The sequence below is a fragment of the Rhizobium sp. 01T417 genome (assembly GCF_056398905.1).
Genome location: NZ_JBFTQH010000017.1, coordinates 55,689 through 112,427, shown reverse-complemented (window position 1 = coordinate 112,427; position 56,739 = coordinate 55,689). Strand labels below are relative to the sequence as shown.

Sequence of the window (56,739 nt, the reverse complement as noted above, 5' to 3'; positions counted from 1 at the left end):
GAAACGGAAACCAGGAACCAGATCGTCAGGATCAGTACACTTCGGCGACGAAGCTCGTCGGAGAAGATGCCCTCAGCCACCTGCGACGACGCGACGATTTGATCCTCGGGCAGCAGTGGTGCTTTCCGGTGCAGCGCCAGCATTCGGTTGACGATCACCTTGGCCTCGCCCGCCCGCCCGGTCCGCAGCAGGTAGAGTGGCGATTCAGGAACGAAGAAGCGCAGTGTCAGGCCCAGCAGCGCCGGAACTGCGGTGACGGCGAAAATGTAGCGCCAGGTATCGGCTACCCCGGCGACGCTCGCAGCCCAGGCAGCCAGTGCGACGATCAGCGTGCCGACCGCCCAGAAGCCTTCCAACGCCACCAGCCAGCGGCCACGGCTCTTGGCGGGCAGGAACTCCGCCATCATCGCATAGTCGACAGGCAACGTGCCACCGACCGCCACTCCTGTCAGGAAACGCAGCACGAGCAGGCTGGCAAAGCTGGGAGCGAAGATGGAAAGGGTGCCGAAAAGCGCATCGCAGGCAACAGTGGTGATCAGGACCCGACGCCGCCCGACCTTGTCGGCCAGGCGCCCAAAGGCGACAGCGCCGATGAGCATGCCGAGAAAGAACAGCGTACCTGTCTGCAGGGCTTGCGGAACAGTCAACCCGAAGGTGGCCGCGATCGAGGCTGCCGTAAAGCCGACGGCGAGGACCTGCATCGCGTCCGCTGTCCAGACAAGACCGAAGATGCCGATCAGGCGCCACTGGAAGGGCCCGGTGCCGGCGCGATCCAGCGCCTCGTCCATGGAAACGTTGCTCATGCTACCTCTCAAGCCGCTGAAAAATCACGCGAAGCGTGTCTCAGGCCTATGGCTCTCAATACCGCATGCAACCTATTTTCGCCAGCCGATAGTTCCCTTCAGCCTGCTATGCGCATCCTCGACAAGCGGCACGACCAGCACGCGAGACGGATCAACGGGACCGGGAAACGTGATCGCGTTGTGGGCCACCCGCTCGAAGCCGAGGGGGCAGTAGTAAGGCGGATCGCCGACGAGGATGACCGCTTCCGATCCCTTGCGACGCGCGGCGTCGATGGCAATCCGGACGAGTTCCCGGCCGATGCCGCGACCCTTGTGCGACGGCCGTACTGCAAGCGGCCCAAGCAGGTGCCCATTCACCGAGCCGGCCTGAACAGCCGTCATGCGCACAGATGCAATGGTCTCGCCATCATCGGCGCAAATGAAGGAGAGCGAGAGATCGTGCGGCCCCTGCTCGCGGATCCGGGCGGCCGCACGCGTATGCCGGCCAGGGCCGAATGCTTCTTCGTTGATGTGTTCGATAGCAGCGTCGTGCGACGCATCCTCAGTGAGGTAGACCAGATCGTGCTTGTGCATGATGAGACGGAAACCGGATAGACAGAGTTGATGGATCTCGAGCACGCCGTCAGGCGTTCGGGAGCATCAGCGTCGTCGCAGGTTTCTCGGTGCAAACATCAAATCGGTTTCCAGAAATGTGAAATCGCCGATAGCAGGAAAAATTTCAGTCGTCCAATGGAAATTTAGAAAGCGACGGCGCGGCGTGACGCAGTGTTCAATCTTTACCGCCCTGCAAATCGCCAGGACGTGGGATATGTTCGAGCCAAGGAAAATTTGAAGGATCACAATATGGGCATGCTGGTTGATGGCGTCTGGCATGACGTCTGGTACGACACGAAGGAAACCAAGGGGCACTTCAAGCGCACCGCCTCGCAGTTTCGGAACTGGATTACAGCGGACGGAGCGGCTGGCCCGTCCGGAACGGGTGGTTTCAAGGCAGAGGCAGACCGCTACCACCTTTATGTCTCGCTGGCGTGCCCGTGGGCGCATCGGACCCTGATCTTCCGCAAGCTGAAGAAGCTCGAAAACCTCATCAGCGTTTCGGTCGTCGATCCGCTGATGCTTTCGAAGGGCTGGGAATTCAAGATCGGCGACGGCGCCACCGGCGACCATCTCTTCGACGCCAAGACGCTATACGAAATCTACATGAAGGCCGACCCGCACTATTCCGGCCGGGTGACCGTTCCGGTCTTGTGGGACAAGAAGACCAACACGATCATCAACAACGAGTCCTCCGAAATCATCCGGATGTTCAACAGCGCCTTCGATCATCTGACGGGCTCGACCGCCGATTTCTACCCGAACGACCTGCACGCCGATATCGATGAGCTCAACGCTGTCGTCTACGACACCGTCAACAACGGCGTCTACAAGGCCGGCTTTGCCACGACACAGGAAGCCTATGGCGAAAATGTCGTCAGGCTCTTCGAAACGCTGGACATGCTGGAAGGCCGTCTCGGCAAGGGTCGTTATCTCTTCGGCGATCGACTGACCGAGGCCGATTGGCGGCTGTTCACGACTTTGGTGCGCTTCGATGCTGTCTATGTCGGCCACTTCAAGTGCAACATTCGCCGCATCGACGACTACCCCAATCTGTCGGCCTATCTGCGCGATCTCTATCAGACGCCGGGCGTCAAGGAGACGGTCAACTTCCGCCACATCAAGGACCACTATTACCGCAGCCACAAGACGATCAATCCGACCGGCATCGTGCCTGTCGGCCCGGCACTGGATCTCGATCGCCCGCATGGCCGTGCCCTACTGGCAGCGGCCTAGCCCTGCGCTCTACCACACGTGGGCGGGCTCCCGCTCGCCCGCGAGTTCAGCCAGACGACGACGCGTTGCGTCCGTTGTGCCCACTGGCAGATCATCGATCGCGAAGAAGCCGCACTCGACGATTTCCCGGTCTGGCGGGCGCGGTGCCGTCTGCTCAACCTGCGTCTTATAGAAAAGGACATGATCGCGGCGGCTGGCCGCCGTATTGAAATAGATGTGGAAGAGCTCCGGCCGTCCGAGGATGCGCAAATTCCCTTCCTCGCGAAGCTCCTTGATCAAGGCTTCCTCGGCAGTCTCATTGCGCTCCAGCCCGCCGCCAGGCATGTGCCAGCCCGGCAGGTAGCTGTGCCGCACGAGAAAGATACGACCCGCCGAATCGAAGCAGGCGGCCCGCACGCCCATCGTCATTCCGCGCGCAACCGCGAAATACATATGCACGATGCGCATCAGCACTCGCGATTGCCAGGGGCGTATGGTTCTGGTCACGCTTTTTCCAATTCCGCTAATCCGTTCAAGCAGATGTGTTTGAATTGCAGACTGACTGGGCTATGTGTCGTCGCATGTTCAAGCTCGCACACATCTCCGATATCCATCTCGGCCCTCTTCCTCGCCTTTCGGTCCGCGAGCTCTTTTCCAAACGCATTACCGGCTTTGTGAACTGGCATCGCAACAGGAGCAAGCACCTTTTCGGTAGCACGCTCGATCTGCTGCTCGATGACATACACGCGAAGCAAGCCGATCATTTGGCGGTTACCGGCGATCTCGTGAACCTCGCAAGCGGACTGGAGATCCGAGCCGCAGCCGCTTGGCTGAAAGAACTCGGTGATCCCGAAGACAATTCAGTCGTGCCGGGAAACCACGATGCCTACGTGCCCGGCGCCTACGAAAAGTCGGTGCGCGCATGGTACGACAATGTGCGCGGTGACCTCGCTCCAGCCGAATGGCAGGAAAATCGCCACGTCTTTCCCTATCTTCGCGTTCGCGGCAAGGTCGCGATCGTCGGCTGTTCGACGGCGGTCGCGACGCCCCCTTTCGCGGCCAGCGGCTTCTTCGGCGAGCGCCAGGCCCGCGATACGGTGAACATGCTGCGTGCCGCTGGCGAGGCCGGCTTGTTTCGCGTCGTGATGATCCACCATCCGCCGATCCGCGGCGCGACCTCCTTCCACAAGCGGATGATCGGCATCCGCCGCTTCGGCGCCGTGATCTCCACCGGCGGTGCAGAACTGGTGCTCCACGGCCATACCCATTTGAACACGCTGCACTGGCTGCGCGGCCAGACTGGTCCGGTTCCCGTCGTCGGTATCGCCTCTGCATCGCAGGGGCCCGGCGGGCTGAAACCCCGTGCCGGCTACAACCTCTTCTCGATCGATGGCGCACCGGGTGCTTGGGAGCTGACCGGGGAACGGTTCAGCATCAACTCCATGGGCGATGGCGTGTGCAGCGAAAGCGTCGATATTTTCAAGGCTTAGCGCCGTTTTTGGATTCATCTTCTTCGCCAAGCTGATTCAGGAATTCAAGATGACGATATCTTGAATTTGGCAAAGCATCCGAGGTCTTGGCAATTGGCGATTGCCACGTAAACTTGTCGCCTCGGCAGCACCAATTCACGGAGTTATTGCATGCCCATGGCGTCGATCAGTCTTCGCAGTCTGGCTTTGGCCGGCTCGCTTGCCCTCGCAGTCTCCTCATCCGCCTTTGCCATCGGCGACGAAAGCGACGAAACCAAGCCGCCGCCAAAGGCCGAAACGACGACAAAATGTGCCGGCGGCAAGGTTTGGGATGCGAAGCGCAAGGAATGCGTGGTCCCGAAGAAGAATTCGTTCAACGACGATGAACTCTACAAGGCTGCCCGCGAATTTGCCTATGCCGGTCAATACGACAATGCCCTGACGGTGCTTCAGCTTGCCAGGAACCAGAACGATCCGCGCATCCTGAACTATCTCGGCTATGCCAACCGCAAGGCGGGCAGAATGGAGCTGGGGATGTCGTATTACCGCAAGGCGCTGCAGGCGGACGAGAATTATATTCTGGCACGGTCATATATGGGACAAGCTTTGGTGGAACAGGGTGACGTGCAGGGAGCGCGCGTCCAGCTCGTCGAGATCCGGGATCGGGGCGGCGAGCAGACCTGGGCCTATCGCTCGCTGCTGCAGGCACTGAATGGTTATCGTACATACTGACGTTGATCCGAGCCGAGCCTAATGAAGAAAAGCTTTGAGAACCCGTGGGATAGGCCGCCGGATGCTTGCGAAGCATCCGGTACTTGTTTCATAAAGGACACAGAAGCAATATAAATCGATATGCTGCTGGGCGCTCTCGCCGACCGCCCAAGCATTACCTGGAAAGACTATGCGTCAACCCGTGACGACCATCGATATCAGACGCGACCTGGTGGGCCTTCTGCCCCGGCTGCGGCGTTTCGCGATGACCCTTGCAGGTGACGCAGCGAGTGCGGACGAACTCGCACAAGTGGCGTGTGAGCGCGCCATCGCCAAGAGCGGACAATGGAATGGCGAAGGCCGCCTGGAAAGCTGGGTCTACGCCCTCGCCCGCCAACATTGGACGGACGAGCATCGGCGTCGGAAGCCGCACCCCGCTCCCAGGGGCAATGTCACCGATATCCGGGAAGCGAACCGCGATCGCACCTCGCTTGTCAATCCCGATGTCATCCACCGCATGATCGCCGACATGCCGGAAGGCACATCCAGCGCCTTTTTGCTGGTTGTTGTCGAAGGGCACAGCTATCAGCAGGCCGCCGACATCATGGGTGTCACCATCAACATCGTCGTATCCCAGCTTGCCGCGGCGAGACTGCATTTCGCCAGTGTCGCGGACAACTATCCTCACAGGTACTGAATTGCTCGATTTCAAGAAACTGCCGCTCGATGCTCAGCTAGCCGCCCTGCTGGATGGCGAGACGACGCCCGAACAGAAGCATGAGCTTGAGCAGCGCCTGGCCACCGACGAGGGTGCCAAGCGGCTCTACGACAAGCTGCGACACGGCGCCGACTTCGGAAAGCACCGCCTCGACGACGTTCTCAGGGAGCCGGTTCCACTCGCCCTCGTGCGGTCGATCAAGAGCGCGCAGCCACCAAAGGCTCCGGTTGCACCGCGCGTTTCGCGGCCCTCCTTCAAACTTGCGCCGATCGGCCCACAGGCTCTTGCGGCTGCAATCGTCCTCCTCATTGCCGGCTGTGGCATCGGCTTCTTCGCCGCCGGCAGCATGAGCACCATGCAATCGCCTGCCGCGACAACGATGGAAGCCATTCCTGACTCCAACGAGTGGCTGACCGACGTCATCGCCAACCAGCGGCTTATCGCCCGCCAGCCCCGTCATATTTTCGAGGTTCCGTCGACCCAGGCAGAGGAAATTTCTACCTGGCTGACCTCAACGGTCGGCGTTGCGTTCCGTGTCCCTGACCTGTCGGAACAGGGCTGGACCTTCCAGGGTGCCCGCGTCTTCATCGGCGACAGCAGGCCGGTCGGCCAACTCGTCTACACCAGCTCCGATGGCGACCTGGCTTCCATCTGCTTCCGCAAGGACAACCTGCCTTCCGAGGCAGACGATTTCAAGGAAACGATCAAGGACGAGATCGGCGTCGTTTCTTGGCACAATGCCGGCACATCCTATGTGCTCGTTGGCCCGTCGTCGGAAGCCTCGCTTGGCCAGCTCGCCATGCAGGTCGCTACATCGATCTGAGCCTTTCAGGGTTGAATTGAAAAGCTTTAGGACATCAGGACCACCTTCCCCGTTGCCATGCGGCTTTCGATCGCCCGATACGCCTCCGCTGCGCCGTGAAGCGGAAACTGGCGCCCGGGTAAGAGCCTCAGCTCCCCGGAAGCGGCCAGTTCGAAGAGCGACTGGAGATCGGGAACAAGACTTGCTCCCAGCAACGGCAGAAGCGCAAGGCCTCTCAGCGACTGGTTCTTGTCGAGCATGCGGGTAATGTCCTCGGCTGTGGCTGCGAACCGGCCGAGCGCCGCAAAGACAAGTTCGCCGCCATCCGCGAGAACCGCGAGCGACGCACGCGTCATGTCGCCACCAATCGTGTCGTAAACAACGTCCGGGCGGAGGCCAGCTAAAGACGTTTCCCAGCCGGGGGCGCTATAGTCTATAGCCAGATTAGCCCCCATCTCCAGCGCCAGCGATCGCTTTGCTGCGCTCACTGCCGTCGCGATCACGCGCCGAGCACCACGACGCCTGGCAAGCTGGGCCAGCAAGGAACCCACGCCACCTGCCGCGGCATGAACAAGGACCGTTTTGCCCATCAGCGAGCGTTGCTGGACCATATGCAATGCTGTCAGTCCCTGCACCACCAGGGCAGTTGCGCCGGAAAAGGGGAGCCTATCGGGTATAGGCACGGCATATCCTGCGTCGACCGCCACATATTCGGCGTATCCGCCTCCGCGACCGAGGGCAAAGAGCGGCACGGCAACTCGCGTCCCAAGCCGAGTGCCGTCGACGCCTTCACCCACTTTCTCGACCACTCCGGCAACTTCGACGCCCGGCAGCATCGGCAATAGAGGCGTCACCGCGTAGCGGTCAGCGCGCATCAAGACTCAAAGAAATTGACGCCTACGGCGTGAACCCTAACGAGCACTTCGCCGGCCTGCAGTTCGGGCACCGGCAGCTCAACACAGGTCAAGACCTCGGGCGAACCGAAATGGTCGTAGCGGATGGCTTTCATAGCAAACCTCACGTTTGAATTGGCGTGAGATGCGCCTTAGCAATAAGCTGCGCTGCCAAAATACAGAGAATTTGGTGCTACACCCACCAGGAGGTGACCATGACCGCTCCGATCAAGAAGCTGCCCAGATTGCCTGTCGAGCGGGCGCTCAAGGTGATAGCCGGACGCTGGAAGCCCATCATCCTTTATTATGTCTTCGATGGCCCGAAGCGCCTCTCGGAGCTCAAGCGGATGTTGCCAAAGATCACCCAAAAGGTGCTGATCCAGCAGCTGCGCGAGATGGAGAAGCATGGTCTGGTGACCCGGCAGATCTTCGCAGAGGTACCTGCACGCGTCGAATATTCGGCAACTGAGGTGGGTTTGGAGTTGGAACCGGTTCTGCTGGCGCTCTGCAAATGGGGTCAGAAACATGCCGAAGCACAGGACGAGGCAAACGATATCGCGGACTGCATCGTGCGGCCACGCAACCGGGCACGGCTGGCTGCCTGAGCCGGATAAAGTGCGCAGCAGAATACTCCGCTGCGCTGATTTCGTCAGGCCTTTCCGGCCCGCACCTCAAGCACGCGGTTCGCAGCCGAGACGATCGCCTCCAGCGACGCCCCGACAATGTTCGTGCTGATGCCGGCGCCAAAGAGCTTGCCGCCAGGATAGGACGTCTCGACGTAGGAGATCGCGGCAGCGTTCGAACCGTGCTGCAGCGAATGCTCCGAATAATCCTCGACCGACATCTCGATGCCGAGATAGTGCGAGAGCGCGTTGATAAAGCCGTCGACCGGGCCGTTGCCCCTGCCCTCGATATGCTTCGTCTCGCCGTTATCAGTGATTTCGGCGGCAACGATGCGTTGCCCCTTGCGCTCGGGATCGGCATAGGTGTGGTGCTCAACAAACTTGATGCGGCCTTGCGGCTGCGTCACGTAGCGCTCGACGAAACGGTCGTAGATCCGCTTCGACGGCAATTCCTTGCCTTCTTCATCGGTGATCCGCTGAATGTCTTCGCGGAATTCGACCTGCAGGTTACGCGGCAGATTGAGCCCGTAGTCCTGCTGCAAGATATAGGCGATGCCACCCTTGCCGGACTGCGAGTTGATGCGAATGATCGCCTCGTAGGAGCGACCGACGTCCTGCGGATCGATTGGCAGGTAAGGCACTTCCCACACTGGATGGTTGGCGACCTTGATCGCCTTCATGCCCTTGTTGATCGCATCCTGGTGCGAGCCGGAGAAGGCTGTATAGACCAGTTCGCCGACATAGGGGTGGCGCTCGCCGATCGGCATCTGGTTCGAATATTCGAAGACTTCCTTCATCCGCACGATATCAGAGCAGTCGATCTCGGGGTCGACGCCCTGCGTGAACATGTTCAGCGCCATGGTGACGACGTCGACGTTGCCGGTGCGCTCGCCATTACCGAAGAGCGTGCCTTCAACGCGGTCGGCGCCCGCCAGCAGGGCCAGTTCGGCGGCGGCGATGCCGGTGCCGCGGTCGTTGTGCGGATGCAGCGAAATGATCAGGTTTTCGCGGTTGTCGAGATTGCGGCACATCCACTCGATCTGGTCGGCATAGACGTTCGGCGTCGCCATTTCGACGGTCGACGGCAGGTTGATGATCAGCTTGTTATCGGGCGTCGGCTTCATCACCTCGATAACGGCGTTGCAGATGTCCAGCGCCACGTCGAGCTCGGTGCCGGTGAAGCTCTCCGGCGAATATTCGAAACGATAGCCGCCGCCGGCCTTCGCCGCCATGTCGGAGATCATCTTTGCCGCATCGACGGCGATTTGCTTGATGCCGTGGACGTCCTTGCCGAACACCACGCGACGCTGCAATTCGCTGGTGGAGTTGTAAAAGTGAACGATCGGGCGGTTCGCGCCTTCAAGCGCCTCGAAGGTGCGGGTGATCAGCTCCGGACGGCACTGCACCAGCACCTGCAGCGAGACGTCGTCGGGCACATTGCCCTGCTCGACGCACCAGCGCGCGAAATCGAAGTCGGTCTGCGACGCGGACGGGAAACCGATCTCGATTTCCTTGAAGCCCATGTCGAGCAGCAGCTGGAACATGCGGGCCTTGCGGTCGTGGCCCATCGGATCGACCAGCGCCTGATTGCCGTCGCGCAGATCGACCGAACACCAGATCGGCGCCTTGGTCAGCGTCTTCGACGGCCACGTACGGTCAGGGATATTTACCTGCGGATAGGCGCGATACTTGATCGCCGCCTCGGGCATGCCTTTGGTTTGGGAGCGGGTGTTCGTGTCCATGTCTTCTCTTCCTCTTCCCGTCATCTGGCCAGCCGCGTCGTAGCGTATTGGGTCTGGCTTGGCGATGACGAATCCGGTGCGAAAGCATCCGGCTGATCAGTTTTCGGGATTGGTCACGAGGAGCGATGGCCTGGGCGGGCTTTCGGCCGCCGGGCGCTCCTCAACGGACCCGGCAACCGCGCGTAAGGCCGAGGAGAAGAAGCGAGGTAAGGGCACGCGTGTTGTCACGGAGCGCGATGCGCCCGCGAGCAACCTGCTCAGAAATCGTGATGCCCGTGTTCTTCATGGTCGCGCTTATAGCCGGGGTACAAAAAACTGGCAATCCCTCCGTCTATTTTTTCGCCGCTTGCACGATACGTGACAGGGCCAGCATCAGCCCTCCGGCGAGCAATCCCCAGAATGCGCCCGAGATTCCTCCGAAGGAAACGCCCGATGCCGTCACCAGGAACGTGATGGCTGCCGCCTCCCGCGAGTCCTGTGCCTGGAAGGCCGACATGGCGGAACTGGAAAACGCCCCGACCAGTGCGAGACCGGCCACTGCCTGGATCAGGATCGGCGGCGCCAAGGCAACGAACGTCGTCACCGCGCCTGCCAGCAGGCCGAGAATAACGTAGGAGATGCCTGAGACGAGGACAGCCCAATAGCGTCGCGCGGGATCGGGGTGCGCGTCCTGGCCTGCGCACATCGCGGCGGTAATCGCCGCGAGATTCACCGCATGGCCGCCGAATGGCGCCGAGACTATCGAGAACAGTCCGGTCACGGAAAAAAGCGGCCCGGGCTTCGGCGCGTATCCGCTCACCTTCAAGACGGCGATGCCGGGAATGTTCTGCGACGCCATGGTGACGATGAAAAGCGGCAGGGCGATGGAGATGAAAGCCGGCAAGTTGAAGACGGGCATAACGAACTCGACGGGCGGCCGCAGCGCTTGTTCGATCGAGCCGAGCGCTCCATCGGGAATGTCCACGCCAAAGGCAACCACCAGCACAAAGGCTGCGAGCGCCGCAGGCACTGCCCAGAGCCGCTTGAACGCGCCGACGACAATCCACGCCAGCGCTATCGGCAAGCCTAGCAACGCATTGAAACTGATCGCCCTAACCGGGGCAAAACACAAGCCGATCAGAACGCCAGCGAGCATTGCATTGGCCAGAGGCGCCGGAATGGCGGCCACCGCCCGGCCGAGCGGCTTGAACAGGCCGGCGATGACGATCAGCACCGCGCAAATCAGAAACGCACCGACCGCCGCATTGAACCCACCCTCAACCACACCGGTACTTGCAAGCAGCGCCCCACCCGGCGTCGACCAAGCAATGCTGATGGGCAGCCGCGTCACGCTGCTGAGCAAGATCGCACAGAGCCCCAGCGCGATCGACAGCGCCATAAGACCCGACGCCGCCTGCGCATCCGTCGCGCCGACACTCTGCAGGCCGTGCAGGACAACGGCAAACGAACTGGCAAATCCCACGAAGGTGGTGAGGATGCCCATGAACAGGGCCTGGATGGAAAAATCTTTGAGCATCGCGGGACTCGAGCAGCGGAAAGTCCGCATGGAGCACGAGGGAACGCGGCGAGGCAAGGGCAGAAAGAGCCGATATGGTTCTGCTTCCTGCTAGCGCGTTGTCTGGCGGGCCCGATGGCCAACAGAGCTCGCTCAGGCTAGCCACATCAAAGGGTCACGACGCATCAGACCACAAAAAAGCGCCCTCGCCCGCTGTCTGGCAGGCAAGGGCGCTTCTCATAGCTCAAAATCAGATCTCGGCCTGCGACGTGATGATGCGCGAGACGAGGCCGTAAGCCTTCGCTTCTTCAGCAGACAGCCAATAGTCGCGGTCGGTGTCGGCAGCGATCTTCTCGTAGGGTTGGCCGGTGGCTTCAGCCATGATCTTGTTCAGGCGCTCGTTCATCTTGATGATTTCACGAGCCTGGATCTCGATATCGGAAGCCATGCCGCGCGTGCCGCCGGACGGTTGGTGCAGCAGGAAGCGCGTGTTCGGCAGGCAAAGGCGCTGTTCCTTCGGAGCCGCGACATAGATCAGCGCGCCGGCGGATGCGACCCAGCCGGTTCCGATCATCCAGACTTTCGGCTTGATGAACTTGATCATGTCATGGATCGAATCGCCGGATTCGACATGGCCGCCGGGCGAGTTGACGTAGATGCGAATATCGTCGTCATTGGCCGCGGCAAGCGCCACGAGCTGCGTGCAGACCTTCTGCGCGAGTTCCTGCGTAATCGGCCCGTAGATGAAGATCGAACGCGACTTAAAAAGGTTCGCCTCCGTTTCCTTGCCGAGCGGCAGTTCCTTCGTCTTGTCGTCCTGTTCTTCTTCTTCGTACATTCGAACCTCTCTTACGTCCAATTCGGTTCACCGCACATAGTGCGACTCCATGCGTAAAACAATGCGGGAAAAAGACAAGCCACGGAACGGGTGAAGATATGGTTAGGCAGCCGGGCCGGGTTACGGCGATGTAACTTAGCGCGGCTTTGAAAAGTCGGAATCGGTTCCTACGTCATCCCTAGGCGCAAATCGCCAGCAACAAAGGAGACCGGCCATGTCACCTGAAGAACGCCAATTGCTGACCGCCCTTTTCGAGCGCGTCCGCACCGCATCGGCAACGCCGCGTGACCATGACGCCGAAGCGCTGATCGATCAGGGAACGCGCGAGCAGCCTTATGCCACCTATTATCTTGCGCAAGCCGTGATCGTGCAAGAGAAGGGCCTGGAAGCGGCAGCCAACCACATCAAGCAGTTGGAGGAGCGCATTCGTCTGCTCGAGGCCGACCAAAGCGAATACCACAAGGCCGAACAGGGTGGCGGCTTCCTTAGCTCGATCTTCGGCAGCAGCCAGGCACCGCAGCAGCCGGCGGCGCCTCCGCCCTCCTCCGGTCCGTGGGGAAGCGCCCCGCGTCAGCAGATCCAGCAGGAGCGCGGCTTCGACACGTCACCTCGAGCCGTGCCGCAGCAGCCGACCGGCCCCTGGAGCTCACAGGCGGCGGCACCTTCCGCGGGCGGCAGCTTCCTGCAGGGCGCGCTCGGCACGGCGGCTGGCGTTGCGGGCGGCATGTTGCTTGCCAATTCGCTGAGCGGGATCTTCGGGAGCCACATGTCGTCGCTTGGCTGGGGTAGCCCGCTTGCCGGCAACAATCCCTTCGGCAACGCGCCGACTGAAGAGACTGTCATCAACAACTATTTCAACAGCGACGGCGACAAGCAACAGGCATCGAATGATACCGGCAACGCACAACAGGTCGTCGACGATGATGACAACGATAACGACGATGCCAGTCTGCAGCAGGCCGCTTACGACGACAGCGACGACGATCAATCCGACAATGACGACAGCTTCGACGTCTGATCCGAGATCCGGCATCCGCCTAATCGGCCATTGGCCCCGAGTTTCCGTGGGCATGGCACCGCATCGATTGATAAGCCCCCGCCGGGCGGATAAGGTCCGCCGACATTGTCGAGCAGGCGGGCATCAGTGAAGATCCTTATCATCAGTCGGAAGGCCGAGGAGAAGAGACGACAGTTCCAGACGCAGCAGATGCGCAGACTTGGCCTCGATTTCAAGTTCCTGGATGCGTTCGAAGCCCGCGACCTTTCTGCAGAAGATTGCCAGAAGGCAGCAAACAGCTGGCCGAGCCCGACGCTGCGCGAAGACGTTGCCTGTTTCACCTCGCACAGGATCGCCTGGCAGATCATCATCGACCGCAACGAGCAGACGTTGATCCTCGAAGACGATGCGGTGCTTGCCGAAAGCTTTGCCGATGTACTCGCCAGCATTGAAGCGCGCGCCGAGGACGGCGACTGCGCCTACGATCTCGAATTCGCGCCGCGCCCGCATATCCTGGCAAGGACGCCCCTCTGGACCGACGGCATCTACAGGGCAACACGGGTGTTCCAGAACCGTGTCGGGACAGCAGGCTACGTCATCGGCCCGCGCACGGCAAAACGGATGCTCGAGGATACCAAGATTTACGGCCTCCTCGATGCCTATATGTGGCATCGCGCTTGGCTGAAGGCCTACCAGATCGAACCGGCGCCGGTCATCCAGATGCAGTTCCTGGACGGCAGCGCCGACAAGACGGCTTTCGTACGCAGGTCGATCGACCGCGCCTTCACCCCCCGGAGCAAGCTGCGCAAGAACCTCATGCGGCTCTGCCTCGAGGGCATCAAGACGAGAAACCTGATCCGGGGCTGGCTCGGCGGCGAGAAGCGCCCGCTGCGGATGGATCGCGCAAGCTTCCCGCTCGATCCCACCAAATCAGGCGACTGATACGACGGCGATACGAGACGATCGCCACCGACTCTTTTCATCAGCCGCGGCCGCGATAGGTTGCGACACCCTGGTCGGGCAGCCACACGCCCTCCGGCGGCTTGCCGGTCTGCCAGAAGACGTCGATCGGAATACCACCGCGCGGATACCAGTAGGCGCCAATTCGAAGCCACTTCGGGTCGAGCAATTCGACAAGCCGCTTGGCGATATAGACCGAGCAATCCTCGTGGAATGCACCATGGTTGCGGAAAGCATGCAGGAAGAGCTTCAGCGACTTCGATTCCACCAGCCATTCGTTCGGGATGTAATCGATCACGATGTGGGCGAAATCGGGCTGGCCCGTCATCGGGCAGAGCGACGTGAATTCCGGTGCTGTGAAGCGGACGACATAGTCGGTGCCGGCATGACTCGACGGCACCTTCTCAAGAACCGCCTCTTCGGGTGATTTCGGAGATTCCGTCTGGCTACCCAGCATGGACAGGTTGGATACGTCTGTTGTGGGCATTCAAGCCTCCTTGATGACTTTGACGCGGATGCCATGAGCCTTTTCGCCCTCCGGCTCCACGTGAATGGCGATGCTGGAGCCCCGATGCGCTGCACGGATGGCATCTTCAAGGCGATCGCAGATATCGTGCGCCTGCCTTACAGACATGGCTGCCGGCACGACAAGATGAAAATCGACAAAGGTGACCGCGCCCGCGCGGCGCGTCTTCAGATCGTGCACGCCGATCGAGCCGGCGGCATGGGTGGCAATCGCCTGCTTGATCGCCTCCTCCTCCTCGGATGTGACAGCCTGATCCATCAGGCCACCGATCGAATTCGAGATCACCTTCCAGCCCTGATAAAGAATGTTGACGGCAACCAGAATGGCAAGCACAGGGTCGAAGATTGCATAGCCGGTGGCCAGCGCCAGAAGCAGGCCGATAAGAACGCCGACCGAAGTGAAGACGTCAGACATGATATGCTGGCCATCCGCCGTCAGCGCTGCCGAGCGATACTTGTGCCCGGTCCTGATCAGGATCTGCGCCCAGACGGCATTGATCAGGCCGGCGACGAAGTTGATCGCAAGACCGAGCGCCGGCGCATCCAGCATCTGGGGATCGAAGAGATGCCCAATCGCCTCGTTGACGATCAAGAGCGCCGCCACGACGATCAACGCGCCCTCGGTTACGGCCGAAAGATATTCCGCTTTATGATGACCGAACGGATGATCGTGGTCGGCCGGTTTCTGCGCATAGCGGATGACGAAGAAGGCGATGAAGGCGGCAACGACGTTGACCGTCGATTCCAGCCCGTCCGACAGCAATGCCACCGAACCGGTTATCCACCATGCAAGCATCTTCAGGCCCATCACGCCGAACGACATCGGGATGCCCCAGAGCGCCAACCGCCGAACCGTAAGATTGCCCTTCTCGTCCATCTTCATCCCCTGCGCAGACATCGGTGCGGATGCGAATGAATTGCAGAAACCAACCTATCCAAACGCAAAACCGCCCGCGCGAAAATCGCACAGGCGGCCAATGGGGTTCATATGGGCGAAGCCGTACCGTTTGTCAAAGGTCAAGGTCACAAAACCAAGCCCCTTACCAGACGCTCGGCTTCGAAAAGCGCCTGGAGCTGAACCTTAGGGTCGTCAAGCGTCGAGACTGACCGACGCTCGACGCCGTCTCATCATCCGGCCGGACAGGCGGCTCCCGTGTCGACCCAGGCCTTGATCAACTCACCGAACTCCGCCTGGGTGCCCGGCGCGGGCTCGCGGCCCTCCCCGGGGTTCCAGCCCCAGCCGACGAGGCTGTCATGGGACATGTGCTCGACGATCTTGCTCAGATCCCTGCCGCCGTTGCGTGCCGGGTCCTTGAGCTGCTGACAGATTTCGCCGAGCGACTTGCCCACCCACGCCATTTCGATCGGCGCCAGATGCCAGGCCGGATTGCCGGGAATGCTCTTCAACGTCGGCGATTGCCCCACGACAGTGGCATTGACCGCGCCGTGACAGGTATTGCACATCATGCCGGGCACACCCATTCCGCCATCGCCGCGGGTCACCGGCGGCTGATGCGGATGCATCGCCATCGTCTGCAGCGGCCTGTCGCCCGCCGGATGGCAGTTCAGACATCGGGGATGCTCGATCACTTTGCTTGCCTCTTCGAAGAGAGCGACCGAGCGCGCCTTCTGATCGGCGATCGACGAAAAGGATGCCGCGGGCTTGAGTGTCGACATGTCGGACGCGGGCGCCGTCTGCGCCAGCGCCATGAACGAGGCGGGCAAAGCCGCAAGAAGGGAGAGGCCGCCTGCTGCGCAGGCGAGTGCTAGTCTGCTTTTCATCTCCGCCTCCCTCAGCTCGTCGCCACGGCAACGATCGGAAGGCTGCGAACCGGCGCACCGGTCAGTCGCCGCCAGGCATTCGCCGTCGCGGGTCCGACGGGCGGTACGCCTGGCTCCCCGACACCCGTAGGCGGCGCATCGGATTTGATAACGGCGACCTCGACATCCGGCATCTCATTGATCCGGATCGACCGATAGTCGTGGAAGTTCGACTGCATGATCGCGCCGCCCTCCCCAAGCGTCACGGCATCGAACAGCACCGCGCCGAGACCATAGCCGATGCCGCCTTCCATTTGTGCCTTGATGACGTTCGGGTTGATCGCCACGCCGCAATCGACCGCACACCAGACCTTGTGGACACGAGGCACGCCATCGGTCCCAGCCGAGACTTCGACCACCTGGCCGACATAGGTGTTGAAGCTCTTGACCACTGCCACGCCGCGCTCTCTGCCTTCGGGGACCTTCCCTCCCCAATCGGCAAGCTCGGCGGCCTTGTTCAACACGCCCGCGTAACGCGGGTCCTCCTTCAACTGCTGGAGCCGCCCCAGAACCGGATCCTTGCCAGCCATCTGGAACAGTTCGTCGAGGAAAGTCTCGACCGCAAATCCGGTATGCGTATGCCCGACCGACCGCCACCACAGCGGCGGGATCGACAGGTTCACATTATGCGACACCACTCGCAGGTTCGGCACGTCGTAGGGCAGGTCCGAGGCCCCTTCGACCGAAGTGCTGTCGAGATCCGCCTTGGCCAAGATCGATTGGCCGACGATCGCCTGATCCCAGGCGACGATGCGGCCATCCGCATCGATGGCGCCGCGCATCTTGTGAAGATACATCGGGCGGTAATAGCCGCCGCGAATATCGTCCTCGCGCGTCCACATGTGCTTGACCGGACGCGACTGGTCGGTCGCCGCAAAGACTGCCGCCGCCTCCTGCATATAGGGCGAACCAAACTGCGCCTTGCGCCCGAAGCTGCCGCCGGTGATCTGGGTATTCAGCCGGACCTTCGACGGGTCAAGCCCGACGATCTTCGCCGCCGTCGCCTTGTCCATTCCGGGAAACTGCGCACCATTATAGACGTCGAGACTTCCATCCGCCGCCTTGATGAAGACCGCGTCGAGAGGCTCCATCGGGGCATGGGCAAGGAACGGAAAGACGATCTGGGCCTCCAGTATCTTCAGATTTGCATCGCCGAAGGCTTTTTCGACGTCGCCTTTCTCAGATGCCACGATGCCCTTTTCGCTCAGCGCCTTGGCGTAGTCGGCAGAGAGTTGGTTGCTGGAGCGCGTTTCCGCCTTCGACAGATCCCACTCGACCTTCAGCACTGACCGGCCCTTCAGTGCGGCAAAGGTATTGTCGGCATAGACGGCAACTCCCTGCGGCAGCTGCTTGACATCGACCACGCCTTTTACCTTGCGGGCTTCACTGTCGTCGAAGGATTTGACCGCAGCTCCGAAATGATCCGGGTGAGCCACCACCGCGACAAGAAGATTGTCGGGCACGATGTCCAGCGTATAGATCGCCTGGCCATTGGTCTTGGAGAACGTGTCGAGTTTCGGCAATTCCTGACCGATAAGCGTGAAGTTCGCGGGGTCCTTGAGATTGACGTTAGACGGCGGCTTGATGCCCGCGGCTTGCGTTGCCAGCGCACCGAAGCCGCTCTCCTTGCCCGAACCGGCATGCTTGACGCGGCCCTTTTCGACCGTGATTTCGCTAGCCGGCACGTTCCATTCATCGGCGGCTGCCGCAACCAGCATGGCCCGTGCCGTTGCGCCCGCCTTGCGGAACTGCTCGTAGGAATTGGCGATGGATGACGAACCGCCGGTGCCCTGCAGGCCAAAGGCGAGGTTGGCATAGACCTTGTCGTCGGCGGGCGAATGCACGGCGCGCATCTGCCCCCAATCGGCATCCAACTCCTCGGCCACCAGCGTCGCGAGGCCAGTGAACGGCCCCTGCCCGAACTCGATATGCTTGGAAAGGATCGTCACCATATCGTCGGTGCCGATCCTGACGAAGGTGTTCAGCGTCACCAGCGAATCCGGGCCACCGGCCTGCACACCGCTTTCGGCGGCGAAGGCGGATACCTTCGGCATCAGCGCAAAGCCGATCACCAATCCACCCGTGCCGGCAAGAAAGGCGCGGCGCGTTGCTGAAATTTCCTGGATCGTCATGGCTCAACCCTCCATCGAAGCAGCGGCGTTGTGAATGGCCGCGCGTATCCGGTGGTAGGTGGCGCATCGACAGATATTCCCGGCCATGGCACCGTCGATATCCTCGTCGGTCGGCTTGGGAATGTTCTGCAGCAACGAGACGGCCGACATGATCTGGCCCGACTGACAGTAGCCGCATTGCGGCACGTCGATCGCGATCCAGGCGGTTTTCACAGCCTCCGCTTCCTTGCCTTCGACCCCTTCGATCGTAATGATCTCGGAGCCCTCAGCTGTCGAAATCGGGGTAATGCAGGAGCGACGCGTAAAGCCGTCAATGTGCACAGTGCAGGCGCCGCATTGGGCGACGCCGCAACCGTATTTCGTGCCTGTCAACCTTTCGAAATCGCGGATAACCCATAGCAGCGGCGTATCCGGATCGCCGTCAAAAGTTCTTTTCTGTCCATTGAGCGTGAACGTAACCATGGTCGAGCCTCGGGATTGGCTGGACCCATTGCGGCCCCAGCGAGCGTCGCAGCATTTTTCACACGGGTAAGCTAGGGCGATTGGAACGCCGCGACCACGGCCCTCCGATAAAGGTTGCGTTACTGGAGGTCCGGCCTACAGACCGCCGCACGTAGCTAAGCCGGCGTTCAATTGCGCGGTCCTGTAGCCAACAATCTTGGGGCTGCGTGCGCACAAGTGCTATGCCGGCGACCACTGCTCATTCCGGATGGCGTCAGAAATTCTCCGCCGGGTCAACGATACCTGTACTACCGCCTTCAGCAGCGATGCTGACGGATTGCGGCCAGCGGAGGAGCGCCGCTTCGCCCACTGCCGTCAGGGCATAGACGCCCTTGTCTCGCCGTTCGAACCAACCGTAGACATTGCCGAGCAGGATCTTCCCCGCGTCCGGCGCCAGCGTCTTCATGTCGCGCGGTCGCACCAAACCCTGCTGGAGTGCTGCAGCGCAGATCAGCGCACGCTGGCGATAGGCCGTCATGACAGGCGCACGCGTACTGCCGCCGACGGCGGGATCGCCGCGCCGGCGCTGATGTTCCCTGACCAGCCGCGACCGGCGTTTCGGATTTGTGCGCGGCATCGGCGAAACCGAGCTGACGATGACACTGACGTCGCCGCCGTCGGACACGCCGAGCATGCCGATCCCGAGGCGGCGGCAAAGATCGCGGTAGCGCTTGTCAGCCTCGCGCCCGCGTCCCTTGGCGGACACGCGGGCAGCGATCCACACCTCGTCGCTCATGGCGGCGCGATCGACCGCCTGCAGGACGAGCTCGAGGTTGAAGCTGAGCTTCAACTCGCACACCACCACGACAGGCGGCTCGCCCTCGGTCAAGCCGACGAGATCGCATCCGCCGATCTCGCCTTTGACGACATAGCCTGCCGCCTCCAGAAAGCCTTTGACCGGCAGATAGAGCGAGGTTTCCATCGAGAGCCGCGCCGCCGTCAGGCCGCCTTGGTCTTTGCCTTGCGTGACAGATGGGCGACGACGTTCTCGATCATCCGCATGCCGGCATCGCCGCCAAGCGTCATGATCGATTCCGGGTGGAACTGCACCGCCGCGATCGGCTCCTTGGTGTGCTCGATACCCATGATCGTGCCGTCTTCGCTTTCCGCCGTGATCATGAATTCACGCGGCAGAGTCGATGGATCGGCGAAAATCGAGTGATAGCGGCCCACCGTCACTTCCTTGCCAAGGCCGGAGAAAACCAAGCCAGGTTCAAGAATGCGGATACGCGACGGCTTGCCATGCATCGGCACTGCCAGATGGCGAAGCTCGCCGCCATAGGCTTCCGCCAATGCCTGCAGGCCGAGGCAGACGCCGAAGATCGGCAGGTTGCGCGCCCGCGCCTTCTTGATCGTCGCCTTGCAATCGAAGTCCTTCGGATTGCCGGGCCCCGGCGACAGCACGACGAGATCAGGATCCAGCCGGTCGAAGATTTCCTCCGGCACCGGTGTGCGCACGGTGGAGACCGTCGCCCCTGTCTGGCGGAAATAATTCGCCAACGTGTGCACGAAACTGTCTTCGTGGTCGACGAGCAGGATCTTGACGCCCTTGCCGACGACGGCAACGTCGCGGCTGACCTTGCCGGAGTTGCCGGCCTTGGCATCGCGGATGGCGGAAAGCATGGCGGAGGCCTTCAGTTCGGTTTCGGCTTCTTCTTCGTGCGGATCGGAATCGTTGAGCAAGGTCGCCCCTGCCCGGACTTCGGCGATGCCGTCCTTGATGCGCACGGTGCGCAGCGTCAGGCCAGTGTTCATGTCGCCGTTGAAGCCAACCATGCCGATCGCGCCGCCATACCAGGCGCGCGGGCTCTTCTCATGGCTTTCGATGAAGCGCATGGCCCAGAGTTTCGGCGCGCCGGTCACCGTCACGGCCCAGGCGTGGCTGAGGAAGCCGTCGAAGGCATCCATGTCGTCGCGAAGTCGGCCCTCGATGTGGTCGACGGTGTGGATGAGACGCGAATACATCTCGATCTGGCGGCGACCGATGACCTTGACCGAACCTGGCTCGCAGACGCGTGACTTGTCGTTGCGGTCGACGTCCGAGCACATCGTCAACTCGGACTCGTCCTTCTTGGAATTCAAGAGCTTCAGGATCTGCTCGCTGTCGGCGATCGGATCATCCCCGCGTTTGATCGTGCCCGAGATCGGGCAGGTTTCGATGCGGCGGCCCGACACTCGCACGAACATCTCAGGCGAAGCACCGACGAGATATTCCTGGTTGCCGAGATTGATGAAGAAGGAATAGGGCGACGGGTTGATCGCCTTCAGCCGCTTGGAAATGTCGGACGGCTTGCTGTCGCAGCGTTCCATGAATTTCTGGCCGGGAACCACTTCGAAGAGGTCGCCCTTGCGGAAGCTTTCCTTCGCCTTGACGACAAGATCGGCGTATTCGCTGGGGCGATGATCGCTCTTCGGTGGGATGGCATCCGTGCGCTGGAAGGGTTCGGCAGGAATGTCGCCCGCCTTGCCCTCGGTGGAAAGCCCGCCCTTTTCGAAATCGTAGCGGTCGATCCAGGCTTTGGCCGAGTAGTTGTCGACGACGAGGATCTCATCCGGCAGGTAGAGCACCATGTCGCGCTGGTCGGCCGGGCGCGTCAGCTTCAGATTGATCGCATCGAACTGGAAGGCAAGATCGTAGCCGAAGGCGCCATAGAGGCCGAGGCTCGCATCCGCCTTCGAATAGAAGAGATCGGTGACGGCGCGCAGCACCGTAAAGACGGTGGGGATCTTCGAGCGTTCTTCCTCGGTAAAGGCGCGCTCCGGCGTCTTCACCGTTAGGTCGAGACGGCGTGCCGAGGACGCACCGAGCACGAGGTCGGAAATTGTCTTCAAGCGCTCGGCGACAAAGGCGAGGATTACCGCACCACGCTCGTTGTAGGCTTCGATCCAAACCTGGCGGCCATTGCAGGAAATACCGAGCGGCGGATCGACGACGGCGGTGTCCCAACGTGTGTAACGGCCCGGATATTCGTAATTCGACGAGAAGACGGCACCGCGGCGCTCGTCGAGCTTGTCGATATAGGAGGAGACCGCATCGGCGTAAGGAATCGCGCGCCGCTGCCGGGTAACGGTGATACCGCCCCGGGTCTCGTAAATTTCCGCTCCGTCATCACGAAGGATCGTTACCATTGTTCCACTCCGTTATCAGGCCCGGATGACAGGCAGCCTTAAAAACAAAAAAGCCGCCTGGCGTTTTCCGGGCGGCTCATCGTCGTCTTTGGACACGATTGGTCGAGGCCGCCTCAGCGAGCCCACCACCAAACTGCAATGTTCAAGGACGTGTTCATGGGCGAAATTGTTAGCGTGAGATCGGACCAAGCGCAAGAGCCGAAATCCGGGAATAAAAAGGGCGGCACAACGGCCGCCCTTCCCTCGCGTTAGAACCGCTGTACGAGCGAGATCTTGAACACCCGGCCAGGCTCCGAATAGAAGTCCAGCGGTTGCGCCGTATTGCTATTGCTTGGGACCGTCGTGTTGTTGAGGTCCTTAAGCGCAACGGCGTTGTAGTAGGTCTTATCGAACAGGTTGTAGATGCCGCCCTGGATCCGCAGCCCCTTGGTCTGTTCCGGCTCCCACCAGGCCGTCAGATCGACAACGCCATAGCCAGGTGCGTCGAAGGTCCTGGTGTTGCCGTCACTGCGCATGCCGGCGGAGGTGACAAGCGACAGGTCCGTGCCCCAGGTTTCGCGCTGATAGCCGGCGCCGACAATTGCCTTGAGCGGCGCGACCGAGCGCAGATACTCGTTCGTGTCGGTGTCCTTGCCGTAGGCATAAGCAAGCGAGCCGTGGAGGTTGATGCCGTTGTCGAAGAGCTTATGTGCCTCCAATTCGACGCCCGATATCTGGACGCGATTTCGATTGAAATAGCTGGTCAGGCCCGCCGGATAGAGCGGATTGGCGAAGCTGGTCTCACTGTCGATGAAGTTCCGGTAGAGATTGTGGAACGCCGTGACGCGACCGCCCGTATCGCTATCACCGAAGTTCGCGCCGATCTCGAAACCGTTCGCCGTTTCCGGCTTCAGGTCGGGATTGCCGACGGTAGCGTAACCGAAGGCAGGGTTGGAGAAATCAAGATAGAGTTCATTGATGGTCGGCGCACGGAAGGCCATTGACCATTGCGCAAAGAGTTCGACTGCGGGCGCGACCTGATAAGTTGCAAGCAGCTTCGGCGAGAAGCGCGAACCGTCGCTTCCATCAGGCAGGCCGTTGGCCGCAAAGCCCGGATTGTCTTCAAAGGCGGCCGTCTGCTTCGGGTCGTAGTCGTACCAGTCAAAGCGCAAACCGGGCGTGAGGGCAAAGCCGCTATTGCCGAAGGAGATCTTGTCATCGACGAAGAGGCCAAGGCGTGCTCCATCGACATCAGGAATATCAGCCTGGTCGGCATGAAGATTCGGGCATGAAAAGGCCTTCGCGGTAGCGCTGGCAGTTCCGAGAATGCAAGCGTCGAGGCCGTCGATGAAGGATGTCGCGTTGAAGAGCGAGACATCCCCGCCAATATTGACCTCGTGCTCAAATGTGCCCGTCGCAAAGCGGGACGTGAGGTTACCCGTCAAACCATAGTCGTTTTCCTGAATCTGGTTGTTGCGCAGCCAGGGGCCGGCGACGGTGCCGACGCGGGTACCCTCGGCACCTGCCTCACGGGTCAGACGCTGCCAGTAAAGGCTCATCCGTGCCGCATCAAAGGTCGAGTCAGCACTGGGCGCCTCGAACTGGTAATCCAACGAAACGCGTTCACGCCGATTGTCTTCCGTACCGTCATAGTCGCCGATCTTGTAGACTCGGGAAGAGCCGGTTGTTGCGCCCTGAAGGGTTTTCAGATCGGTCGTCGTATCGCGGCTGAAGCGTTCGGCGGTGATCCCAACCATGTGGCCGCCTTCCAGCTGCTGCCGCAGCTTGAAGAGCAGGTTGTTCTGGTCGTAGTCCGCCGGATTGGCCTCCGTGCGGGTCGGTCCGATGGTATCGACCTTGCCGTTGTTCTCGATCTCATGCCCCTTTCGATACGAGCCCTGGAACAGGACAGAGGTGTTGTTGATCTTCTTTGCAACAGCCAGAGAACCGCCAGCGCTGCGGTCGGTACCGTCATAGTCGAACTTGGTAACGCCGCCCCAATCACGGCCGGGCTCGATCAGATCCTCCGGCTCCAATGTGCGGAGGACAAATGCACCGGCGAGCGCGCCCGAACCGGCGCGGCTGGAGTCCGCACCGCGTACGACATCCAGCGTCGAAAGCGATTGGAAGTCGAAGGTATTCATGCCGCCGTCGGCGTTGGTGGTGTCCGTGATCGGGTTGGCGGCACGCGCAGCGTTCGACAGGAACGGGATCGGAACGCCATCCACCATCGTCGTAATGCGGGGACCACCAAGGCCGCGCAGGAAGGCACCGCCCTGCTTCGGCACATAGGTTACGCCCGGATCCACCGTGCGGCCAAAATCCGCAAGGTTGTTGACGTTCTTCTTGAGGATCGTTTCCTGCGTCGTCTGCGAGGCGAGCGGCGTGTCGGCAACGCTGCCGGGCTTAGCTGCAACGCGCTTGCCCTTGACCACGATCGGCTGCAGCACCGTGCTGTCGCCGGCAGACGCGGCGGGCTTCTCCGTCGTCTGTGCTAGTGAAATGGATGTAAGGCCGAGCGTGACGAATGCCGTGCAAGCCAAAAGAACCGAGCGCGAGTGCCGGACGATCATGAAAACAACCCCTTGAGAGAAATGTCACCGGGCTGGCTGGTCGTGGCGCGGTTGCGCTTTCGATGGGCTGGCTAGGCTTTCAGGCGAAGATTTCTCGCCTTCTTTTCGCCGCATAAAAAACATGACTATAATTGTCAATATATCATACCCGCGATATCTTGATTTAATAAGTCATATTTACACCGCAGCAATCAACGTTGCGAAATTGCAACGAAAACCGCATCCGCACGTTCTCTCCCGGGGCGAACGTACAAGGGTGGATGTGTGAAGAAGATCATCGTGATACTGGCGGCGCTGAGCTGCATTGGCCTCCTGACCAACGCAGGCCTGCCGGAGAAAGGCCCTCGACCTGAAATCCGTCCGGGTAAACCAATTACAGCAGAACCCACGCCAGGACTTCCCCCAAAGCCCGAACCAAAACCGGAAAGGCCCGATACCGAAACGCCGCCGGTCACTCAGCCGCCTTCCGGCTCTTCTCCTCCGTTGGAAAAGCAGGGGCCGAAGCTCCCCTCCCAGCAGACGCTCGAGGAGCAACACCTGACAATCGCCCCCGAGAGCGATGCGGAACATTCTGAATGTGTGAAGGAGCTTCAGGCCCTTGGCGTCGTCTTCAAGGACATCTCGCGCATCGATGATGGCAACGGTTGCGGCATCGACAAGCCCATCAAGGTCACCGAGGTCCTTCCGGGCATCAAGATAAAACCGGATGCCGTCTTCCGATGCCCCGTGGCTCTCGGCCTCGCCCGCTGGATGAAGGAGAGTGTCATCCCGGCCGCCCGCGTTGCCGCGCCGGATCAGGGGAGCATAGTCGGCATCAACCAGGCATCATCCTACATCTGTCGCCTGCGCAATGGTGCCGAGACCGGCAAGGTGTCCGAGCATGCCCGCGGCAACGCGATCGACATCGCAAGTTTCAGCTTCGAAAAAGGGAAGGATATCGCCGTGCAGCCTCGCCGCGAGGATTCGACTCTGATCGGTGCCTTCCAGCGCACAGTCAGTTCCGCAGGCTGCCTCTTCTTCACGACAGTGCTGGATCCGGAAAGCGATGCAGCACACGAAACCCACTTCCACCTCGATGTCTTGGAACGCAAGGGCGGATATCGCTACTGTCATTAGCAAGCTTCGCCAATGTCCCTTATCGCGGCTCTCGGCCATCCGTCGACGTCAACTCACTTGTCCGAACGCCGCGTACAGACATAAGGCTTCTTGATGCAGGCTATCTTAGGCGTGGAGCAATTGGCCTCGGCGTCGACCACGGTACAGATCGAACATTGATCGTTGAACTCCACGCAGTCGGGATTGCCCTTCATGAAGTCGGCCATGCTTTGTTCGGTAGCAACCGACTCACCGGTCGCAGCGCTGCTTGCCATCACAGAAACAACTGCAGCCACGCCAAAAACGCAGCTTCGCCAATAGGCCGACATTATCGGTTCCAAATTGATAGGCTGGGACAATAAGCTCTCCCCGTCCTTAATCGAAGATTAGAACAACCCTTCGATATACCCTTGATCGTTCAAGTAAATCCGCTCCGCCGACGGCGATCTCGGCAGGCCGGGCATGGTCATGATCTCGCCTGTGATGGCGACAACGAAGCCCGCGCCCGCCGATAGGCGAACTTCACGGACCGGCACGATATGCCCTTCCGGCGCACCCCGCAGGTTCGGATCGGTTGAGAAGGAGTACTGCGTCTTGGCCATGCAGACCGGCAGGTGTCCATAACCCTGCTCTTCCCAGGCAAGCAATTGGTCCCTCACCGCCTTATCAGCGGTCACCTCTCCTGCGTGATAAATCTTCGAAGCGACGATCTCGATCTTCTCGAACAGGGAGACATCGTCGGGATAAAGCGGCTCGAATCTCGACTGTCCCGATTCCGCGAGCTCGACCACCTTGTAGGCAAGCTCCTCGATACCGGCAGAGCCCTCGGCCCAGTGCCGGCAGAGGATCGCTTCAGCCCCGAGGCGCGAGACATACTCCTTCACCTCAGCGATTTCCGCATCGGTGTCCGAGATAAAATGATTGATGGCAACGACAACCGGAACGCCGAACTTGCGAACGTTGGCGACATGGCGCCCGAGATTGGAGCAGCCCTTTCTCAGCGCAGCGACATTCTCCGTTCCGAGATCTTCCTTCTTTACACCGCCGTTCATCTTGAGCGCACGCACCGTCGCAACGATGACGGCGGCATCCGGCTCCAGTCCCGCCTTGCGGCACTTGATATCGAAGAATTTCTCGGCTCCGAGATCCGCGCCGAAGCCCGCCTCGGTCACGACATAGTCGCCAAGCTTCAACGCCGTTTTCGTCGCAATCACCGAGTTGCAGCCGTGGGCAATGTTGGCGAAGGGGCCGCCATGGACGAAGGCCGGATTGTTTTCCAGCGTCTGGACGAGGTTCGGCTGCATGGCGTCCTTCAGAAGAACCGCCATAGCCCCATCGGCCTTCAGGTCGCGGGCGTAGACGGCCGACTTGTCGCGACGGTAGCCGATGATGATGTTGCCGAGGCGTTCTTCCAGATCCTCGAGGTCCTTGGCGAGGCAAAGAATGGCCATCACCTCGGAAGCGACCGTGATGTCGAAGCCGTTCTGCCGGGGAAAGCCGTTGGCCACACCACCCAGCGAAGAGACCATCTCGCGCAGCGCCCGATCGTTCATATCCATGACGCGCCGCCACGTGACGCGCCTGAGGTCGATATCCTGTTCGTTGCCCCAATAGATGTGATTGTCGACCATCGCTGCGAGCAAATTGTGGGCCGACGTGATCGCATGGAAATCACCGGTGAAATGCAGGTTGATGTCTTCCATCGGAATGACCTGGGCATAGCCGCCGCCCGCCGCCCCGCCCTTCACTCCGAAGCATGGCCCAAGCGAGGCCTCGCGGATGCAGACGATCGCCTTCTTGCCGATCCGGTTCAGCCCGTCGCCGAGACCGACGGTCGTTGTCGTCTTGCCCTCGCCTGCCGGGGTCGGATTGATTGCCGTGACGAGGATCAGCTTGCCGTCGGGCCTGTCTGCCTGCGCGGCAATGAATTGCGCGCTGAGCTTAGCCTTGTCATGCCCATAAGGCGCCAATTGCTCGGCCGGAATACCGAGCTTTGCACCGATCTCGAAGATCGGTCTCTTGTTCGCCGCGCGCGCGATCTCGATGTCGGACTTGTGTGCTGCCATCCCCGTTCCCCGGTTTTCTGCGCTCGATAGGCGCGCCCATATTGTTTCAACGGGATAGCGAAATATGCCGAGACTGTGAATAGCGCGCTGGTTGCCCAACGCTCATCCAAGCCGCTATCTGTCAGGCATTGATTCTAACATTGCGAGGACCGGACATGAAATCACTCGAACTGATTGTCGAGCGCATCATCCTTTCGAGCCGTTGGATACTCGTCGCCTTCTATCTCGGTCTCGCTCTTGCGCTCGCCGTGTACGCCGTGTCCTTCGGTTACAAATTCCTTAAGGTGGCGGGCGGCGTGTTTGTCCTCAACGAGGGGGAAATGATTCTGGCCATGCTCGGCCTGATTGACGCAGCCCTGGTCGCGAGCCTCATCGTCATGGTGATGATCTCCGGGTACGAGAACTTCGTCAGCCGCTTTGACGAGAGCGAAGAGGACGTCTCGTTCATTGGCAAGCTCGACGCCGGCAGCCTCAAGGTCAAGGTGGCCTCGTCGATCGTGGCAATTTCATCGATTCACCTCCTCCAGGTCTTCTTGAATGCCGAACAATACACCGACAGCAAGATCATGTGGCTGACGGCAATGCATCTTGCGTTCGTCGTCTCCGCGGTGATGCTCGGTTTCCTCGAGCAGCTGACAAAAAAGGCCAAGGGTGAAGGACAAGATCTGATCGCCAAGTGATTCGAAGACGCTTTGCGCTATTCTCCGGCGAACCCGTGTGCTTTCCTGCGGCGTAGAAGAGGAACTCGATTGTGCCTGAAGTTGCGTTTTTGGAAAACAATAACGCAACCATGGGACGATCCGCTGTGGTTAAAGTAATACATTTGAAATTAATCGCTGCGCGCCTCCCCGTTTCGCACTAGCAAATATATCAGTTTGCATATTCTATGGCGCTGATATGAAGGTAAGCAGGGACGCATCGATGTCTTACATGACTACCTTGGAAAGACAGTTGTCCCTGGCCACAGAGATTTCAGCTGTCAATACCAGGGCCGAATTCGCGCAAGTTCTTGTAAAGGTAGCCCGCGCCTACGGCTTCCGGCATATCACGCTGTTGCTCGCGCCCGCTCCTGAAAGCGTCCTCCTCAAGGCCCTGGTCATCGAAACAACACTTCCGTCCGCATACTTCAATCAGTTCGACCGCGCCCGCATCATGCGTTTTCCCATGCTGGCAATGGGCATGAGCGAGTCGGCCCTGCCGCGCTCATGGAGCCTTCTGGACAGTTCCTCCGCAGAAATTTTCCCCAATGAGTTGAGCAAACTTCTGCATCACTTCGGCATACCGACAGGCGTTGCGGTGCCCGCCTACACTCGCGACGGCGAGCGCATCCTGTTTTGGCTGGCCGGCGACCGCCCACTGCTCGCGCAGACCGAGCTCAACGAACTCACCATTGCGATCCTCCATCTGCTCGACGCGTATCATCGCACGCAGCATTCGAAGCTTCCGGAACACACGCCCCTTTCCGCTCGCGAACGCGAGGTCGTCCGGTGGACGGCGCAGGGAAAAACGTCGATCGAGATCGGCCAGATCCTCTCGCTATCCGACCACACAGTGAATGCCTACATGACGAGCGCCATCAAGAAGCTCGACTGTGTGAACCGGACGCAGCTTGTCGCCAAGGCGATCCGTATGAAGCTGATCAACTAAGCAAGCGCTCAGCGATCGAGCACGGAGCGGACCTCGACGAGGTTCGACCGGACGCGGAGAATATAGAAGCCCATCGTTGCCAGATGGCTCGGCATAAGCCAGCCGTCTTCCCGGCCGTTAGAAATGATTGCCGGCTGGATCTTCAGTGCCGCCTGGAACTGTCTCATTGTTGCGCCAAAGATGGCGCCCAGATTGCGCTCCGCGATAACTTGAGAAAAGTCTGACTGTGCAGCCGCCAGGATGGCGTAATAAGCGTAAAGCTGACCATAGGCGAACCAGAAGCGATCGTCTGCACGTGTATCGAACCAGCCCCGATGATGGTTCTGCGAGCGGTCCGCGAGCACGTCGGAGGTACTGCCGAGATCGTTGGCGATGCGGTCGATGAACTGGATCAGGTTATCCGCCCGCCCATCGAAGATGGCGTTGCAGGCGGCGAGGTCGGTATTGAACTTGCGCAGGCTGTCGAGCGCCGAGCGATAATAGCTCGGCGTCGGTGTCTTCGGTCCGAACGGATCAAGGCCGAAGTACCAGCTGTACTCGTCGAATTGCAGGTTGCCGCGCGCCTTCTGCAGATCGTTATTGATCCCTGACGTCCCGCGGACGCGCCCGAGCGTATCGACGAGTTCGACCGAGGTGCGGCGAACCGCCTGGTTTACGCCCCGCTGGAACGACGCCTTGTTGTCGAGAAACGGCGTGTGATCCCAGTCGATGCCGAAGAAGCCGAGACGGTAGAGAAGCATGGAGGAGATCCACGCATTCTGGTTGACGTTGAAATCGGTCAGGTCGGCTGCGACATCGACGATCGCCGACCGCTGGCAAGTCTTGGCTGCCGCTCCGTCTGTTGACGGCAGCTCCTGGCCGGCAGGAACCTTGCGCTCGGAAAGTCTGTACTCATTCACGAAGGAGGGATTGAAGTTAGACCAGACCTGCGTCTGCCAAATGAAATAGCAATAGAGGACAGCAAGAAGCGCGATCAGACCAAGGATCGGCAAGCGGATCATCCAAGTCCGCTGAACGTACCAGCCGCGGGCAGCGATGAATGGCCAGAAAGCCCAGGCAAAGAAAACCCGCGCCCAGCGTCCGATTGTTCGGCCGATCAGCCTGAAAAAACCGGCGATCCGGTCGAGCATCGTCTTCTCCTTGATAAGCTTGGTCTGCGCACTGACATATGCGCTCGCTCCAGGAAGAACAATATCGTGCTGATATTATTGTTTCTTCGGCCAGAAGCCAGGACGCAGAAAACGGAAGCGCAGTCGCCTGGAGATTTCCGTCGTATCGATGATCGGCACTGAGAAGCCCTCCTCCGGCTCCTGCCGGAAAGCTTCGAACTTGCTCGCGAAGACGGCGTCGGCGGCCCGCTTGCGCTGCTCCAATTCCTGTGGCGCCAGCATGTTGCGCTCAAACAATTCAATCGGACCGGCGATGGCGGGAAAGAGCTCCGCTGAAATCTGAACCTTCGATCCCGGGATGTCGGTGTCGACTTGCGCCTGATAGATCAGCAGCCGCTCTTCGGTGTCTATCAACATCTTGCGCCTGAGGGCGTTGCACTGGCCCACCTGGCTATTCAGCGCATCGACGAAAACCTGGAAGAGATTGATGAAGCGTTCGCGGCGCTGGCTCTCCTCGCGCATTCCGTGTTCCTCATCGGCAACACGGTCGGCCTCCGCTTTCAGCGAGCGCCGCTCTTGTTCCATAAGCTCCCATTCGGCTCTGCTTCCGTATAGGCCGATCCTGCCCTGCGTCGTCAGTGCCTTGGCGTTCAATTCCCGGATGCGAAGGCGGGCGATGTCGATCTTGTCGACAAGCCGACGGCGCTGCTCGACGATGCCGATCAGCCCATGCTCACCCAGCTTGTGAAAGTCGATCGCAATCGTGCGGTAGATCGCGATGACACCTGCCGTGGCTTCGGACTTCACCAGCAGGTCGCGAAGCCGCTCCACGACAGGGGCTGCGCGCACGCGCGCGCTGTGGCGACGCCACATCCGCTGGCGCGAAAAACGACCGATGAATCTTTCGCCGGCGGTCAGGCCACGGAAACCATCGAGATCCGCCGAAATCTTGACCGTCAGCGTGTCGAGGACGAAAACGAGCTCAGCAAGAAGATTGGTCAAGCTCGCGCCGTTTGCAACAAACGCCTGGAAGCGGCCATTCTCGACCAGAAACCGTTCGTCATCGACGGCAGCCGCCTGGCGTGCGAACTCGTTGATGAATTCGACGCAGACCTTGGCTTCAAGACGCAATTGCTCCACGAGCGCTCGCGCGGCTTCGAGCTGGGTATCGAAGGAGAAGGGCTTGCGCACCGGGCGGCTCCATGAATCGGTTATCGCGAACCTAGCGCATAAGCTGCCAAACCGGAATCACTTTGAGGACCGGTCACACCGCCGTGGCGAGCCATCCCCGTTCACTGCATCATCCCAGTGACGCCGGCAGAGCGAGACGTATTTTTCGTTGCCGCCGACATCGATCTGTGCGCCTTCGCGCAGCACCTTTCCATTTGCGTCGAGACGCACCACCATCGTCGCCTTGCGTCCGCAATGGCAGATGGTCCGCACCTCGCGCATCTCGTCGGCAATCGCCAGAAGCTCCTGCGACGCCGGGAAGAGGCGCCCCTGGAAATCAGTTCTCAGTCCATAGACCATGACAGGTATATTCATGCGATCGACGACCCGGGCGAGCTGCCAGACCTGCTCGCGCGTCATGAAGTGAGCCTCATCGACAAAGACGCAGGCGATCGGTTCTCCCTCCTTGCCGAGTTCGCCGATCAAGGCCTGGAGGTCAGCTTCCGGTTCGAAGGCGACGGCGCTTGCCTGCAGGCCGATCCGGGAACCGATAATCCCCTTTCCAGCACGCTCGTCGAAGGCCGCAATCAGCAGAACGACACGCATGCCGCGCTCCTCGTAGTTGTAGGCGGCTTGCAGCAGCATCGTCGACTTGCCGGCGTTCATGGTCGAGTAGTTGAAATAGAGCTTTGCCATCGTTTTCTCCGTCTTTCGCTTCTTGGAAGCTCGAAACCGCGAAGAAAAGTCCCTCATTCTGATAGTCACAGGAAATTCAGGACCAAAAATCGCCAAAAACCTTTGAAATCTCAGCGCTGGCGGAAAAATGACCCACGTCGCAATCGAGTACTGCAATGCGGCGCAAACGCGCTGAGGTCGCTTGTAAAACTCGGCTATTGGTGCTTGGCTTGGGAACGTAAGACTGGGAGTCTATAAATGAAAACGACAAGCGCATTCATACTGATCACCGCCACCGCAGTTGCCGCTCTCTCTGTCGCAACCGCTGCACTCGCCGCAGATCCAGACAGTTGTTCCACCGTTCATTTTTCGGACGTCGGCTGGACTGACATCACGTCCACAACGGCGACTGCAGCAGTCGTGCTGAAGGGACTAGGCTATACCCCTGACGTCAAAGTTCTTTCCGTGCCGGTAACCTACCAATCGCTAAAGAACAAGGACATCGACATCTTCCTCGGCAACTGGATGCCGACACAGGAAAAAGACGTTCGCCCCTTCCTTGATGATAAATCGGTCGAATCCTTCGGACCGAATCTCGTCGGCGCAAAATACACATTGGCGACCAACGCCAAGGGCGCTGAGCTCGGCATCAAGGATTTCAAGGATATTGCAGCTCACAAGGATGACCTTGACGGCAAGATCTACGGCATCGAGCCCGGAAACGACGGTAACCGCCTCGTCATGGATCTGATCGAAAAGAACACCTTCGGCCTCAAGGGCATGGAAGTGGTCGAGTCTTCCGAACAGGGCATGCTGGCGCAGGTGGCTCGCTCCGAGAAGGAAGGCAAGCCCGTTGTCTTCCTCGGCTGGGAGCCGCATCCGATGAACGACAACTTCAAGCTGACCTATCTGACCGGTGGTGACGATGTCTTCGGGCCGGACTTCGGCGGCGCGAAGGTTTTCACCAACGTGCGCGCGGGCTATCTCAATGAGTGCCCGAACGTCGGTGCATTGCTCAAGAACATGGTTTTCTCGCTCGAGATGGAAAACCAGATCATGGGCAAGATCCTGAACGACGGCGATGAGCCGGAAAAGGCAGCGACAGAGTGGCTGAAGGCCAATCCTTCCGCGCTTGACCCGTGGCTTGCCGGCGTCAAGGCGCGCGATGACAGCGGCGATGGCCTCGCGGTCGTCAAGAAGAGCCTCGGCCTCTGATAACGACGAGCGGGGCGGCTCGCGCCGCCCCATCTCGCTATCGTCGCGAAATGTTGTTGTTCCTAATGGATAGGCGCTCCCTTGACCTGGCTCACCGACACTAAAATTCCCATCGGCTCCTGGGCGAAAGCCTTCGTGGACTGGCTGACCTCCAACGCCGATTGGTTTTTCAATCAGCTCGCCTTCATTCTGTCCCACGTCATCGACGGGCTGCTTTTCATTCTGCAGAAACCTCACCCACTAATCGTCATCCTCGGGATCGGGGCGATTGCCTACTGGCTCCGTCGCTCGATCGTCGTGGCCGTCTTCACCTGTCTTGGCCTCCTCTTCATCGTGAACCAGGGGTACTGGAAGGAGACGACGGAGACGCTGGCGCTGGTACTCGCCTCAACCTTTGTCAGCATGATCGTCGGCATTCCTCTTGGCATCGCCGCCGCGCGCCGCGCCTGGGTCTATTCCGCCCTGCGCCCGATCCTCGACTTGATGCAGACCATTCCGACATTCGTCTATCTCATTCCTGCACTTATCCTTTTCGGACTCGGCATGGTGCCGGGCTTGATCGCAACCGTGATCTTCGCAATCCCCGCCCCCATCCGCCTCACGCGCCTCGGTATCATCTCGACCCCTTCCTCCCTGGTGGAAGCGGCAGAATCTTTCGGCGCTACGCCGATGCAGGTGCTGCGCAAGGTCGAGCTGCCCTTTGCCATGCCACAGATCATGGCAGGCCTGACGCAGACGATCATGCTATCGTTGTCGATGGTGGTCATCGCCGCGCTTGTCGGCGCCGACGGCCTCGGCGTGCCGGTGGTTCGTGCACTCAATACGGTCAACGTCGCCAAGGGCTTCGAAGCGGGTCTCTGCATCGTCATCCTGGCCATCATTCTCGACCGAATGTTCCGCACTGCGGGTGAAGGAGAAGGCGTATGACTGCGGTCCGTTTCGACAACGTCAGCATCGTCTTCGGCGACAAGCCGGAAAACGCCCTGGTTTTGGCCGATCAGGGCAAAAACCGCGACGAGATCGGTGCTGCGACTGGTCTTGTTCTCGGCGTGGCGGATGCCTCGCTCTCCGTGCAGGAAGGCGAGATCCTCGTCCTCATGGGACTTTCTGGGTCCGGCAAGTCCACCCTCCTGCGGGCCGTAAACGGGCTGGCGCCCGTCGTGCGCGGCGAGGTTTCGGTCGCAACGCCAAACGGCCCCTGCAATCCCTACAAGACCACCGCCAAGGGCCTGCGCGACCTGCGCATGCACACCGTTTCCATGGTGTTTCAGCAGTTTGCCTTGCTGCCGTGGCGAACGGTCGCGGAAAATGTCGGCTTCGGCCTTGAGCTTGCGGGCATGCCCGAGGCCGAGCGCAAGAAGCGCGTGGGCGAACAGCTCGAACTGGTCAACCTGACCAAATGGGCGGACCGCAAGGTCAATGAATTGTCCGGCGGCATGCAGCAACGCGTTGGCCTCGCTCGTGCCTTCGCGACCGGTGCGCCGATCCTGCTGATGGACGAGCCGTTCTCGGCGCTCGATCCGCTTATCCGCACGCGCCTGCAGGACGAGCTTCTCGAGTTCCAGCGGCGGCTGAAGAAGACGATCCTCTTCGTCAGCCACGACCTGGATGAGGCCTTCCGCATCGGCAACCGCATCGCCATCATGGAGGGCGGGCGCATCATCCAATGCGGCACGCCGCAGGAGATCGTCAAAAACCCCGCCGACCAGTACGTCGCCGATTTCGTCCAGCACATGAATCCGATCAGCATGCTGACGGCGCAGGACGTAATGCAGCCAGGCCTCGGCCACGCCGCCGCTGGCGCAAGCGTCAGCGGCACTGCGCGCGCCGAGACGCCATTGATCGACATTCTCGATGCACTGTCGCGCCAGCCCGGCAGTATCGGGGTGGTGGAAAACGGCGCGATCATCGGTACCATTTCGGCCCAGGATATCGTTGAGGGTCTGACGCAGCATCGCCGCAAAGAAGAAGCTTGATCCGACCGTCCGCTTCGGTCAGAAAAGTGGACATGAAAGATCAAGCTTCCGTTCTCAGGGAAACGGACGGAGAAGCCCGCAAGCTCGCGCGCACGCTTCTCCGCTCCGCCCGTTATGCTGCAATCGCCGTCCTCGATCCCGAGACCGGCTTCCCATTTGCCAGCCGGGTACTTCTCGGCACCGACATCGATGGCGTTCCCGTCATTCTCGTGTCGGGCCTGTCGACGCATACCCGCGCGCTCGACGCCGATCGCCGTGCGTCGCTTCTGACGGGCGAGCCCGGCAAGGGCGATCCACTGGCCTATCCGCGCTTGACGACCCAATGCCTTGCCGAACCGGTCGAGCGCGACAGCGTCATCCATGCCCGGATTCGCAGCCGCTTCCTCAACCGCCATGCCAAGGCAAAGCTCTATATCGATTTCCCGGATTTCCGCTTCCTCCGGCTGGTGCCGCAATCCGCGAGCCTGAATGGTGGGTTTGGTCGCGCCTATCTTCTTGATGGAGACGACCTGACGATTCGATCCCCCGGGAACGAGAACGTGGCGGCGCAGGCCGATGCGATAGTGCAAGAATTACTAGGTACAAGCCCCGATCTCGCCCCCATGACCGCAGCGAGTTTGAAGGCCGGCAACGGCGGCGATTGGCGCATTTGTGGAGTGGACTGCGCCGGTTTCGATCTGATTTCGGGTGATTTGCTTCTGCGTTGCGAATTCGCTGCCGTCGCAGAGGACATCGAGGACGTTTATTTCCATATATCTAACATAAAATCCGCAATACCTGAAATTTAGCTATATACAATCTTGACGCCGTATTGATAGTTTTCGCCGTCCGGCATTGAGCGGGAACATGCGTTTTTGAAATTAGTTTCACATCGGGAAGAAGATATGGACACAATCGATTTAACCGCCAATGCGAATATTGCCGCTGCGCTCTTGTCCGCAATGGCAAACCCGAAAAGGCTTCTCATTCTCTGCAACCTCGTGAAGGGCGAAATCCCGGTCGGTGCGCTGGCGCAGGAGGTTGGCTTGAGCCAGTCCGCGCTGTCGCAGCACTTGTCAAAGCTGCGCGCCCAGAAACTGGTGAAGACGCGCCGCGACGCCCAGACGATCTACTACTCCAGCAGCTCCGAGCCGGTCCTCAGGATCCTCGAAGCCCTCACCGACATCTACTCTGTTCAAAGCCAGGCAAAGTCCGCGGCGTAAGGACAAGCTGACATAATGTCAGCTGATAAGCCCCACTGCCGTGAAATGCATCCGGAATAGTGTGGCAACCTCATTTCAGCACGTTTACATACTTTTAGACCGGCAGCGATGCCGGTCTATTTTTTGCGCGTACCTCCGATGCAACGGCCTGACGGCAATGTCAGCGGCTTGACGCCCGAAGAACCGCTGATAATTTGACCGGGCAGTAAAAAAACCGCATCAGCCAATACTGGGAAGGGCCTCCGAAACGGCCATGGAGAACAGCATGTCCAATCGCCTCAATACCACGCCAAACGACCTTCGGGCCTTTTGGATGCCCTTCACTGCGAACCGCCAGTTCAAGAAGGAGCCGCGTCTTTTCGTCAGCGCCAAGGACATGTACTACCAGACCCATGACGGCCGTCAGGTGCTCGACGGCACCGCCGGCCTCTGGTGCGTGAATGCTGGCCACTGCCGGCCGAAGATCACCGAAGCGATCCGCGAACAGGCTGGTGAGCTCGACTACGCGCCGGCCTTCCAGCTCGGCCACCCCAAGGCGTTCGAACTCGCGAACCGCCTCGTCGACATCGCACCCGAAGGCATGGACCACGTTCTCTACACCAATTCGGGGTCTGAATCGGTCGAGACGGCGCTGAAGGTCGCCCTCGCCTACCATCGTGTGAAGGGGAACGGCTCGCGCTTCCGTCTGATCGGCCGCGAACGCGGCTATCATGGGGTCAACTTCGGTGGCATCTCCGTCGGCGGCATCGTTTCCAACCGCAAGATGTTCGGCACGCTGCTGACGGGCGTCGACCACATGCCCCACACGCATCAGCCGGGCAAGAACGCCTTCACCCGCGGCCAGCCCGAGCATGGCGGCGACTTGGCGACCGAGCTCGAGCGCATCGTCACGCTACACGACGCTTCGACGATTGCCGCCGTCATCGTCGAGCCGATTGCCGGTTCGACCGGCGTGCTGATCCCGCCGAAGGGCTACCTGCAGAAGCTCCGCGAAATCTGCACCAAGCACGGCATCCTGTTGATCTTTGACGAAGTCATCACCGGCTTTGGCCGCCTCGGCGCGCCGTTCGCTGCCCAGTACTACGACGTCAAGCCGGACATGATCACCACCGCAAAGGGCCTGACCAACGGTGTGATTCCTATGGGCGCGGTCTTCGTGACCGCAGAGATCCATGACGCGTTCATGAGCGGCCCCGAGCACATGATCGAGTTCATGCACGGTTACACCTACTCCGGCAACCCGATCGCCTGCGCCGCAGCACTCGGCACGCTCGACACATACAAGGAAGAAGGCCTCCTGACCCGCGCCGCCGAGCTCTCGGATTACTGGGCCGACGGGCTGCACTCCCTGAAGGACTGCCCGAATGTCATCGACATCAGAAACACCGGCCTGATCGGCGCGATCGAGCTCGATCCGATCGCCGGCGAGCCGACCAAGCGCGCCTTTACCGCCTTCCTGAAGGCCTATGAGAAGGGCCTGTTGATCCGCACTACCGGCGACATCATCGCGCTCTCGCCGCCGCTCATCATCGAAAAGCACCACATCGACGAGCTCTTCGGAAAACTGCGCGAAATTTTGCAAAATAACATCTAAACGACGCGTTTTCGGGGCCCGCTTTTGTCAAATCAGGCAAAAGCGGGCCCTATTTCTTTATCTTCTTGCGAAATCGACAGTAAATTCCTAAGAAACTTGCAAAGCGTCCGTCGAAGCCAAATATGGAGGGCGGGTGTTTCGGCGCGCGGCTGCTCATCGTCTCTTGGCGCATCCCCCTGCAAGGGTTGTTGACGATCTGGGCTCGCCGCCGCGGCACTTAAATCGCGGGTTTTGATACCCACCCAAGGAGAAAGAAAATGAGTCTGAAGACTTTGTCGGCGGCGCTCGTCGCCTCGCTTGCCTTTGCGCCGCTCGCCCATGCTGACGTCACCATCGGCCTCATCGCGCCGCTGACTGGCCCCGTTGCCGCCTATGGCGATCAGGTGAAGAATGGCGCGCAGGCTGCTGTTGACGAGATCAACAAGAAGGGCGGCATCCTCGGCGAGAAAGTCATCCTCAAATATGCCGACGATGCCGGCGAACCCAAGCAGGGCGTTTCCGCTGCAAACCAGCTCGTCGGCGACGGTATCCGCTTCGTCGTCGGCCCGGTCACCTCGGGCGTCGCGATCCCGGCTTCCGACGTTCTTGCTGAGAACGGCGTGCTGATGGTCACCCCGACGGCAACCGCACCAGACCTCACCAAGCGTGGCCTCGCCAACGTCCTGCGCACCTGCGGTCGCGACGACCAGCAGGCCGAAGTCGCCGCCAACTACGTCCTGAAGAACTTCAAGGACAAGCGCGTTGCGATCATCAACGACAAGGGCGCCTACGGTAAGGGCCTGGCCGATTCATTCAAGGCCACACTGAATGCTGGCGGCATCAAGGAAGTGCTCGACGACTCCCTGACCCCTGGCGACAAGGATTTCAGCGCGCTGACCACCCGTCTGAAGGCCGAGAACGTCGATGTCGTCTATTTCGGCGGCTATCACCCGGAAGGCGGCCTGCTGGCCCGCCAGCTGCATGACCTGTCCGTCAAGGCCGTCATCATCGGCGGCGACGGCCTCTCGAACAGCGAGTTCTGGAACATCGGTACTGACGCAGCCGGCGGCACGATCTTCACCAATGCCATGGATGCGACCAAGAGCCCGGATTCGCAGGCAGCTGCCGATGCGCTGAAGGCCAAGGGCATCCCGGCCGAAGCCTTCACGCTCAACGCCTACGCCGCAGTCGAAGTCCTGAAGGCAGGTATCGAGAAGGCTGGCAGCGCTGAGGATTCCGAAGCAGTCGCCAAGGCGCTGAAGGGCGGCGAAGCGATCCCGACGGCAATCGGCAAGTTGACCTACGGCGAAACCGGCGACCTGACTTCGCAGAGCTTCGCGCTCTACAAGTGGGAAGCTGGCAAGATCGTTCCGGCCGAATAAGCCTTCGATCTTCCGATTTCGATCGCCGGGCGTCCCTCTGGGGCGCCCGGTTTTCGTTTGTGGACCGGCCGACAAAGCCGATCTCGCTTTGTCAGACACATGGGCTATAACTGGTGAAACGCCAGCACGAGGATGCCATGACCGCCAAGCTCGAACGCCTTATCGACCAAGGGACGGGCCGCCTGCCCGCCGACATCGTTCTGAAAGGCGGACGCTTCTTCGACCTCGTGACCGGCGAACTGGTGGCATCCGATGTCGCGATCGCACAGGATCGTATCGTCGGCACGTGCGGCAGCTACGACGGCGAAACCGAGATCGATATCTCGGGCAAGATCGTGGTGCCGGGCTTCATCGATACGCATCTCCACATCGAGTCGTCGCTGGTGACGCCGCACGAATTCGACCGCTGCGTCCTGCCCTATGGCGTAACGACAGTCATCTGCGACCCGCACGAGATTGCAAATGTTCTCGGCACCGAAGGCATTCAGTATTTCCTCGATTCGTCCCTCGAAACGATCATGGACATCCGTGTCCAACTCTCCTCCTGCGTGCCCGCCACACATCTGGAAACATCGGGCGCAGATCTGCCGATCGAACGTCTCCTTCCATTTCGCCATCATCCGAAGGTCATCGGCCTCGCCGAGTTCATGAACTTCCCCGGTGTGATCCACAAGGATCCCATCTGCATGGCCAAGCTCGATGCCTTCCAGGGGCAGCATATCGACGGCCACGCCCCCCTGCTCTCGGGCAATGACCTGAATGGCTACCTCTCCGCCGGCATCCGCACCGAGCATGAATGCACCAGTGCTGCCGAAGCGCTAGAAAAGATGCGAAAGGGCATGCATATCCTCGTGCGCGAGGGTTCCGTGTCGAAGGATCTGGCGGCCCTGATGCCCATCATCACCGAGCGCCTGTCGCCGTACCTCGCCCTTTGCACTGATGACCGCAATCCCCTCGACATCGCCGAGCAAGGCCATCTCGACTACATGATCCGGACCGCGATCAAGAACGGCGTCGAGCCGCTGGCCATTTATCGCGCCGCGTCGATCTCGGCTGCCCGTGCCTTCGGCCTGAGGGACCGCGGTCTCGTAGCCCCCGGCTGGCGTGCAGACCTCGTGGTCATCGACAGCCTCGAAAACTGCCGCGCAGATCTCGTCTTTGCCGCTGGGCGCCAAGTGACCCCAGAGCTTTTCGCCACGCGCAAGCCCGTCGAACCGGTCGGCCTTGATAGCGTCAAGGCCCGGCCCGTCAACGCCGCGCACTTCGGCGTTCCCGTCGCCGACGGCGAAACCCCTGTGATCGGCGTCACGCCCGGCAAGATCATCACCGAACATCGCCGCTACCGGCTACCGGTGAAGGGCAACCAGACTGACGTCGATCTCGGCAATGACATCATCAAAGTCGCCGTCATCGAGCGGCACGGCAAGAACGGCAACCATGCCAATGGTTTCGTCCAGGGCTTCGGCCTGAAGAAAGGTGCGATCGCCTCGACCGTCGGGCATGACAGTCACAACATCTGCGTCGTCGGCGTCAGCGAGGATGACATGGCCCTCGCCGCCAATCGCCTCGGCGAAATCAACGGCGGCTTCGTTGTCGTCGAGGATGGCAAGGTCACCGGCGAGATCGCCCTGCCCATTGCCGGCCTGATGAGCCTCGAGACCTACGAGACGGTGCGCGACACACTCCACCATCTACGCAAGGCCGCCTACGCGCTCGGCACGACGCTTGAGGAACCCTTCCTGCAGGTGGCCTTCCTGCCGCTCCCGGTCATTCCGCACCTGAAGATCTCGGATCGCGGAATGGTGGACGTCGACAAGTTCGCCCTCGTCGGGTGAGCGTCTAATTTAGCCAGCCACCCGTGCGCAGAATGCATCGAGTGCGGCCAGCTTGATTGGACCGGTTCCGGCTGCCGCCGCGAAGCCCGGCATCGCCAGCCGTTCTCCGATCACCATTCCGGCCGGCGGGATGAACTGCGCGGGCTTGCGCGTCAGGTTGAAGACGAAGAGCAGCTTCTCGCTTCCCTTGCTGCGCGTGAAGGCGAGAAGGTCCTGATTGGTACCGATGAATTCCATAGTGCCATTGAGCAAAGCCGGGTGGCTTTTCCGGAAATTGAGCGTCTGCCGGTAGTGGTGCAACACGGAATTCGGATCGCTCTCCTGCGTATCGACGGAAAGCGCCGCCTGCTCATAAGGCACCGGCAACCATGACTTCTCGGCGCTCGTAAAGCCGGCATGCGCCTTGGCAGCCTCCCAGGGCATCGGAGTGCGGCATCCGTCACGTCCCTTGAACGCCGGCCAGAAGCGGATGCCATAGGGATCACGCAGATCCTCGAAGGCGAGCTCGGCCTCGGGAAGCCCAAGTTCTTCTCCTTGGTAGAGGCAGATCGAGCCGCGCAGCGTCGCCAGCACAGACATGGCGAGCTTGGCGATCACGGGCCGCTCTGCTGCCGCCTTGGCAAAGCGGCTCAGATGACGGTTGACGTCGTGGTTCGAGAACGCCCAGCATACCCACCCATCGGCAACCGATTTCTGGAAGGCATCGACGCAGTTTCGAATATGCGTCGCGGTAAAGTCCGGTCCGAGCAGGTCGAAGGTGTAGCACATGTTCAGCTTGTCGCCGCCGCCCGTATAGGCGGCGACGGTCTTCAGCGAGCGGGCACCGTCGCCGACCTCGCCGACCGTCGCGCGCGCCTCGTAGCGATCAAGCAGCGCCCGGAACCGCCGGAGGAAGCCGACATTCTCCGGCTGCGTCTTGTCGTAGAGGTGGTTCTGCATGCCGTACGGGTTGGTATCCGGCGCATCGAGACCGGTATCGCTCTCATCGGGCGCATGCGGAGGGTTGTCGCGAAGCAGCCTGTCGCAGAAGTAATAATTGACAGTGTCGAGGCGGAAGCCGTCGACGCCGCGGTCGAGCCAGAACTTCACGGTGGCAAGCACGGCATCCTGAACCTCCGGACTGTGGAAGTTGAGATCCGGCTGCGAGGTCAGGAAGTTATGCTGGTAATACTGCCGGCGCACGCCGTCCCATTCCCATCCTGGTCCACCGAAGATCGAGAGCCAGTTGTTGGGGGCCGTCCCATCCCGTTTCGGGTCCGCCCACACATACCAGTCCGCCTTGGGATTGGTCCGGCTCGAGCGGCTTTCGACAAACCAGGGATGAACATCGGAGGTATGGGAAATGACCTGATCGATGATGATCTTGAGGCCGAGCCCATGGGCGGCCGCCATCATTTCATCGAAATCATCAAGCGTGCCAAAGATCAGATCGACATCGCAATAATCCGAAACATCGTAACCCATGTCGGCCATGGGTGACTTGAAGAACGGCGAGAGCCAGATCGCATCTACGCCAAGGTTGGCGATATAGGGCAATCTCCGGGTAATGCCCTTCAGGTCTCCGAGACCATCTCCGTTGGTATCCTGAAAGGATCGCGGATAGACCTGATAAATGACAGCACCCCGCCACCAGTCCGCCGTCTTGCCTGCAACCGACATCAGCCAATCATCTCCCGCATCACGCAATCATGCCAAGACTAAAGCGGGCGCGCCAAAAAACAACCTTCAGCCGGGATCCGTCGCACATCCAAGTTTCTGCATTCTGCGCTTTATCTTGTCGCGGCGCTTGATGTCCTTGCTCGGTAGCTTGCCGCCCACGGAGTTGCGCTCCTGCATGGCGAGTGTCTGGCAATCCATCTTTCGGCCCTTGCCTCCGCCGCGTGCGAAAGCGGGAATAGCTGAGAGGGATAGTCCCGCGATAAGTGAAATGGCGATCAGAGAAACTGGGATCTTCTGCATGAACATATCCCCATAGCTACGCGCGTCATTATGCGCCCCGTCCACACGGTCAACAAATCCGGCCTAATGCCGCAGGCACATGCCGCTCGCGGCTTGTCAGGAAGGTGCTCTGCGCGTATCAGCGAAACGGGAAAATTCAGGGAGGCTTTCTGTGAGCGGGCGTTTTTTATCGATCGGTGAATGCATGGTGGAGCTTTCGCAGGCAGGCGCCGGATTGCTACGCAAGGGCTTTGCCGGCGATACGCTGAACACCGCCTGGTATGCTCGCGCCTGCCTGCCGGCAGATTGGTCGGTGGAGTATTTTACCGCGCTCGGCGACGAAGCCATGTCCGATGAGATGATCGCCTTCTACAAGCAGGCTGGCATCGGCACGGAATTTATCAGGCGCATCAAGGGTAAGGCGCCCGGTCTCTACATGATCAGCCTCAAGGACGGCGAGCGCTCCTTCAGCTACTGGCGCGACAACTCGGCCGCCCGCCAGCTGGCAGCCGATGCGGAGCTCCTGCGCGAGGCGATCGAGGCATGCGATGTCATCTATTTCTCCGGCATCACACTTGCGATCCTGTCTCGCAATGACGCCGATACGTTGCTCGCCGAAGTCCGTCGCGCCAAGGCCGCCGGCAAGATCGTGGCCTTCGACCCCAATATCCGCCCGCGGCTTTGGTCCGGCTATGACGTGATGCATGCGACGATCAGCGAAGGTGCGCGCGCCTCGTCCCTGGTGCTGCCGAGTTTTGACGACGAAGCAACGCACTTCGGCGACGTCTCGATCGCTGCGACGATCCAGCGGTATCGCACGCTTGGCGCGACCGATGTGGTCGTTAAGAACGGCGCAGAGGGAGCGACCCTGAGCTTCGACGGCGTGGAGAGCTTCGTCCCAGCCGAAAAGGTCGAACAGGTCGTCGACACGACCAGCGCCGGCGACAGTTTCAACGGCGCATTTCTCGCCCGCTATCTCGAAACGAAGGGCGCCCCTGCTGCAGCGGCGTTTGCCGCGAAGGTCGCCGCACGCGTGGTTAGCGAACACGGCGCCCTCGTCGCATGGGAAAAGCTCGGCATCGACAAGACCTGAGCAACATCGAACGATCGGCGCAGTGCGACTGTAATATTTCCATCATCGACGACCGCCAGAATGTGAGGCGCGGGAATCGAGTCTCCGGGTCAGCCGGGAATTGGGCCGGCGCCCCCGCGGGCGCGGCATGGATGGGATTGGGGCGTGCTGCAACATATGTCGGAAGTTGGAGGCAACGAAGGCCGGTATGCATCTCGGCTGGGCATGGCGGAACGGCTGGTGATTGTCAGCGATGCCTGGCATCCGCAGGTCAACGGCGTCGTCCGTTCGATCGAGAACACCAATCGCGAACTGGCGAAGATGGGCATCGACGTGGCGATGGTGACGCCGCAGGGCTTTCACAGCGTGCCCTGCCCCACGTATCCCGAAATTCGTCTCTCGATAGCGAGCTACCGCCGCGTCGCGCGCGAGATCAAGAAACACATGCCCTCCTACGTTCATATCGCGACGGAGGGCCCGTTGGGACTGACGGCGCGGCGCTGGTGTCTGAAGAATCGCATGCCTTTCTCCACCAGCTACCACACTCGCTTTCCGGAATACGTTTCGGCTCGCCTGCCCATACCGAAGAGCTGGCTTTACGCCTTCGTTCGCTGGTTTCACAACTCGGGCGCCGGTTGCATGGTCGCGACCCCAAGCCTCGCGCGCGAACTCTCCGAAAAGGGCATTCGAAACCTCATGCCGTGGAGCCGCGGCATTGATGCCGATCATTTCCGCCCCATGCCCCCGGAAGATGCGCCGTTCAGCCTTACCCGCCCGATCTTCATGACAGTCGGCCGCGTTGCCCTGGAAAAGAACCTGCCGGCCTTCCTGGATCTCGACCTGCCCGGATCGAAGGTCGTCGTCGGTGACGGGCCGGCCCGCACGGAACTCGAGAAACGCTATCCCGATGTGCATTTCACCGGCCTAAAAGTCGGCGAGGAGCTGGCAAAGGCCTATGCCCAGGCCGATGTCTTCGTCTTCCCGTCGCTGACGGATACGTTCGGCAATACGATCCTCGAGGCCCTCGCGTCAGGCGTTCCCGTGGCCGCCTACCCTGTCACCGGCCCGTTCGACATCATCGGAGACGACAACGAAGTCGGAGCACTCGACGACGACCTGAAAACGGCCTGCCTGACCGCATTGTCTGCTTCCCGCGAGAAAGCACGCGAACTCGCGCTTCAATATTCCTGGGAAGCGGCAACCACGCAGTTCATCAACAACATCCGCGCTGCCAACGGTGTCATTACGCCGAAATGGAAAAAGGCCTGGCGATTTGCCGCCAAGTCGCTGCCAAGAACGAAAAAGCCCGGCGAAGCCGCCGGGCCAGTCTCTTCGGGAACCTGAAGGCGTTACTTGCTGAGCGCCTCGCGCAGCGTCTGGCTGGCGACCGAGACCGCGCTGCGCACTGCCGGTGTCTCGGCAATGGCGTTCAGAAGCACGAAGTCATGGATCGTACCGTTGTAGCGGATGGAGGTTACCTTGACGCCGGCTTGCGTCAGCTTGCGGCCATAGGCCTCGCCTTCGTCGCGCAGCACGTCGTTCTCATCGGTAATAATCAATGCCGGCGGCAAGCCCTTCAGTTGGTCGAGCGATGCCTGGAGCGGCGAAGCGGTCGGCTCCTTGCGCTTGGCTTCGTCAGGCAGATAGGCGTTCCAAAACCACTTCATGGCCTCCTTGGTCAGCCAGGGACCATTGGCGAACTGGTTGTAGGAGCCGGTCTCGAAGTTGGCGTCGGTCACGGGATAGAACATGACCTGCTGATCGATTGCGAGACCGCCCCGCTCCTTGGCTAGAAGGGTCACTGCTGCCGTCATGTTGCCACCGACGCTATCGCCGGCCACTGCCAGGCGGCTCGCATCGACGTTGAATTCCTTCTGATGCTCAGCGACGTATTTCGTAGCGGCATAGGCCTGCTCGATCGCGATCGGATAGCGTGCCTCAGGCGAGCGCTCATAATCAACGAAGACGACGGCGGCCTTGGCGCCGTTGGCGATCTCGCGAACGAGCCGGTCATGCGTCTCGGCATCGCCGAGAACCCAGCCGCCACCGTGGAAATACATCACGACGGGCAACTTGCCCTTCGCGCCTTCCGGACGGACGACGCGCAGCTTGATGCTGCCGGTCGGACCAGCCTTGATCGTGAGGTTCTCTTCCTTGGCGGCGAGTTTCTTGACATCGCCCTTCTGCGCTCCGGCAAGTACGTCGCGGGCGTCGGACGGAGACAGCGTGTAGATCGGCTTGGCGCCGGCCAGCGCGTCGATGAACTTCTGCGTCGTCGGTTCCAATACCGGATCGGCAGCGGCGCCGAATGTGGTGGCTGCCAGGATCGTGGCTGCGGAGAGTGCGGTCTTGATGGTCGACATTGTCCAGTCCTCTTGGTTGCGGTTCGTCGTGAACACGCCATTTGTTTATCGCACGATTGTTTATCGAACGATAAATATTCTGGCATAGCTCCTATGCAACAAACTTGATTGCGATTATTTATTGCGCGATATAATTAGATCATTTCCGGAGAACACGACATGAGCGACGATCTCAACCTCGACGATTTTATGTGCTTCGCCCTCTACACCGCGAACCACGCGATGAACCGCGTCTACAAGCCGATGCTTGACGCACTGGATCTCACATACCCGCAATATCTGGTAATGGTCACTCTCTGGAAGGAAGACAGACAGACTGTCGGCGGCATCGGCGAGAAGCTGCATCTCGAGTCGAGCACCCTTACCCCCCTCCTCAAACGCATGGAAGCGACCGGCTACATCAAGCGGCAGCGCGGCAAGGAGGACGAGCGTGTCGTCATTATTGGCCTGACTGAGGAAGGCCGCGAACTCAGGAAGCGTGCGGCATCCATTCCCGGCTGCATTCTGGATGCATCGGGCCGGGAATTTGCAGAACTGAAGCGGCTGGCGGCAGATATCATCACACTACGCGATACGCTGTCGCGTTATGAGAGGTAAGATTGCTCGCTTGATCAGCTCCGTCTTTTCTTCGATTCGTACGGATTTTCGGGCGAGCGGTAGTGAATGCGGATCGGCACGCTCGGCATGTCGAAATCGTTGCGCAAGCCATTGATCAGATAACGCGTATAGGATTCCGGCAACGCGTCCGAGCGCGTGCAGGAGATCATGAAGGCCGGCGGGCGAGCCTTCACCTGCGTCATATACTTGAGCTTGATACGGCGACCGGAGACTGCCGGTGGCGGATGCTGAACCTGCTGCTGCTCCAGCCAACGGTTGAGGCGAGCGGTCGAGATGCGCTTGTTCCAGACCTTGTCCGTATCGATGATCGACTGCATCAGCTTGTCGAGCCCGCGACCCGTCTGGCCGGAGATCGGTACGGCGCGGATTCCTCGCGCCTGCGGCAGCAGCCGGTCGGTCTTTTCGCGCAGGTCCGCGAGAACCGCCTGCGGCTCCTCGATCATGTCCCACTTGTTGAAGGCGAGCACGGCAGCCCGGCCCTCGCGCAGCACGAGATCGACGATGTGCAGATCCTGTTTCTCGAAGGGGATCGTCGCGTCAAAGACGATGACGACAAGTTCGGCGAAGCGGATGGCGCGGAGCGTATCTGCAACCGAAAGCTTTTCCAGCTTCTCGATCACCTTGGCCTTGCGGCGCATGCCTGCCGTGTCGAACATCTTGATGGTGCGGCCGCGCCAGTCCCATTCAACCGAGATGGAGTCGCGTGTGATTCCGGCTTCCGGTCCGGTCAGCAACCGGTCCTCACCCAGGAAGCGGTTGATCAGGGTCGACTTGCCGGCATTCGGGCGGCCGACGATCGCCACACGCAGCGGCTTGGTGTCGTCGTATACGGGTTCTTCCTCTTCCTCGCCTTCCTCGCCGGACGACTGAGGGATATCGACGTCGGTGACGGCGACATCTTCCTTCGGCGGAAACGCCCGGTCTTCGCCAAGCGCGGCAACGATCGCATCCCTGAGATCGAGCATCCCCTGCCCGTGCTCCGCCGAGATCGGAGTCGGCTCGCCAAGGCCGAGCGAATAAGCGTCGTAAAACCCAGCGTCCGAGCCGCGAGCTTCCGACTTGTTGGCCACGAGCACGACCGGCTTGCCGCGACGACGCAGCATTTCCGCGAGCGCCGTGTCGACAGGCGTCAGGCCCGTCTTGGCATCGACGACGAACAGAGAAAGGTCGGCTTCATCGATCGCCGCTTCGGTCTGGGCGCGCATGCGGCCCTGCAGGCTCTCTTCATGGGCCTCTTCAAGACCGGCGGTATCAACGATGGTGAAACGCAGGTCGACGAGCCGCGCCTCGCCGGGGCGACGGTCGCGGGTGACACCCGGCGTGTCGTCGACAAGCGCCAGCTTCTTCCCAACTAGGCGGTTGAAAAGCGTCGACTTGCCAACATTCGGGCGACCGACGATGGCGACCGTGAAGCTCATTGATATTCCTTACTTTCAGCCCTGTGCGGCGGGCGCCTTGCCGGATGCGGTGATGTTATCAAGCATCATCTGGGCGCGATTGGCAACATTGCGCGGGCTCTGCGCGTCGTCGGCGATCGCCTGGAACCACTGGCGTGCCTGCGGCATGTTGCCAGCCTTGTAGGCAGCAAGGCCGAGTGCTTCGCGGGCGGAGTGACGGAAGGCGTTGCCGGGAACAGCCATTTCCTCAACCTGGGCCGAGACCTGTTCGTAGGTGCCACCTTCGATCAGCAGCCAGCCGGCGCGCATTCTGGCGGCATCGCGCACAGCTGCCGGCGCGGCGTTATCCTTGCCGATCACCTCAAAGGCCGCCACAGCACCCGCCGTATCGCCCTTCTGGGCGAGAACGCTTGCGGCACGCATCCGCGCGAGGATCGGATAGGCTCCGTGGCCTTCCTTTTCGAGCGTCTCAAGCGCTGCCAGCGCCTCGTCGTGCTTGTTCTCGTCGGCGAGTTTCATGGCAGCGATAAACTTGTCACCCGCGCCGGAGGACTGGTTGTCGTCCCAATATTCATAGACCTTGTAGCCGACGGTGCCGAGAACGATCAGGACGGCGAGCGCGATCAGGTAGCGGCCGAACCGGCGCCATGCGCCTTTCACCTGGTCGGAACGCAGTTCCTCATTAACTTCACGAATGAAGCTGTCGTCGTTGAATGCCATTCTCGTCTCCGGCCGCGGATATGCTTCGGCATGCGGGTTGCACGCACATTGTGGCGCCTTCTACCCCATTTTTCAGCAGTTGTAAGGGGGATTGGAAAGATTCGTCACATAACGATCGGAGCCACGCCAATCAATAGCTCGTGCAGCTTGAACGTGATGAGCGCCCAGGCGATCGCGCCGATGATGACGGCATAGAGATCATACTTGCCCGAGACGAACGGACGAAGGGTGAGCTCGCCGGCGCGCTCACGACGCTTCAGCGCAATCCGCAGGATCACACCCCATGCCAGGAAAGCACCAAACAGCAGTACCGAAGAGGTCTCGCCATTGGCCAGCAGGTGCGAGAAGGCCCAGATCTTCACCGAAAGCACCATCGGATGCTTCGCCTTGACGGCGATATACCCCGCCGGCAGCAGCGAGGCGACCAGACAGATCATTGCGAGCAGCATCAGGGTCAGGGTGATGTGCGCCATCCAGACCGGCGGCGTGTAGAGCAAGCCGGTCACCTGACGGGCCTGACCAAAGCCGTAAATCAGCAGGATCAGCGCGAGAATGCTGACGATGGAATACGCCAGCTTCCAGCCGTTCTCGCCGAGACTATCGATCATGGACTGCCGAAAGCCGGGCGCGATGACGCGTATGAGATGAAGTCCGAGGAAAATGATGATGCCGACGATAAGCAATGTCATGGCGATCTCCTGTGCGTTTTCCGAGACTTAGCCGGAGCCGCGCAAAAACGCCAGCGTCACCGCAGCTTCGCCGCATTTCTGTAACAGGAAAGCCGCAAACAAATTCTCGCGGTGTCCATGTTTCGTTCTTTTTTCCAGGCCTCCCTCGCCCTCTCTTTGTTTATTCCAGGCACAGCGGGCGCTGTCGACCAGCCGAAACAGCTGGTGATGATCTCGTTCGACGGTGCGCACGACAATGCGCTCTGGCAGAAAAGCCGTGAGATGGCCGCCAAGAACGGCGCCCATTTCACCTACTTCCTCTCCTGCACCTTCCTGATGAACCAGGCGACCAAGAAGGCCTATCAGGCGCCGCACCAGAAGCTTGGCAAATCCAATGTCGGCTTTGCCCAGGGCGACGACGAGATTCGCGAGCGGCTCGGCAACATCTGGCACGCCCACCTCGAGGGGCACGACATCTCGAGCCACGCCTGCGGCCACTTCGATGGACGGCAGTGGAGCGAGGCAGATTGGGGCAAGGAGTTCGCCACCTTCCACGCCACCTTGAAGAATGCCTGGAAGAGCGTCGACCTCGAAGAACCCAAGGGCTGGCAGGATCTGGTCGACCATGGCATCCACGGCTTCCGCGCGCCCTATCTCTCGGCAACGCCGGGCGCCGATATGATCGCCGCGGAAAGGAAGGCCGGTTTCACCTATGACGCCAGCCTGGTGACCAAGGGGCCGACCCTGCCGGTCGAGGAAAACGGCATCATCCGCTTCGGCCTGCCACTGATCCCCGAGGGCCCGCGCGAAAAACCGATCATCGGCATGGACTACAACCTCTTCGTTCGGCACTCCAACGGCGAGGAAGACAAGGCCGATTCGAAGGCATTCGAAGACCGCTCCTATGCCGCCTTCAAGGAAGCCTTCGACAAGCAGTATTCAGGCAGCCGCATCCCGCTGCAGCTGGGCTTTCACTTCGTCGAGATGAACGGCGGCGCCTATTGGCGCGCGCTCGACCGGCTGGTCAGCGATGTCTGCCGTCGCGCGGACGTAGCCTGCGTCAGCTATTCGGAGGCGATCCCGATGATCGAAGCGCGGGGTAAGCTGCAGGACCAGACGCAAACATCGGGTCTTTAAGCAGGCATTGCCATCCCTTCCGCCTTTTGCCGGCGCGGCCATCTGGTCCGTTTGCAATTAGCGCTTACGCGACTACCTTCTGTCCTACGCCACCCTCCTCGTAGTGGCGGAGAGAAGACGACCGGGAGCTAGTCATGTGCCGGAATATCAAACCCCTCTTCAATTTCGATCCGCCAGCAACGGACGAGGAGATCCATGATGCGGCGCTCCAGTTCGTGCGGAAGCTGAGCGGAACGACCAAACCATCGAAACGCAATGAGGCGGCGTTCGAACGTGCGGTCAATTCGATCGCGAAATGCGCCCACGAGTTGCTTGATTCACTGGAGACTTCCCAGCCTCCTCGTGACCGTGAAGAAGTGGCCGCAAAGGCTCGCGCGAGAACAGCGATGCGGTTCGCCTAAGAGGGCCTCACAGCCGACGACTCTAGCCGTCGGCGTGAACGATGCCAGCCTCGCGCTCCAGATAGCGTTGGTCGATATCCGGCAGCGGCTCGCCTTCGATCGCGGATTCGAAGGTGCGAAGGCGCTTGTAGATCGACAACAGCTCGACGATGGTCGTCCAGGAATTGACGAGATACTGGAACGAGCCGCGCACCTGGTCGAAGACGTTGTTGATCTGCGTCATCAAGCCGAGCGTCAGCTTGCCGGCGACGATCGACGGCACGAGCACGATCAGGCTGAAGAGGTTATCCGCCTGCAGATAGAAGATGCGGGCGACGTTGAAATACATGTAGTGGAAATAGAGCCGGAAATAGTTGCGGCGCACATTGGCGAAAAGCTCGGCGACAGTCGGCGGCGTCGCGCGGTCGGCATGGTCTTCGCCGTAGACGAGTTCCTTGCGGTAGGAGGCTTCGACGCGCTGGTTGCGGAACTCGAGGCCCGGCAGCTTGATGCCGACCAATCCGAGGAAGACTGTTCCGAAGATCGACCAGAAGATTGCGGCCCAGACGAGCGCGTGCGGCACCTCGCCGATCAGCGGCAACTCGGTGATATTAGCGCCGATCTTGAATAGCACCGGCAGAAAGGCGATCAGCGTCATGACCGAGCTGACGAGGCTGACGCCAAGGCTTTCGACCGTGGAGGAAAAGCGCATCGTGTCTTCCTGGACACGCTGCGAGGCGCCCTCGATGTGCCTGAGCTTCGGCCAGTGTGCCATGTAGTATTCGTTCATCGCCGTGCGCCAGCGGAAGATCCAATGGCTGACGAAGAAGAGGTTGAGCACGCCGACGGTGATCGCCACGAAGGCGATGCCGGCAAAGCCCAACATGCCGAGGTAGAGTTGCATTGCGGTCACCGGCGCCGTCTTTGCGAGCGCCTGCTGGATCAGGTCATAGAACGGTCCATACCACGCATTGATGGCGACGCTCACCTGAACCGAAAAGTAGGTGTTGAAGATGATCAGTGCCGAGCCGAGCACCGACCACATCTGCCAGCGATGCGGGCTGTAGGTAAACCAGAAGGCGGCGAAGAGCGCCACGGCCAAAGCATAATAGATGTAGAACCACAGGAACGGAGCCGACCAGAAGACCGAAACACCGATTGGAGCCTCCGCCCCTGGAGCCAGCGGCGGGAGGCCGATCACCGAGCCGAGGCCGGAACCCACGAAATACCAAAAGAGAACGGCCAGAAGTGCCCAAGCAACAGCTGAGATGAAGAAAAGCCTGGGCCTGGGGAAATACGATACGAACACGGGAGAGCTTGCTTTCCTGAACTGGAGTCTTCGGTGTCTCTAAACAGACAGATTGCGGCGAAAACTACGGCAGTTCGCAAAGAGCGGCAATGGCCTCACCCCATTGTTACGCACTTGTAACGCGCTATGACAGCTTTTTGGCGACCGGCATCACCAGCATTGCGCACACCAGCAGCGCCGCCGCGGCAGCGTAAGTCGGCGTCGTAAAGCTGCCGGTTCGCTCTGCCATCCAGCCAGCAACAATGGGGCCCACAATCTGCCCGACTCCGAATGCTGCCGTCATCGTCGCCAATATCCGGCGCGGGCTGGCCGGCGAAAGTTTACGGCCGATCTGCAGGCCATAGGCGGTGATCGCGAGGAAGGTCGCTCCAAACAACGCTCCCCCAATCAGCGGCGCAACAGAGTGCGGCAGTAGAACAGTCGCCAACACACCGACCGCCTCGATAAGCAGCGCCGCCACGTAGACCCAGCCCAATCCTAGCGGACGGACGAACGGCTTCCATGCAAAAAGCGCGACCGAAGCTGTCAGGCCGGCGATGAACCAGCAGAGAAACTCAACCATCGGCCCGGCGGCATCCATGCGCGCGATCGTCACCAGAAATGTGCCTGTAATCACATAGCCGAACCCGAACAGGCCATAGGACGCCGTGACAAGCAGCATCGGCAGGCTCCAAGCGATCCGCGGTTCCTTGCCGGTCTGTGCCGCGGCAGCCGGGCCCGACGGCAGCAGCCACCAGACTGCCAGCAGGCTGAGAGCCGAATAGATCGCGCCTCCAACCCAGGACGCCCGCCAGGCGTCGCTGCTTCCATCAAAGAACAACCCGACCAGCAGAACCATCACCGATGAAAGCGCGATGCCGGCACCCGGGCCGCCGAAATGGGCTGCCTGCACATGGTCGTTACCGGCCATGGCTCCGTGGCTAAGTACAATCTGCGAACTGAATACGAGAGCAAAGGCACTCGCAACACCCGCCAGGAAGCGGATGACTGCAAAGACCATGACGGATGTCGTCGTGGCCATGGCAGCAAGAAGCAATGCTGTCGCCGCAAGCGCAAGGAGTGCGACCTTGCGCTCACATCCTGTTGCCCACCCGTAGGCGGCGAGAACAGCGCCCACCAGATAGCCGACGAAGTTCGCAGAGGCGATGAAGCCGGCATCGGCGGCCGAGAGCGGCACGCCGCTGATCATGCTCGGCAGGATCGGCGTGTAGGAAAAGCGTCCAAAGCCCATCGCGGCGGCCATGGCGATGGCGCCTGCAAGGCCAGTTCGAAACAAGTTTTCGGGGAAAGTTTCATTGCGTGCCAACATGGCGTGTTTATCGCGCTGCAACACGGCGCCGACAATCAAGAATTTCTGATCGATTGATCAATCTCACGAAATCATAAAGCCAGCCCTTGAAAGCGACTATCTTACGATATATGTTTTACGACATAGTTGAAGATACATCTTAGGAGTGACCTATGAGAGGTTTTAGAGGCGGAATGATGGGTGGTGGCGGTTTTCGCATGGGGCGGAAATTCGCATCAGGCGACCTGCAACTGGTGATCCTGGCCTTGCTGGTGGAGCAGCCCCGCCACGGCTACGAATTGATCAAGCTCTTGGAAGAGCGTTCGGGCGGCTTCTATGTTCCAAGCCCCGGCGTAATCTATCCGGCGCTAACCTACCTGGAAGAAACCGGCCTTGCCGACGTGGAGAGCGAAGGCACCAAGAAGCTCTACCGCATCACGGAGAGCGGCCGCAGGCTCGTCGAGGAGAACCAGTCGATGATTGACATGACGCTCGGAAAGCTGGAGAAAATCGGCGCGAAGATGGCGCATGTTCGCAAGATTTTCGACCCAGAAAGCCGCAATGGCGATCGGGACGAGGACGCATTTCCGGAAGACAAAAGCGAAGTCGCAGCTGCACGAATGCTGCTGAAATCGGCCCTCCGGCTCCGCTTTCCCTGGTCGAAGGACGAGGCCAAGCGCATCGCCGGCATTCTGGAGCGCGCGGCCGGCGAAATTCTTGCCGGCGGACGTTCGGGCGAGTGAGGCCTCAGGCGCCGCCTTCCGGCAGCGTCAGGATCAGCGGGCCATTTCGCGTGGCGACGACCGTGTGCTCGTATTGCACGGTCGGGGCCTCCGGGTCCGCGTAGAGCGTCCAGGCGTCGTCGCCGCCTTCCGCCCATGTTGCGCCGAGCGAGAGGAACGGCTCGACCGTGAAGACGAGGCCTTCCGTGATCATTCGCTTCTCGGACGGATCCGGCCAGGTCGAGAGCTCGGCCGGCTCCTCGTGCAGCGAACGGCCGATCCCGTGGCTCGCCAGATTGGCAACGAGCGTATAGCGATTCTTCAGGGCGAAGGCGCCGACAGCCTGCCCGATCTTGGCCAGCGGCTCGCCCGGTTTCACCTGGTTAAGCCCAACCCACAGCGCCCTTTTGCCGTCGCGGCAGAGCTTTTCGATCTTGGACCTGTGCGGCGGAACACTGAACGACGCGCCGGTGTCGGAAAAGAATCCGTCCTTCTCCGCTGAGACATCGATATTGACCAGATCCCCCGGGCGAATGACGCGCGGGCCTGGAATGCCGTGGGCGATTTCCTCATTGACGCTGATGCAGGTCGCACCGGGAAACTGGTAGCAAAGTTCGGGCGCAGAACGCGCACCGGCATCTTCCAACACTTTGCGGCCGATCTGATCGAGCTCCAGGGTCGTGATACCCGGTTCAAGCGATGCGCTCATCACTTGCAGGGCATTGGCGCAGATTCGCCCGATTTCCTTTAGCTTGAGGAGTTCGTCTTCGCTTTCAATGATCATGAATGTCTACCCGGCCTTCTTCGGCCGGTCGGCCGGCTCTCGATCACGATGAGAGCACGACGGCGTTCAGAATCCAATTCATCCTTTACGGCATCATGCTCCAGCTTCAGGCGGTGGCTTTCGCCTCTTCGTCGCTTTCAGTCAATGCCTTTCTGACGAGCGGCGCGACTTTCGTGCCGTAGAGTTCGATCCCGCGCATGATCTGGTCGTGGGGCATCAAGCCGATCGCCATCTGCAGCAGGAAACGGTCGTTCTTGAACAACCGATGGTGCGCGATGATCTTCTCCGCGACCAATTCCGGATCGCCCACGAAGAGCGCGCCGCTAGGTCCGCGGGACATGTCGAAATGCGCCCTGTTCGTCGGCCCCCAGCCGCGCTCGCGGCCAATTCGGTTCATGACCTCGGCCTGCGGGCCGTAGAACTGATCGGCAGCAGCGTCCGTCGTATCGGCGATGAAGCCGTGCACGTTGATGCTGGTCTTGAGCTTCGATGCCTCCTGCCCGGCTCGGCGAGCCGCCTCGCGATAGAGGTCGAACAGCGGCGCGAAACGGCGCAGCTCGCCGCCGATGATCGCCAGTGCCACTGGCAAGCCCAACGCGCCCGCGCGCGCAACCGATTGCGGCGTGCCACCAACGGCGATCCACAAGGGCAAGGGGTCCTGCAGCGGCCGCGGGTAAACGCCACGCCCATTGATCGGCGCACGCAATTCACCCGACCAGGTGACCACTTCCTCGTCGCGGAGGGCCATCAGCAGGTCGAGCCTTTCCTCGAACAGTTGGTCGTAGTCCTCGAGATTGTAGCCGAACAGCGGGAAGGACTCGATGAACGAGCCTCGTCCGGCCATGATCTCGGCACGCCCGTTCGAAAGCAGGTCGAGT

Annotated in this window: 53 protein-coding genes and 2 pseudogenes (2 of these 55 running past the window's edge); 25 read left to right on the top strand and 30 right to left on the bottom strand. The window is 60.5% G+C overall.

Annotation, left to right across the window (positions count from 1 at the left end):
• On the bottom strand, positions 1-803 hold the 5' portion of the coding sequence (locus AC1DPR_RS18105) for an MFS transporter (protein ID WP_169682754.1). The gene continues 508 nt to the left of window position 1, outside the view; 803 of the gene's 1,311 nt are visible here — the first part of the coding sequence; it begins with the start codon at positions 801-803; its stop codon lies beyond the left edge, outside the window.
• A gap of 72 nt (positions 804-875) precedes the next feature.
• Positions 876-1,376, bottom strand: a complete 501-nt coding sequence (locus tag AC1DPR_RS18100) for a GNAT family N-acetyltransferase (RefSeq protein ID WP_025660399.1) — start codon at positions 1,374-1,376, stop codon at positions 876-878.
• Between the two features lie 270 nt (positions 1,377-1,646).
• On the opposite strand from AC1DPR_RS18100, the gene AC1DPR_RS18095 reads away from it, so the two are divergent.
• Complete coding sequence (locus AC1DPR_RS18095) at positions 1,647-2,633, top strand: glutathione S-transferase family protein (RefSeq protein WP_477816825.1); 987 nt, start codon at positions 1,647-1,649, stop codon at positions 2,631-2,633.
• A 9-nt stretch (positions 2,634-2,642) separates the two neighbouring features.
• On the opposite strand, the gene AC1DPR_RS18090 is transcribed toward AC1DPR_RS18095, so the two are convergent.
• Entirely contained in the window at positions 2,643-3,080 is a 438-nt protein-coding gene (locus AC1DPR_RS18090) for an NUDIX domain-containing protein (RefSeq protein WP_051085592.1), read from the bottom strand.
• Positions 3,081-3,193: 113 nt separating this feature from the next.
• Between AC1DPR_RS18090 and AC1DPR_RS18085 the strand changes: the two genes are divergently transcribed.
• From AC1DPR_RS18085 to AC1DPR_RS18070, 4 genes are all read left to right on the top strand, one after another.
• Entirely contained in the window at positions 3,194-4,102 is a 909-nt protein-coding gene (locus AC1DPR_RS18085; protein ID WP_018857595.1) for a metallophosphoesterase family protein, read from the top strand.
• 156 nt (positions 4,103-4,258) lie between these two features.
• Positions 4,259-4,813: a hypothetical protein gene (locus AC1DPR_RS18080; RefSeq protein WP_477816829.1), complete on the top strand. Its 555-nt coding sequence runs from the start codon at positions 4,259-4,261 to the stop codon at positions 4,811-4,813.
• Between the two features lie 169 nt (positions 4,814-4,982).
• Complete coding sequence (locus AC1DPR_RS18075; protein ID WP_477816824.1) at positions 4,983-5,489, top strand: RNA polymerase sigma factor; 507 nt, start codon at positions 4,983-4,985, stop codon at positions 5,487-5,489.
• 1 nt (position 5,490) lies between these two features.
• Positions 5,491-6,333: an anti-sigma factor family protein gene (locus AC1DPR_RS18070; RefSeq protein ID WP_018857592.1), complete on the top strand. Its 843-nt coding sequence runs from the start codon at positions 5,491-5,493 to the stop codon at positions 6,331-6,333.
• Between the two features lie 26 nt (positions 6,334-6,359).
• On the opposite strand, the pseudogene AC1DPR_RS18065 reads toward AC1DPR_RS18070, so the two are convergent.
• Positions 6,360-7,321 (bottom strand): annotated as a pseudogene (locus tag AC1DPR_RS18065) (quinone oxidoreductase family protein).
• A 99-nt stretch (positions 7,322-7,420) separates the two neighbouring features.
• Between AC1DPR_RS18065 and AC1DPR_RS18060 the strand changes: the two are divergent.
• Positions 7,421-7,810: a winged helix-turn-helix transcriptional regulator gene (locus tag AC1DPR_RS18060; RefSeq protein WP_477816823.1), complete on the top strand. Its 390-nt coding sequence runs from the start codon at positions 7,421-7,423 to the stop codon at positions 7,808-7,810.
• 44 nt (positions 7,811-7,854) lie between these two features.
• Here the strand turns inward: AC1DPR_RS18060 and leuA are convergent, their stop codons facing one another.
• The 3 genes from leuA to AC1DPR_RS18045 all read right to left on the bottom strand — a co-directional run bounded on the left by leuA (position 7,855) and on the right by AC1DPR_RS18045 (position 11,903).
• A complete protein-coding gene (leuA, locus tag AC1DPR_RS18055) occupies positions 7,855-9,570 on the bottom strand; it encodes a 2-isopropylmalate synthase (RefSeq protein WP_113471840.1) in 1,716 nt (571 codons plus the stop codon).
• Positions 9,571-9,901: 331 nt separating this feature from the next.
• A complete protein-coding gene (locus AC1DPR_RS18050) occupies positions 9,902-11,086 on the bottom strand; it encodes a benzoate/H(+) symporter BenE family transporter (protein ID WP_018857589.1) in 1,185 nt (394 codons plus the stop codon).
• A 229-nt stretch (positions 11,087-11,315) separates the two neighbouring features.
• Positions 11,316-11,903 carry an ATP-dependent Clp protease proteolytic subunit gene (locus AC1DPR_RS18045; protein WP_018857588.1) on the bottom strand — a complete coding sequence of 196 codons (588 nt, stop codon included), beginning with the start codon at positions 11,901-11,903 and terminating at the stop codon, positions 11,316-11,318.
• Positions 11,904-12,117: 214 nt separating this feature from the next.
• Between AC1DPR_RS18045 and AC1DPR_RS18040 the strand changes: the two genes are divergently transcribed.
• Together AC1DPR_RS18040 and AC1DPR_RS18035 are read left to right on the top strand one after the other, a co-directional pair.
• A complete protein-coding gene (locus tag AC1DPR_RS18040) occupies positions 12,118-12,921 on the top strand; it encodes a DUF2076 domain-containing protein (RefSeq protein WP_477816822.1) in 804 nt (267 codons plus the stop codon).
• A gap of 126 nt (positions 12,922-13,047) precedes the next feature.
• Positions 13,048-13,842, top strand: coding sequence for a glycosyltransferase family 25 protein (locus AC1DPR_RS18035; RefSeq protein ID WP_018857586.1), 795 nt, complete (start codon positions 13,048-13,050; stop codon positions 13,840-13,842).
• A 40-nt stretch (positions 13,843-13,882) separates the two neighbouring features.
• Here the strand turns inward: AC1DPR_RS18035 and queF are convergent, their stop codons facing one another.
• From queF to AC1DPR_RS17995, 8 genes are all read right to left on the bottom strand, one after another.
• On the bottom strand, positions 13,883-14,347 hold the full coding sequence (gene queF / locus AC1DPR_RS18030) for a preQ(1) synthase (protein ID WP_018857585.1): 465 nt from the start codon (positions 14,345-14,347) through the stop codon (positions 13,883-13,885).
• Positions 14,348-15,262 (bottom strand): CDF family cation efflux transporter EmfA, encoded by a 915-nt coding sequence (gene emfA, locus AC1DPR_RS18025; RefSeq protein WP_192305274.1) that lies wholly within the window; start codon positions 15,260-15,262, stop codon positions 14,348-14,350. It abuts the gene before it with no gap.
• Between the two features lie 251 nt (positions 15,263-15,513).
• Positions 15,514-16,167, bottom strand: a complete 654-nt coding sequence (locus tag AC1DPR_RS18020; protein WP_192305276.1) for an Isoquinoline 1-oxidoreductase subunit — start codon at positions 16,165-16,167, stop codon at positions 15,514-15,516.
• Positions 16,168-16,178: 11 nt separating this feature from the next.
• Positions 16,179-18,338, bottom strand: a complete 2,160-nt coding sequence (locus AC1DPR_RS18015; protein ID WP_477816821.1) for a xanthine dehydrogenase family protein molybdopterin-binding subunit — start codon at positions 18,336-18,338, stop codon at positions 16,179-16,181.
• Positions 18,339-18,341: 3 nt separating this feature from the next.
• Positions 18,342-18,800 (bottom strand): (2Fe-2S)-binding protein, encoded by a 459-nt coding sequence (locus AC1DPR_RS18010; protein ID WP_192305278.1) that lies wholly within the window; start codon positions 18,798-18,800, stop codon positions 18,342-18,344.
• 253 nt (positions 18,801-19,053) lie between these two features.
• Entirely contained in the window at positions 19,054-19,761 is a 708-nt protein-coding gene (locus tag AC1DPR_RS18005) for a DUF2161 domain-containing phosphodiesterase (RefSeq protein WP_018857580.1), read from the bottom strand.
• Positions 19,762-19,778: 17 nt separating this feature from the next.
• Positions 19,779-21,968: an anthranilate synthase gene (locus AC1DPR_RS18000; RefSeq protein WP_477816820.1), complete on the bottom strand. Its 2,190-nt coding sequence runs from the start codon at positions 21,966-21,968 to the stop codon at positions 19,779-19,781.
• 248 nt (positions 21,969-22,216) lie between these two features.
• The gene (locus AC1DPR_RS17995) at positions 22,217-24,520 is read right to left on the bottom strand and encodes a TonB-dependent hemoglobin/transferrin/lactoferrin family receptor (RefSeq protein WP_018857578.1); all 2,304 of its coding nucleotides are present in this window, start codon (positions 24,518-24,520) and stop codon (positions 22,217-22,219) included.
• Positions 24,521-24,784: 264 nt separating this feature from the next.
• On the opposite strand from AC1DPR_RS17995, the gene AC1DPR_RS17990 reads away from it, so the two are divergent.
• On the top strand, positions 24,785-25,636 hold the full coding sequence (locus AC1DPR_RS17990) for an extensin-like domain-containing protein (RefSeq protein ID WP_477816819.1): 852 nt from the start codon (positions 24,785-24,787) through the stop codon (positions 25,634-25,636).
• A gap of 53 nt (positions 25,637-25,689) precedes the next feature.
• Here the strand turns inward: AC1DPR_RS17990 and AC1DPR_RS17985 are convergent, their stop codons facing one another.
• The gene (locus AC1DPR_RS17985; protein WP_192305284.1) at positions 25,690-25,944 is read right to left on the bottom strand and encodes a hypothetical protein; all 255 of its coding nucleotides are present in this window, start codon (positions 25,942-25,944) and stop codon (positions 25,690-25,692) included.
• Positions 25,945-26,001: 57 nt separating this feature from the next.
• Positions 26,002-27,681, bottom strand: a complete 1,680-nt coding sequence (locus AC1DPR_RS17980; RefSeq protein WP_192305286.1) for a formate--tetrahydrofolate ligase — start codon at positions 27,679-27,681, stop codon at positions 26,002-26,004.
• A gap of 155 nt (positions 27,682-27,836) precedes the next feature.
• Here AC1DPR_RS17980 and AC1DPR_RS17975 point away from each other — a divergent pair, with 155 nt between their 5' ends.
• Positions 27,837-28,361: a TIGR00645 family protein gene (locus AC1DPR_RS17975; RefSeq protein WP_018857574.1), complete on the top strand. Its 525-nt coding sequence runs from the start codon at positions 27,837-27,839 to the stop codon at positions 28,359-28,361.
• Between the two features lie 241 nt (positions 28,362-28,602).
• On the top strand, positions 28,603-29,328 hold the full coding sequence (locus AC1DPR_RS17970) for a helix-turn-helix transcriptional regulator (protein WP_025660418.1): 726 nt from the start codon (positions 28,603-28,605) through the stop codon (positions 29,326-29,328).
• A gap of 8 nt (positions 29,329-29,336) precedes the next feature.
• Here the strand turns inward: AC1DPR_RS17970 and AC1DPR_RS17965 are convergent, their stop codons facing one another.
• The 3 genes and pseudogenes from AC1DPR_RS17965 to AC1DPR_RS17955 form a co-directional block, all read right to left on the bottom strand.
• Positions 29,337-30,458, bottom strand: a complete 1,122-nt coding sequence (locus tag AC1DPR_RS17965; RefSeq protein WP_062370298.1) for a DUF2333 family protein — start codon at positions 30,456-30,458, stop codon at positions 29,337-29,339.
• A 75-nt stretch (positions 30,459-30,533) separates the two neighbouring features.
• The gene (locus tag AC1DPR_RS17960) at positions 30,534-31,628 is read right to left on the bottom strand and encodes a hypothetical protein (RefSeq protein ID WP_192305288.1); all 1,095 of its coding nucleotides are present in this window, start codon (positions 31,626-31,628) and stop codon (positions 30,534-30,536) included.
• A gap of 73 nt (positions 31,629-31,701) precedes the next feature.
• Positions 31,702-32,303 (bottom strand): annotated as a pseudogene (locus AC1DPR_RS17955) (thymidine kinase).
• 237 nt (positions 32,304-32,540) lie between these two features.
• Here AC1DPR_RS17955 and AC1DPR_RS17950 point away from each other — a divergent pair.
• From AC1DPR_RS17950 to ade, 8 genes are all read left to right on the top strand, one after another.
• Entirely contained in the window at positions 32,541-33,497 is a 957-nt protein-coding gene (locus AC1DPR_RS17950; RefSeq protein ID WP_169682781.1) for a choline ABC transporter substrate-binding protein, read from the top strand.
• A gap of 81 nt (positions 33,498-33,578) precedes the next feature.
• The gene (gene choW / locus AC1DPR_RS17945; RefSeq protein ID WP_018857568.1) at positions 33,579-34,424 is read left to right on the top strand and encodes a choline ABC transporter permease subunit; all 846 of its coding nucleotides are present in this window, start codon (positions 33,579-33,581) and stop codon (positions 34,422-34,424) included.
• Positions 34,421-35,473: a choline ABC transporter ATP-binding protein gene (gene choV, locus AC1DPR_RS17940; RefSeq protein ID WP_018857567.1), complete on the top strand. Its 1,053-nt coding sequence runs from the start codon at positions 34,421-34,423 to the stop codon at positions 35,471-35,473. Before choW ends, choV begins: the two co-directional genes overlap by 4 nt.
• 32 nt (positions 35,474-35,505) lie before the next feature.
• A complete protein-coding gene (locus AC1DPR_RS17935; RefSeq protein WP_192305290.1) occupies positions 35,506-36,261 on the top strand; it encodes a HugZ family pyridoxamine 5'-phosphate oxidase in 756 nt (251 codons plus the stop codon).
• A gap of 96 nt (positions 36,262-36,357) precedes the next feature.
• Positions 36,358-36,675: an ArsR/SmtB family transcription factor gene (locus AC1DPR_RS17930; protein ID WP_018857565.1), complete on the top strand. Its 318-nt coding sequence runs from the start codon at positions 36,358-36,360 to the stop codon at positions 36,673-36,675.
• 265 nt (positions 36,676-36,940) lie between these two features.
• Entirely contained in the window at positions 36,941-38,269 is a 1,329-nt protein-coding gene (gene aptA / locus AC1DPR_RS17925) for an omega-aminotransferase AptA (protein WP_018857564.1), read from the top strand.
• A 257-nt stretch (positions 38,270-38,526) separates the two neighbouring features.
• Positions 38,527-39,630, top strand: a complete 1,104-nt coding sequence (locus tag AC1DPR_RS17920; protein WP_018857563.1) for a branched-chain amino acid ABC transporter substrate-binding protein — start codon at positions 38,527-38,529, stop codon at positions 39,628-39,630.
• A gap of 137 nt (positions 39,631-39,767) precedes the next feature.
• On the top strand, positions 39,768-41,465 hold the full coding sequence (gene ade, locus AC1DPR_RS17915; protein WP_018857562.1) for an adenine deaminase: 1,698 nt from the start codon (positions 39,768-39,770) through the stop codon (positions 41,463-41,465).
• A gap of 9 nt (positions 41,466-41,474) precedes the next feature.
• Here ade and bglA read toward each other — a convergent pair whose 3' ends face one another.
• Entirely contained in the window at positions 41,475-43,124 is a 1,650-nt protein-coding gene (bglA, locus tag AC1DPR_RS17910) for a beta-galactosidase BglA (RefSeq protein ID WP_192305291.1), read from the bottom strand.
• A 66-nt stretch (positions 43,125-43,190) separates the two neighbouring features.
• The gene (locus AC1DPR_RS17905; protein ID WP_018857560.1) at positions 43,191-43,424 is read right to left on the bottom strand and encodes a hypothetical protein; all 234 of its coding nucleotides are present in this window, start codon (positions 43,422-43,424) and stop codon (positions 43,191-43,193) included.
• Positions 43,425-43,575: 151 nt separating this feature from the next.
• On the opposite strand from AC1DPR_RS17905, the gene AC1DPR_RS17900 reads away from it, so the two are divergent.
• Positions 43,576-44,496: a sugar kinase gene (locus AC1DPR_RS17900; RefSeq protein WP_477816818.1), complete on the top strand. Its 921-nt coding sequence runs from the start codon at positions 43,576-43,578 to the stop codon at positions 44,494-44,496.
• A gap of 156 nt (positions 44,497-44,652) precedes the next feature.
• Entirely contained in the window at positions 44,653-45,819 is a 1,167-nt protein-coding gene (locus tag AC1DPR_RS17895; protein WP_477816828.1) for a glycosyltransferase family 4 protein, read from the top strand.
• Between the two features lie 5 nt (positions 45,820-45,824).
• Here the strand turns inward: AC1DPR_RS17895 and AC1DPR_RS17890 are convergent, their stop codons facing one another.
• Positions 45,825-46,838, bottom strand: coding sequence for an alpha/beta hydrolase (locus tag AC1DPR_RS17890; protein ID WP_477816817.1), 1,014 nt, complete (start codon positions 46,836-46,838; stop codon positions 45,825-45,827).
• A gap of 159 nt (positions 46,839-46,997) precedes the next feature.
• On the opposite strand from AC1DPR_RS17890, the gene AC1DPR_RS17885 reads away from it, so the two are divergent.
• Positions 46,998-47,435 carry a MarR family winged helix-turn-helix transcriptional regulator gene (locus AC1DPR_RS17885; RefSeq protein ID WP_477816816.1) on the top strand — a complete coding sequence of 146 codons (438 nt, stop codon included), beginning with the start codon at positions 46,998-47,000 and terminating at the stop codon, positions 47,433-47,435.
• Positions 47,436-47,449: 14 nt separating this feature from the next.
• Here AC1DPR_RS17885 and der read toward each other — a convergent pair whose 3' ends face one another.
• The 3 genes from der to AC1DPR_RS17870 all read right to left on the bottom strand — a co-directional run bounded on the left by der (position 47,450) and on the right by AC1DPR_RS17870 (position 50,262).
• A complete protein-coding gene (gene der / locus AC1DPR_RS17880) occupies positions 47,450-48,874 on the bottom strand; it encodes a ribosome biogenesis GTPase Der (RefSeq protein ID WP_018857555.1) in 1,425 nt (474 codons plus the stop codon).
• A gap of 15 nt (positions 48,875-48,889) precedes the next feature.
• Positions 48,890-49,573, bottom strand: a complete 684-nt coding sequence (locus AC1DPR_RS17875) for a tetratricopeptide repeat protein (RefSeq protein WP_018857554.1) — start codon at positions 49,571-49,573, stop codon at positions 48,890-48,892.
• Positions 49,574-49,677: 104 nt separating this feature from the next.
• The gene (locus AC1DPR_RS17870) at positions 49,678-50,262 is read right to left on the bottom strand and encodes an NnrU family protein (RefSeq protein ID WP_113471102.1); all 585 of its coding nucleotides are present in this window, start codon (positions 50,260-50,262) and stop codon (positions 49,678-49,680) included.
• A 117-nt stretch (positions 50,263-50,379) separates the two neighbouring features.
• Between AC1DPR_RS17870 and AC1DPR_RS17865 the strand changes: the two genes are divergently transcribed.
• Entirely contained in the window at positions 50,380-51,378 is a 999-nt protein-coding gene (locus tag AC1DPR_RS17865; protein ID WP_113471103.1) for a polysaccharide deacetylase family protein, read from the top strand.
• A gap of 134 nt (positions 51,379-51,512) precedes the next feature.
• A complete protein-coding gene (locus tag AC1DPR_RS17860; RefSeq protein WP_018857551.1) occupies positions 51,513-51,779 on the top strand; it encodes a DUF2277 domain-containing protein in 267 nt (88 codons plus the stop codon).
• A gap of 22 nt (positions 51,780-51,801) precedes the next feature.
• Here AC1DPR_RS17860 and bacA read toward each other — a convergent pair whose 3' ends face one another.
• Together bacA and AC1DPR_RS17850 are read right to left on the bottom strand one after the other, a co-directional pair.
• On the bottom strand, positions 51,802-53,067 hold the full coding sequence (bacA, locus tag AC1DPR_RS17855) for a bacteroid development protein BacA (protein ID WP_018857550.1): 1,266 nt from the start codon (positions 53,065-53,067) through the stop codon (positions 51,802-51,804).
• A gap of 124 nt (positions 53,068-53,191) precedes the next feature.
• Entirely contained in the window at positions 53,192-54,376 is a 1,185-nt protein-coding gene (locus AC1DPR_RS17850) for a YbfB/YjiJ family MFS transporter (protein ID WP_210258319.1), read from the bottom strand.
• 152 nt (positions 54,377-54,528) lie between these two features.
• On the opposite strand from AC1DPR_RS17850, the gene AC1DPR_RS17845 reads away from it, so the two are divergent.
• Positions 54,529-55,098, top strand: a complete 570-nt coding sequence (locus AC1DPR_RS17845) for a PadR family transcriptional regulator (RefSeq protein ID WP_026371824.1) — start codon at positions 54,529-54,531, stop codon at positions 55,096-55,098.
• Between the two features lie 4 nt (positions 55,099-55,102).
• Here AC1DPR_RS17845 and map read toward each other — a convergent pair whose 3' ends face one another.
• Positions 55,103-55,861: a type I methionyl aminopeptidase gene (gene map, locus AC1DPR_RS17840; RefSeq protein WP_018857547.1), complete on the bottom strand. Its 759-nt coding sequence runs from the start codon at positions 55,859-55,861 to the stop codon at positions 55,103-55,105.
• 106 nt (positions 55,862-55,967) lie between these two features.
• On the bottom strand, positions 55,968-56,739 hold the 3' portion of the coding sequence (locus tag AC1DPR_RS17835; protein ID WP_192305295.1) for an LLM class flavin-dependent oxidoreductase. It continues 290 nt past the right edge of the window; only the last 772 of its 1,062 coding nucleotides appear in the window; its start codon lies beyond the right edge, outside the window; its stop codon occupies positions 55,968-55,970.

Coding starts and splice junctions, on each gene's coding strand:
- AC1DPR_RS17950 (WP_169682781.1), top strand. CDS start 32,541: ATGAAAACGACAAGCGCATTCATACTGATCACCGCCACCGCAGTTGCC.
- AC1DPR_RS17905 (WP_018857560.1), bottom strand. CDS start 43,424: ATGCAGAAGATCCCAGTTTCTCTGATCGCCATTTCACTTATCGCGGGA.
- AC1DPR_RS17890 (WP_477816817.1), bottom strand. CDS start 46,838: ATGTCGACCATCAAGACCGCACTCTCCGCAGCCACGATCCTGGCAGCC.
- AC1DPR_RS18040 (WP_477816822.1), top strand. CDS start 12,118: ATGTCACCTGAAGAACGCCAATTGCTGACCGCCCTTTTCGAGCGCGTC.
- AC1DPR_RS18060 (WP_477816823.1), top strand. CDS start 7,421: ATGACCGCTCCGATCAAGAAGCTGCCCAGATTGCCTGTCGAGCGGGCG.
- choV (WP_018857567.1), top strand. CDS start 34,421: ATGACTGCGGTCCGTTTCGACAACGTCAGCATCGTCTTCGGCGACAAG.
- AC1DPR_RS18080 (WP_477816829.1), top strand. CDS start 4,259: ATGGCGTCGATCAGTCTTCGCAGTCTGGCTTTGGCCGGCTCGCTTGCC.
- AC1DPR_RS17980 (WP_192305286.1), bottom strand. CDS start 27,681: ATGGCAGCACACAAGTCCGACATCGAGATCGCGCGCGCGGCGAACAAG.
- AC1DPR_RS17985 (WP_192305284.1), bottom strand. CDS start 25,944: ATGTCGGCCTATTGGCGAAGCTGCGTTTTTGGCGTGGCTGCAGTTGTT.
- AC1DPR_RS18050 (WP_018857589.1), bottom strand. CDS start 11,086: ATGCTCAAAGATTTTTCCATCCAGGCCCTGTTCATGGGCATCCTCACC.
- AC1DPR_RS17895 (WP_477816828.1), top strand. CDS start 44,653: ATGTCGGAAGTTGGAGGCAACGAAGGCCGGTATGCATCTCGGCTGGGC.
- AC1DPR_RS17850 (WP_210258319.1), bottom strand. CDS start 54,376: ATGTTGGCACGCAATGAAACTTTCCCCGAAAACTTGTTTCGAACTGGC.
- AC1DPR_RS17930 (WP_018857565.1), top strand. CDS start 36,358: ATGGACACAATCGATTTAACCGCCAATGCGAATATTGCCGCTGCGCTC.
- emfA (WP_192305274.1), bottom strand. CDS start 15,262: ATGGACGAGAAGGGCAATCTTACGGTTCGGCGGTTGGCGCTCTGGGGC.
- AC1DPR_RS18085 (WP_018857595.1), top strand. CDS start 3,194: ATGTTCAAGCTCGCACACATCTCCGATATCCATCTCGGCCCTCTTCCT.
- AC1DPR_RS18045 (WP_018857588.1), bottom strand. CDS start 11,903: ATGTACGAAGAAGAAGAACAGGACGACAAGACGAAGGAACTGCCGCTC.
- der (WP_018857555.1), bottom strand. CDS start 48,874: ATGAGCTTCACGGTCGCCATCGTCGGTCGCCCGAATGTTGGCAAGTCG.
- map (WP_018857547.1), bottom strand. CDS start 55,861: ATGATCATTGAAAGCGAAGACGAACTCCTCAAGCTAAAGGAAATCGGG.
- aptA (WP_018857564.1), top strand. CDS start 36,941: ATGTCCAATCGCCTCAATACCACGCCAAACGACCTTCGGGCCTTTTGG.
- AC1DPR_RS17935 (WP_192305290.1), top strand. CDS start 35,506: ATGAAAGATCAAGCTTCCGTTCTCAGGGAAACGGACGGAGAAGCCCGC.
- AC1DPR_RS17845 (WP_026371824.1), top strand. CDS start 54,529: ATGAGAGGTTTTAGAGGCGGAATGATGGGTGGTGGCGGTTTTCGCATG.
- AC1DPR_RS17920 (WP_018857563.1), top strand. CDS start 38,527: ATGAGTCTGAAGACTTTGTCGGCGGCGCTCGTCGCCTCGCTTGCCTTT.
- AC1DPR_RS17860 (WP_018857551.1), top strand. CDS start 51,513: ATGTGCCGGAATATCAAACCCCTCTTCAATTTCGATCCGCCAGCAACG.
- ade (WP_018857562.1), top strand. CDS start 39,768: ATGACCGCCAAGCTCGAACGCCTTATCGACCAAGGGACGGGCCGCCTG.
- AC1DPR_RS18020 (WP_192305276.1), bottom strand. CDS start 16,167: ATGAAAAGCAGACTAGCACTCGCCTGCGCAGCAGGCGGCCTCTCCCTT.
- AC1DPR_RS18015 (WP_477816821.1), bottom strand. CDS start 18,338: ATGACGATCCAGGAAATTTCAGCAACGCGCCGCGCCTTTCTTGCCGGC.
- AC1DPR_RS18095 (WP_477816825.1), top strand. CDS start 1,647: ATGGGCATGCTGGTTGATGGCGTCTGGCATGACGTCTGGTACGACACG.
- AC1DPR_RS17875 (WP_018857554.1), bottom strand. CDS start 49,573: ATGGCATTCAACGACGACAGCTTCATTCGTGAAGTTAATGAGGAACTG.
- AC1DPR_RS17885 (WP_477816816.1), top strand. CDS start 46,998: ATGAGCGACGATCTCAACCTCGACGATTTTATGTGCTTCGCCCTCTAC.
- AC1DPR_RS17965 (WP_062370298.1), bottom strand. CDS start 30,458: ATGCTCGACCGGATCGCCGGTTTTTTCAGGCTGATCGGCCGAACAATC.
- AC1DPR_RS18090 (WP_051085592.1), bottom strand. CDS start 3,080: ATGCGCATCGTGCATATGTATTTCGCGGTTGCGCGCGGAATGACGATG.
- AC1DPR_RS17970 (WP_025660418.1), top strand. CDS start 28,603: ATGTCTTACATGACTACCTTGGAAAGACAGTTGTCCCTGGCCACAGAG.
- AC1DPR_RS17870 (WP_113471102.1), bottom strand. CDS start 50,262: ATGACATTGCTTATCGTCGGCATCATCATTTTCCTCGGACTTCATCTC.
- queF (WP_018857585.1), bottom strand. CDS start 14,347: ATGCCCACAACAGACGTATCCAACCTGTCCATGCTGGGTAGCCAGACG.
- AC1DPR_RS18005 (WP_018857580.1), bottom strand. CDS start 19,761: ATGGAAACCTCGCTCTATCTGCCGGTCAAAGGCTTTCTGGAGGCGGCA.
- AC1DPR_RS18100 (WP_025660399.1), bottom strand. CDS start 1,376: ATGCACAAGCACGATCTGGTCTACCTCACTGAGGATGCGTCGCACGAC.
- AC1DPR_RS18000 (WP_477816820.1), bottom strand. CDS start 21,968: ATGGTAACGATCCTTCGTGATGACGGAGCGGAAATTTACGAGACCCGG.
- AC1DPR_RS17995 (WP_018857578.1), bottom strand. CDS start 24,520: ATGATCGTCCGGCACTCGCGCTCGGTTCTTTTGGCTTGCACGGCATTC.
- leuA (WP_113471840.1), bottom strand. CDS start 9,570: ATGGACACGAACACCCGCTCCCAAACCAAAGGCATGCCCGAGGCGGCG.
- bglA (WP_192305291.1), bottom strand. CDS start 43,124: ATGTCGGTTGCAGGCAAGACGGCGGACTGGTGGCGGGGTGCTGTCATT.
- AC1DPR_RS17975 (WP_018857574.1), top strand. CDS start 27,837: ATGAAATCACTCGAACTGATTGTCGAGCGCATCATCCTTTCGAGCCGT.
- AC1DPR_RS17865 (WP_113471103.1), top strand. CDS start 50,380: ATGTTTCGTTCTTTTTTCCAGGCCTCCCTCGCCCTCTCTTTGTTTATT.
- AC1DPR_RS18075 (WP_477816824.1), top strand. CDS start 4,983: ATGCGTCAACCCGTGACGACCATCGATATCAGACGCGACCTGGTGGGC.
- AC1DPR_RS18010 (WP_192305278.1), bottom strand. CDS start 18,800: ATGGTTACGTTCACGCTCAATGGACAGAAAAGAACTTTTGACGGCGAT.